This window comes from Aquibacillus koreensis (assembly GCF_025154055.1).
Lineage (GTDB): Bacteria > Bacillota > Bacilli > Bacillales > Amphibacillaceae > Aquibacillus_C > Aquibacillus_C koreensis.
In genome coordinates this window covers 57,672-115,342 of record NZ_JAOALK010000018.1, presented here as the reverse complement: position 1 = coordinate 115,342, position 57,671 = coordinate 57,672, and the positions used below count along the sequence as shown (strand labels likewise).

General features: G+C 36.9%; 51 protein-coding genes, 3 tRNA genes and 3 riboswitches (2 of these 57 cut by a window edge). Of the genes, 17 read left to right on the top strand and 37 right to left on the bottom strand.

Features of this window, described 5'->3' with window-relative positions; translation table 11 throughout:
* On the top strand, positions 1 to 53 hold the 3' portion of the coding sequence (locus NYQ66_RS05520) for an ABC transporter permease (RefSeq protein ID WP_259867748.1). The gene continues 595 nt to the left of window position 1, outside the view; 53 of the gene's 648 nt are visible here — the last part of the coding sequence; its start codon lies beyond the left edge, outside the window; it ends in the stop codon at positions 51 to 53.
* Positions 54 to 71: 18 nt separating this feature from the next.
* Positions 72 to 962, top strand: coding sequence for a glycine betaine ABC transporter substrate-binding protein (locus tag NYQ66_RS05515; protein WP_259867746.1), 891 nt, complete (start codon positions 72 to 74; stop codon positions 960 to 962).
* A 178-nt stretch (positions 963 to 1,140) separates the two neighbouring features.
* On the opposite strand, the gene NYQ66_RS05510 is transcribed toward NYQ66_RS05515, so the two are convergent.
* From NYQ66_RS05510 to NYQ66_RS05500, 3 genes are all read right to left on the bottom strand, one after another.
* A complete protein-coding gene (locus NYQ66_RS05510) occupies positions 1,141 to 1,545 on the bottom strand; it encodes a spore coat protein (RefSeq protein ID WP_259867743.1) in 405 nt (134 codons plus the stop codon).
* 19 nt (positions 1,546 to 1,564) lie between these two features.
* Complete coding sequence (locus tag NYQ66_RS05505) at positions 1,565 to 1,855, bottom strand: hypothetical protein (RefSeq protein ID WP_259867741.1); 291 nt, start codon at positions 1,853 to 1,855, stop codon at positions 1,565 to 1,567.
* Between the two features lie 605 nt (positions 1,856 to 2,460).
* Positions 2,461 to 4,716: a putative bifunctional diguanylate cyclase/phosphodiesterase gene (locus NYQ66_RS05500; RefSeq protein ID WP_259867738.1), complete on the bottom strand. Its 2,256-nt coding sequence runs from the start codon at positions 4,714 to 4,716 to the stop codon at positions 2,461 to 2,463.
* 110 nt (positions 4,717 to 4,826) lie between these two features.
* Positions 4,827 to 4,911: riboswitch (cyclic di-GMP riboswitch) on the bottom strand.
* A 370-nt stretch (positions 4,912 to 5,281) separates the two neighbouring features.
* On the opposite strand from NYQ66_RS05500, the gene NYQ66_RS05495 reads away from it, so the two are divergent.
* Together NYQ66_RS05495 and NYQ66_RS05490 are read left to right on the top strand one after the other, a co-directional pair.
* Positions 5,282 to 6,601 (top strand): extracellular solute-binding protein, encoded by a 1,320-nt coding sequence (locus NYQ66_RS05495; RefSeq protein WP_259867736.1) that lies wholly within the window; start codon positions 5,282 to 5,284, stop codon positions 6,599 to 6,601.
* A gap of 312 nt (positions 6,602 to 6,913) precedes the next feature.
* Positions 6,914 to 7,693 carry a DUF5995 family protein gene (locus tag NYQ66_RS05490; RefSeq protein ID WP_259867733.1) on the top strand — a complete coding sequence of 260 codons (780 nt, stop codon included), beginning with the start codon at positions 6,914 to 6,916 and terminating at the stop codon, positions 7,691 to 7,693.
* Between the two features lie 166 nt (positions 7,694 to 7,859).
* Here NYQ66_RS05490 and NYQ66_RS05485 read toward each other — a convergent pair whose 3' ends face one another.
* The 4 genes from NYQ66_RS05485 to NYQ66_RS05470 all read right to left on the bottom strand — a co-directional run bounded on the left by NYQ66_RS05485 (position 7,860) and on the right by NYQ66_RS05470 (position 11,627).
* Positions 7,860 to 8,039: a hypothetical protein gene (locus NYQ66_RS05485; RefSeq protein WP_259867731.1), complete on the bottom strand. Its 180-nt coding sequence runs from the start codon at positions 8,037 to 8,039 to the stop codon at positions 7,860 to 7,862.
* A 239-nt stretch (positions 8,040 to 8,278) separates the two neighbouring features.
* The gene (locus NYQ66_RS05480) at positions 8,279 to 9,235 is read right to left on the bottom strand and encodes a TRM11 family SAM-dependent methyltransferase (protein ID WP_259867729.1); all 957 of its coding nucleotides are present in this window, start codon (positions 9,233 to 9,235) and stop codon (positions 8,279 to 8,281) included.
* 200 nt (positions 9,236 to 9,435) lie between these two features.
* Positions 9,436 to 9,852: an RDD family protein gene (locus NYQ66_RS05475; RefSeq protein WP_259867726.1), complete on the bottom strand. Its 417-nt coding sequence runs from the start codon at positions 9,850 to 9,852 to the stop codon at positions 9,436 to 9,438.
* A gap of 101 nt (positions 9,853 to 9,953) precedes the next feature.
* Positions 9,954 to 11,627 (bottom strand): glycoside hydrolase family 13 protein, encoded by a 1,674-nt coding sequence (locus NYQ66_RS05470; RefSeq protein WP_259867724.1) that lies wholly within the window; start codon positions 11,625 to 11,627, stop codon positions 9,954 to 9,956.
* Positions 11,628 to 12,090: 463 nt separating this feature from the next.
* Here NYQ66_RS05470 and NYQ66_RS05465 point away from each other — a divergent pair, with 463 nt between their 5' ends.
* From NYQ66_RS05465 to NYQ66_RS05455, 3 genes are all read left to right on the top strand, one after another.
* Entirely contained in the window at positions 12,091 to 12,321 is a 231-nt protein-coding gene (locus NYQ66_RS05465) for a hypothetical protein (RefSeq protein WP_259867721.1), read from the top strand.
* 114 nt (positions 12,322 to 12,435) lie between these two features.
* Complete coding sequence (locus NYQ66_RS05460) at positions 12,436 to 13,536, top strand: DNA alkylation repair protein (protein WP_259867718.1); 1,101 nt, start codon at positions 12,436 to 12,438, stop codon at positions 13,534 to 13,536.
* A 570-nt stretch (positions 13,537 to 14,106) separates the two neighbouring features.
* The gene (locus NYQ66_RS05455) at positions 14,107 to 15,429 is read left to right on the top strand and encodes a TrkH family potassium uptake protein (protein WP_259867716.1); all 1,323 of its coding nucleotides are present in this window, start codon (positions 14,107 to 14,109) and stop codon (positions 15,427 to 15,429) included.
* Positions 15,430 to 15,543: 114 nt separating this feature from the next.
* Here the strand turns inward: NYQ66_RS05455 and NYQ66_RS05450 are convergent, their stop codons facing one another.
* From NYQ66_RS05450 to NYQ66_RS05435, 4 genes are all read right to left on the bottom strand, one after another.
* Entirely contained in the window at positions 15,544 to 16,017 is a 474-nt protein-coding gene (locus tag NYQ66_RS05450; RefSeq protein WP_259867713.1) for a respiratory nitrate reductase subunit gamma, read from the bottom strand.
* A gap of 201 nt (positions 16,018 to 16,218) precedes the next feature.
* The gene (locus NYQ66_RS05445) at positions 16,219 to 16,620 is read right to left on the bottom strand and encodes a YkvA family protein (protein ID WP_259867762.1); all 402 of its coding nucleotides are present in this window, start codon (positions 16,618 to 16,620) and stop codon (positions 16,219 to 16,221) included.
* A gap of 191 nt (positions 16,621 to 16,811) precedes the next feature.
* Positions 16,812 to 17,813, bottom strand: coding sequence for an LLM class flavin-dependent oxidoreductase (locus tag NYQ66_RS05440; RefSeq protein WP_259867711.1), 1,002 nt, complete (start codon positions 17,811 to 17,813; stop codon positions 16,812 to 16,814).
* Positions 17,814 to 18,163: 350 nt separating this feature from the next.
* Positions 18,164 to 19,096, bottom strand: a complete 933-nt coding sequence (locus NYQ66_RS05435) for a GNAT family N-acetyltransferase (RefSeq protein ID WP_259867708.1) — start codon at positions 19,094 to 19,096, stop codon at positions 18,164 to 18,166.
* 375 nt (positions 19,097 to 19,471) lie between these two features.
* Between NYQ66_RS05435 and NYQ66_RS05430 the strand changes: the two genes are divergently transcribed.
* Entirely contained in the window at positions 19,472 to 19,711 is a 240-nt protein-coding gene (locus NYQ66_RS05430; RefSeq protein ID WP_259867705.1) for a hypothetical protein, read from the top strand.
* A 142-nt stretch (positions 19,712 to 19,853) separates the two neighbouring features.
* Here the strand turns inward: NYQ66_RS05430 and NYQ66_RS21485 are convergent, their stop codons facing one another.
* Together NYQ66_RS21485 and NYQ66_RS05425 are read right to left on the bottom strand one after the other, a co-directional pair.
* Positions 19,854 to 20,135 carry an NAD(P)-binding domain-containing protein gene (locus tag NYQ66_RS21485; protein WP_272479993.1) on the bottom strand — a complete coding sequence of 94 codons (282 nt, stop codon included), beginning with the start codon at positions 20,133 to 20,135 and terminating at the stop codon, positions 19,854 to 19,856.
* A 63-nt stretch (positions 20,136 to 20,198) separates the two neighbouring features.
* Positions 20,199 to 21,176, bottom strand: a complete 978-nt coding sequence (locus tag NYQ66_RS05425) for a DUF3895 domain-containing protein (protein WP_259867703.1) — start codon at positions 21,174 to 21,176, stop codon at positions 20,199 to 20,201.
* Positions 21,177 to 21,597: 421 nt separating this feature from the next.
* On the opposite strand from NYQ66_RS05425, the gene NYQ66_RS05420 reads away from it, so the two are divergent.
* Complete coding sequence (locus NYQ66_RS05420; RefSeq protein WP_259867700.1) at positions 21,598 to 21,792, top strand: hypothetical protein; 195 nt, start codon at positions 21,598 to 21,600, stop codon at positions 21,790 to 21,792.
* A 229-nt stretch (positions 21,793 to 22,021) separates the two neighbouring features.
* Positions 22,022 to 22,124, bottom strand: a riboswitch (SAM riboswitch).
* 212 nt (positions 22,125 to 22,336) lie between these two features.
* The gene (locus NYQ66_RS05415; RefSeq protein WP_259867697.1) at positions 22,337 to 23,179 is read left to right on the top strand and encodes a hypothetical protein; all 843 of its coding nucleotides are present in this window, start codon (positions 22,337 to 22,339) and stop codon (positions 23,177 to 23,179) included.
* Between the two features lie 257 nt (positions 23,180 to 23,436).
* Here the strand turns inward: NYQ66_RS05415 and NYQ66_RS05410 are convergent, their stop codons facing one another.
* Positions 23,437 to 24,042 carry a hypothetical protein gene (locus tag NYQ66_RS05410; RefSeq protein WP_259867694.1) on the bottom strand — a complete coding sequence of 202 codons (606 nt, stop codon included), beginning with the start codon at positions 24,040 to 24,042 and terminating at the stop codon, positions 23,437 to 23,439.
* Positions 24,043 to 24,261: 219 nt separating this feature from the next.
* Between NYQ66_RS05410 and NYQ66_RS05405 the strand changes: the two genes are divergently transcribed.
* The gene (locus NYQ66_RS05405) at positions 24,262 to 24,810 is read left to right on the top strand and encodes a DUF3231 family protein (protein WP_259867691.1); all 549 of its coding nucleotides are present in this window, start codon (positions 24,262 to 24,264) and stop codon (positions 24,808 to 24,810) included.
* A gap of 181 nt (positions 24,811 to 24,991) precedes the next feature.
* Here the strand turns inward: NYQ66_RS05405 and NYQ66_RS05400 are convergent, their stop codons facing one another.
* Positions 24,992 to 26,932, bottom strand: coding sequence for a bifunctional homocysteine S-methyltransferase/methylenetetrahydrofolate reductase (locus tag NYQ66_RS05400; protein ID WP_272479991.1), 1,941 nt, complete (start codon positions 26,930 to 26,932; stop codon positions 24,992 to 24,994).
* Between the two features lie 31 nt (positions 26,933 to 26,963).
* The gene (gene metH, locus NYQ66_RS05395) at positions 26,964 to 30,395 is read right to left on the bottom strand and encodes a methionine synthase (RefSeq protein WP_407652050.1); all 3,432 of its coding nucleotides are present in this window, start codon (positions 30,393 to 30,395) and stop codon (positions 26,964 to 26,966) included.
* Positions 30,396 to 30,476: 81 nt separating this feature from the next.
* Positions 30,477 to 30,590, bottom strand: a riboswitch (SAM riboswitch).
* A 367-nt stretch (positions 30,591 to 30,957) separates the two neighbouring features.
* Here metH and NYQ66_RS05390 point away from each other — a divergent pair.
* A complete protein-coding gene (locus NYQ66_RS05390; RefSeq protein WP_272479990.1) occupies positions 30,958 to 32,493 on the top strand; it encodes a BCCT family transporter in 1,536 nt (511 codons plus the stop codon).
* Between the two features lie 177 nt (positions 32,494 to 32,670).
* Here NYQ66_RS05390 and NYQ66_RS05385 read toward each other — a convergent pair whose 3' ends face one another.
* The 3 genes from NYQ66_RS05385 to gdhA (NYQ66_RS05375) all read right to left on the bottom strand — a co-directional run bounded on the left by NYQ66_RS05385 (position 32,671) and on the right by gdhA (NYQ66_RS05375) (position 36,478).
* The gene (locus NYQ66_RS05385; protein WP_259867686.1) at positions 32,671 to 33,369 is read right to left on the bottom strand and encodes an HAD family hydrolase; all 699 of its coding nucleotides are present in this window, start codon (positions 33,367 to 33,369) and stop codon (positions 32,671 to 32,673) included.
* A 137-nt stretch (positions 33,370 to 33,506) separates the two neighbouring features.
* Complete coding sequence (gene gdhA / locus NYQ66_RS05380) at positions 33,507 to 34,895, bottom strand: NADP-specific glutamate dehydrogenase (protein WP_407652049.1); 1,389 nt, start codon at positions 34,893 to 34,895, stop codon at positions 33,507 to 33,509.
* Between the two features lie 242 nt (positions 34,896 to 35,137).
* A complete protein-coding gene (gdhA, locus tag NYQ66_RS05375) occupies positions 35,138 to 36,478 on the bottom strand; it encodes an NADP-specific glutamate dehydrogenase (protein ID WP_407652052.1) in 1,341 nt (446 codons plus the stop codon).
* A 187-nt stretch (positions 36,479 to 36,665) separates the two neighbouring features.
* On the opposite strand from gdhA (NYQ66_RS05375), the gene NYQ66_RS05370 reads away from it, so the two are divergent.
* Both NYQ66_RS05370 and NYQ66_RS05365 read left to right on the top strand, forming a co-directional pair.
* On the top strand, positions 36,666 to 37,577 hold the full coding sequence (locus NYQ66_RS05370) for a LysR family transcriptional regulator (protein ID WP_259867680.1): 912 nt from the start codon (positions 36,666 to 36,668) through the stop codon (positions 37,575 to 37,577).
* A gap of 226 nt (positions 37,578 to 37,803) precedes the next feature.
* Positions 37,804 to 38,202: a cytidine deaminase gene (locus NYQ66_RS05365; protein ID WP_259867677.1), complete on the top strand. Its 399-nt coding sequence runs from the start codon at positions 37,804 to 37,806 to the stop codon at positions 38,200 to 38,202.
* Positions 38,203 to 38,383: 181 nt separating this feature from the next.
* Here NYQ66_RS05365 and ilvD read toward each other — a convergent pair whose 3' ends face one another.
* The gene (gene ilvD / locus NYQ66_RS05360) at positions 38,384 to 40,057 is read right to left on the bottom strand and encodes a dihydroxy-acid dehydratase (RefSeq protein ID WP_259867672.1); all 1,674 of its coding nucleotides are present in this window, start codon (positions 40,055 to 40,057) and stop codon (positions 38,384 to 38,386) included.
* A 122-nt stretch (positions 40,058 to 40,179) separates the two neighbouring features.
* On the bottom strand, positions 40,180 to 40,854 hold the full coding sequence (locus NYQ66_RS05355) for a FadR/GntR family transcriptional regulator (protein ID WP_259867668.1): 675 nt from the start codon (positions 40,852 to 40,854) through the stop codon (positions 40,180 to 40,182).
* 392 nt (positions 40,855 to 41,246) lie between these two features.
* Here NYQ66_RS05355 and NYQ66_RS05350 point away from each other — a divergent pair, with 392 nt between their 5' ends.
* On the top strand, positions 41,247 to 41,657 hold the full coding sequence (locus tag NYQ66_RS05350) for a MerR family transcriptional regulator (protein ID WP_259867665.1): 411 nt from the start codon (positions 41,247 to 41,249) through the stop codon (positions 41,655 to 41,657).
* Positions 41,658 to 41,738: 81 nt separating this feature from the next.
* A complete protein-coding gene (locus NYQ66_RS05345; RefSeq protein WP_259867663.1) occupies positions 41,739 to 43,043 on the top strand; it encodes a hemolysin family protein in 1,305 nt (434 codons plus the stop codon).
* A gap of 112 nt (positions 43,044 to 43,155) precedes the next feature.
* Here the strand turns inward: NYQ66_RS05345 and NYQ66_RS05340 are convergent, their stop codons facing one another.
* The 8 genes from NYQ66_RS05340 to NYQ66_RS05305 form a co-directional block, all read right to left on the bottom strand.
* Positions 43,156 to 44,328 carry a sugar ABC transporter permease gene (locus NYQ66_RS05340; RefSeq protein WP_259867660.1) on the bottom strand — a complete coding sequence of 391 codons (1,173 nt, stop codon included), beginning with the start codon at positions 44,326 to 44,328 and terminating at the stop codon, positions 43,156 to 43,158.
* Between the two features lie 12 nt (positions 44,329 to 44,340).
* Positions 44,341 to 45,861: a sugar ABC transporter ATP-binding protein gene (locus NYQ66_RS05335; RefSeq protein WP_259867657.1), complete on the bottom strand. Its 1,521-nt coding sequence runs from the start codon at positions 45,859 to 45,861 to the stop codon at positions 44,341 to 44,343.
* An 81-nt stretch (positions 45,862 to 45,942) separates the two neighbouring features.
* Positions 45,943 to 47,028 (bottom strand): sugar ABC transporter substrate-binding protein, encoded by a 1,086-nt coding sequence (locus tag NYQ66_RS05330; protein ID WP_259867757.1) that lies wholly within the window; start codon positions 47,026 to 47,028, stop codon positions 45,943 to 45,945.
* 329 nt (positions 47,029 to 47,357) lie between these two features.
* Complete coding sequence (locus NYQ66_RS05325; protein WP_259867654.1) at positions 47,358 to 48,443, bottom strand: sugar ABC transporter substrate-binding protein; 1,086 nt, start codon at positions 48,441 to 48,443, stop codon at positions 47,358 to 47,360.
* A 44-nt stretch (positions 48,444 to 48,487) separates the two neighbouring features.
* Entirely contained in the window at positions 48,488 to 50,020 is a 1,533-nt protein-coding gene (locus NYQ66_RS05320; protein ID WP_259867652.1) for a response regulator, read from the bottom strand.
* A complete protein-coding gene (locus NYQ66_RS05315; RefSeq protein ID WP_259867649.1) occupies positions 49,998 to 51,467 on the bottom strand; it encodes a sensor histidine kinase in 1,470 nt (489 codons plus the stop codon). Before NYQ66_RS05315 ends, NYQ66_RS05320 begins: the two co-directional genes overlap by 23 nt.
* On the bottom strand, positions 51,464 to 52,441 hold the full coding sequence (locus tag NYQ66_RS05310) for a sugar ABC transporter substrate-binding protein (protein WP_259867647.1): 978 nt from the start codon (positions 52,439 to 52,441) through the stop codon (positions 51,464 to 51,466). The genes NYQ66_RS05315 and NYQ66_RS05310 overlap by 4 nt, the downstream gene beginning before the upstream one ends.
* A gap of 156 nt (positions 52,442 to 52,597) precedes the next feature.
* Positions 52,598 to 52,768, bottom strand: a complete 171-nt coding sequence (locus NYQ66_RS05305; protein WP_259867643.1) for a hypothetical protein — start codon at positions 52,766 to 52,768, stop codon at positions 52,598 to 52,600.
* Between the two features lie 298 nt (positions 52,769 to 53,066).
* Here NYQ66_RS05305 and NYQ66_RS05300 point away from each other — a divergent pair, with 298 nt between their 5' ends.
* On the top strand, positions 53,067 to 53,918 hold the full coding sequence (locus NYQ66_RS05300) for a DegV family protein (RefSeq protein ID WP_259867641.1): 852 nt from the start codon (positions 53,067 to 53,069) through the stop codon (positions 53,916 to 53,918).
* A 118-nt stretch (positions 53,919 to 54,036) separates the two neighbouring features.
* On the opposite strand, the gene NYQ66_RS05295 is transcribed toward NYQ66_RS05300, so the two are convergent.
* From NYQ66_RS05295 to NYQ66_RS05260, 8 genes are all read right to left on the bottom strand, one after another.
* Positions 54,037 to 54,228 carry a hypothetical protein gene (locus NYQ66_RS05295; protein ID WP_259867638.1) on the bottom strand — a complete coding sequence of 64 codons (192 nt, stop codon included), beginning with the start codon at positions 54,226 to 54,228 and terminating at the stop codon, positions 54,037 to 54,039.
* A 153-nt stretch (positions 54,229 to 54,381) separates the two neighbouring features.
* Positions 54,382 to 54,912 carry a YehS family protein gene (locus tag NYQ66_RS05290; RefSeq protein WP_259867635.1) on the bottom strand — a complete coding sequence of 177 codons (531 nt, stop codon included), beginning with the start codon at positions 54,910 to 54,912 and terminating at the stop codon, positions 54,382 to 54,384.
* A 141-nt stretch (positions 54,913 to 55,053) separates the two neighbouring features.
* A complete protein-coding gene (locus NYQ66_RS05285) occupies positions 55,054 to 55,467 on the bottom strand; it encodes a hypothetical protein (protein WP_259867633.1) in 414 nt (137 codons plus the stop codon).
* A 221-nt stretch (positions 55,468 to 55,688) separates the two neighbouring features.
* Positions 55,689 to 56,192, bottom strand: a complete 504-nt coding sequence (locus NYQ66_RS05280) for a hypothetical protein (RefSeq protein WP_259867631.1) — start codon at positions 56,190 to 56,192, stop codon at positions 55,689 to 55,691.
* 532 nt (positions 56,193 to 56,724) lie between these two features.
* Positions 56,725 to 56,799 (bottom strand) — tRNA-Gln (locus tag NYQ66_RS05275).
* 6 nt (positions 56,800 to 56,805) lie between these two features.
* Positions 56,806 to 56,877, bottom strand: a tRNA-Ser gene (locus tag NYQ66_RS05270).
* Positions 56,878 to 56,879: 2 nt separating this feature from the next.
* Positions 56,880 to 56,954 (bottom strand) — tRNA-Asn (locus tag NYQ66_RS05265).
* 122 nt (positions 56,955 to 57,076) lie between these two features.
* A protein-coding gene (locus tag NYQ66_RS05260) for an FAD-binding protein (RefSeq protein ID WP_259867628.1) crosses the window boundary here: on the bottom strand, positions 57,077 to 57,671 show its 3' end. The gene runs 668 nt beyond the window's last position; 595 of the gene's 1,263 nt are visible here — the last part of the coding sequence; the start codon falls outside the window, past its right edge; the stop codon is at positions 57,077 to 57,079.

Here is a 57,671-nt window from a genome sequence, read left to right as displayed (position 1 = left end):
CCTTACTAAAGTTTGTTGAGAAAAAAGTAACACCAAAAGGAATTAAATATTAGGATGAAGGAGAAACAATCATGAAGAAATTAATGATACTAATTGGATTAACACTAATACTTTCCGCCTGCTCTGGAAACGGGAGTGAAAATGAACCAATCGTCGTCTCAGGAAAAAACTGGACAGAGCAGTATATTTTATCACAAATTCTTGCCATCTATATTGAAGAGAACACGGATTATACGGTAGATTTACAGGATGGTCTAGGTGAAGTTGCCATTCTAACACCTGCACTTGAAAAAGGCGAAATTGATATGTATATAGAATATACTGGTACAGGGTTAGAAGCCGTTTTAAATGAACAAGCTGAAGAAGGAGAATCAAGTGAGAGTATCCTAAATAGAGTAAGACAAGGGTATGAAGAAACATATGATGCAACATGGCTTGAGCCTTTAGGATTCGAAAACAACTACACACTAGCCTATCTTGAAGATGCTACTTTTAATGCAGACACATATTCTGATGTAGCAGCAATCTCTGAAGACCTATCATTCGGTGCTCCTCATGCTTTCTACGAAAGACAAGGTGACGGGTATGATGCATTTGCAGAAGCTTATGACTTTAACTTTGCTACAACAGAAAGTTTCGACCCAAACGTGATGTATAAAGCGTTACTACAAGGTGATGTGGACGTTATTCCGGCTTTCACAACTGACGGTAGAATTCAACGCGAAAACATACAAACTACTGCAGATGACTTAGGCTTCTTCCCTAAGTATGATGCGGCAATTGTTATTAGACAAGAAGTACTCGATAACTACTCTGGACTTGAAGAAGCACTCAACGGGTTAGCTGGACAAATTACGGAACAAGAGATGCAAGCATTAAATGCAAAGGTTGACCTTGATAACGAAGAAAGTGAAGCCGTTGCAAGAGAGTTTCTTGAAGGAAAAGGATTAATAAATGGATAAAATTATACAAACTAATTGCTTCACATATTGATAACCAACCAATAATTAATCAGGAAAAAGCACACTTTTAAATAAAAGTGTGCTTTTTCCCTTATAATAGTGTCAAACCAGTTGCATACCCATATACTATTGATGAGGGTACCTTTAAATATAAGGTGTTGATAATTCAACATTCGAATTAAAGAATATCTAGTTGGCCAACTAATGCTACTAAAATTTGAAGTAATACTTGAATAGACGCTGCTACGTCTGTATCAACTGTTGAGACGTTTACACCTTCACATCCATCAATTACTATTAATTGACGGTTAGACTGATCAATTCGGGCATAACCCATTAGTTCTTCCGTGACTTTTTCAGCACGCGCATCATCTGCAATCGATATTTGAACGACAATAGCAATCGCAACTTGAAGTGCAACCTGTAATGATACAGCAACTTGTGTGTCAGTAGATTCTACTGTCACCTCTTTCGAATTCAGAACAAAAATTGCTTCATTTGATCTTTGTTCGATATCACCAATTTGATCGGCATATTGACTTACTGAATTAGCATTTGTTTGGGCAAATGAATTTTTCCCCATTAGAAATTCCTCCTTTTAATTATTTGTTATTTGACCTTCTTTTTAGATTTTGAAGCTGATTTGTTAAAGCTTGCGTAGATTCATTGGAAAAATTATTATTCTTATTTTGTTGATCTTCCAAAAAAGCCTCTACCTGTTGTTTTAAATTGCCAACTGATTCTTTTAGTTTTGATTTCTCATCACTTGATAATTCTCTAAGCTTTTTGCTCTCTTTTGAAATGTTGTAGCGATTTAATAAATCGGAAACATGCATGTTGATAAGACTGTTAGATATTTCATTTAGATTATTGTTGTTTTCTTTGTCTGCCAAGAAAGTCCCTCCTTTCTATCCAATGTTGCTGTACACTACTATATATATAGTTAATTGAAAAATGAGGTAGGGCAGATACTGCGACAAATTGTGAATTAGGTACATAATTGATTAACATGTAATAGAAAGTCAATAAAATATGCTATCAAATCATTAAGCTGTTAAATTTATATGGAAACCCGTCCTAGTGTCATTTTATTCATTAGAGTGAAAAAACTAGTAAAGAGGATGCCCCCTTTTTAGGAGCATCCTCTTTCATTATAAAGACCTATTATTCTTGTAGAAATCAACAGATTCAAGTTCATATCGCTTAGGAGCATTCCAATTATAATTGAAAAGGCAGCAAATTGTAATAATTAACGTCAGTGGGTTTTATCCACAATAACTGTACGGTAATCACTATTCTCTCTTTTCACACTTTATTTAGGAATCCTCGACTTTGTTGGTGACAATAAATGCATCGCTCTAACTGAGGTTACTCAGTATAGGGAAATACCATATCTTTATGAAGCGGAAATTGGCTGTCGCTAGCTCAGCAATTGGGAACAGAGAATGAATTCTAATCCTCTTAAAAAATTCTAAAGCATCATTAGACACTGTAGAATTTACTGCTTCAATAATAGATCCAATTTTAGCTTTTCTTCAAATTTATCAGCTGGAACTGGTTCCGAGAAAAAGTAACCTTGACCGTACCCACAATTAAAACCTCTCAAGTATTCAATTTGGTATGCATGTTCAATCCCCTCTGCTACAACTTGTAGATTTAAGTTTAAACCTATATCAATGATTGTTTTTATAATAGATAAATTCGTAGCATCTTCCATATTATCAATAAATGATTTATCAATTTTAATCGCGTCAATTGGTAATTCCTTCAATATATATAAAGAAGAATAGCCCGTGCCAAAGTCATCCAAGGATGTCTTCACACCATACTCCTTTATACTCTGTAGCACTTCGGTTGACTCGGTTGTATTCTGCATAATACTCTCTGTAATTTCCAATTCCAAATAAGCAGGAGAAAGTCCCGTCTCAAGTAGGGCACTTTTCACCATTCGAACAAAGTCAAATTGCTCTAATTGCCTTGCCGATACATTAACAGAAACACAAAGCCTATGCCCTTGATCATACCAAATTTTATTTTGTTTACATGCTGTTTTTATTACCCACTCACCTATTGCATTAATTTGCCCTGTTTCTTCAGCAATTGGAATAAATTCGGCAGGTGAAACAGAACCAAGAACAGGATGATCCCATCTTAATAGTGCTTCCATTCCAACCAATCTGTTTTCCTTAAGTGAAAACTTTGGTTGATAGTGGAGAGATACTTGTTGAAGCTCCATCGCTTTTCTTAATTCAACCTCTAATGTCATCCTTCGGTTCACTACATCGTTTAATTCAGTATTAAAAAATTGGTATCTATTTTTACCTTTTTCTTTAGCTAGATACATAGCAGCATCTGCATATTTAAGTAAAATCTCACTGTTCTTTCCATTATAAGGATACATACTAATTCCGATACTTGGAGTAATAGTAATTTCATGATGATCAATTATAAACGGTTTACTAAATATATCTAAAATCGATTGAGCTGATTTTTCACATTCATCTTGTGTTATATCTGGAAGAACAATAACAAATTCGTCTCCCCCTATCCTATATTTCATCAGATAGTCATTCGGTAAATATTTATTTAGCCTTTCAGAAGCTGCTTGCAGAATACGATCACCAACATAGTGACCAAGTGTATCATTTACATTTTTAAATCGATCCAAGTCCATTAAAAGCAAGGCAACTGGCCGGTTTGTTTCTTTTGCATGATCCATGACATCATTAAGTTCGTTTATAAAACTGGTTCTGTTTTTCATGCCGGTAAGTGTATCATGGTAAGCTAAGTGTCGGTATTGGTACACCAATTTTTTATTCTTTTGCAAGATATACAACTGTCGTCCTAGTATCATTAAAAAAGTTATAATCAATCCGGCACTTAGTGCATTTAACTGCCACAAATATTCTTGTACAACTAGGATAATTTGAATTAGCACTGCAATATAAGGGAAGTATGTCTGTTTTTCTTTCTTTACATACTCTCGTTCTATCTTTTTATTATCTAGTTGTGCCGACACCTTTCCAGTTAAACCAAGTACAAACAAAGATACTAACCATATATAATCGACTAAGCTTCCAGGTTGATACGTATCATGAAGGATTTGGAACAAGTAATAAAAATCAGCCGTCACTTGAAACAAAAAAGCTAAAAAGATCATACCGATCACTTTTTTCTCGCGACTATACCTAGATAAGTACAACAAACATGACATTACATACATGATCCCTAAGCTAATCAAAGGATAAGCTAAAGTAATTGCAGTAACTGGGAATGAGTAATCTGTTGCAACAAGAACTGTCTTAGAAAAGTAATGTAGTGTAATCGACGTACCAAACGCCATAAAAACAAAGAATGTAAATACATATGAACCATTTGCGATGGATGTTTGAATTACTGTCGTTTTATAGAACATAGCAATTAAATAAAAAAAGTATGCTAACAACCAAAATAAAAACGATAGTTTTGTATATGCATCAGCACCCTCGGTAATCTGTGTGTGTACCCAAGTGGCGTTAGAGACGATAAAAAATAGAACACCGATACTAAGCATAAGCCAAAAGTAGCGTTGCTTATTTAATGTATGACGAAAAGCTTTGTATAGCCAAACAAAACTTAATGAACCAACGATAATTGGTAATACAGAAGCAAGCAATCCTCGCATTAGGAGTTGGTCATTAAATATACCAATCCAGCCTATATATATAATAGAAGTAACAAGTAGAAATAAGAAAATAGTTTTTTTTATTAACATAGTAATCCCTCACAATTTTTATGGAATAGATTACGTTGTAGTACCCTTTTTTCACAATTAACAGGAATAAAGAAAGGTTATCTCCAATAGGAAATAACCCTTCTCATCCTGTTGGCAGTTCAGCCACCATAGAGTATCTCCTTTAGGCCTGTAACTTTGCGCCCTTATTTTTCAATAAGTTTGCCTTTTCGAACGTATATGCTTAATAGATATATATTATCACATATTTCTGGGAATATTAATCCTATTTTACTAGTTTTGGAAGAAAATACAGTTTATATCAATTTTCGAAGTGTACATTTTATTGCATGATGAGTCTTTTTAACTACTTTTATACATAAAGCAATCCACATCAAGTGCACTTTTCCTTGTGGTCGCATAGATAATAATCATATTTATGATAAACTGTGTTTTCCACATTTCGAAAAGAACATCGTATTTATCCAATAATCTTTTCATTTTGTTACATAATTTTAACGTGAAGGTAAGATAATAGACATGCATACTTAATTTTGTTATCGTAGAAAATGCATTATAAAAAAATAAAGAATTAGGGGGACATCTAATGAATTTCAAAAAAGGATTTGGATTATTAATTGCAGCACTCATTATCGCAGTAATCACGACTGCTTGTGGTGGAGATAATGAGAGCGGTTCAGAAGACACAAAAACGATTACTTTTATGCACCAATGGACAGAGGGAAGCTCACCTCAACAAAATAAACTTCTTAATGAAGTAATCGATGAGTACGAGTCTGAAAATCCTGGTATTACAGTAGAAACAGAAACTTATAGTGCAGAGCAATATAAGGAAAAGCTTCGTGTACTTGCAGCATCAGATAAATTACCTGATGTTGGCCAAGGGTGGCCTGGTGGATGGTTAAAACCATTTGCTACAGGTGGAAAATTTGCTCCTTTAGACGATGTAATCGACGAAGAATTTAGTAATAAATTCGTTGATGGAACATTAGAAACTTTTGAAGTAGATGGGAAAACATACAGCCTTCCATACGAACTAAACATTACGATGATGTTCTACAACAAAGAAATATTTAATGAATACGGATTAGAGAAGCCTACTACATTAGAAGAGTTAAAAAATGTAGTAACAGTATTAAACGAAAACGATGTAACACCAATTGCGCTTGGTAACAAGGATCGTTGGACTGGTTCAATTTACTACATGTACCTTGCAGACCGAATTGGTGGATCTGAAAAAATCGTAAATGCGGTTAATCGTGAAACGAGCTTTGAAGACCCAGCTCTTACGCAAGCTGCTGAAGAAATTCAAAATTTAGTAGAAATGGATGCGTTCCCACAAGGTACAAATGCCATGGGTAACTTAGAAGCTGAAGGTATGTTCATGAATGGGCAAGCAGCAATGTACTTAACAGCTACTTGGTCTCTTCCAAACTTCACAACTAACGAAGATATACCGCAAGAATTTAGAGATAATGTAGATTACTTTAAATTCCCTAATGTTGAAGATGGGGAAGGTGACAGCAACAGCTTCGTTGGTGGATCTGGTGGTATGTTCGTAGCTGAAAATTCTGACGTAAAAGAAGAAGCAAAGCAATTTGTTAAATTCTACGTTGAGAAGTTAGCAGAGAAATCATTAAGCGGTGCTGGAATAATGCCGGCAATGAAATCAGATACAGCTAATGTAGAGCTTCCAGACCTTTATGTACAAGTATTAGAGGACCTAAACAACGCGAGTGGTATTACTTTGTTTGCAGATAATTTAATGAACACATCTACTGCAGAGGAACACTTAAATGCGATTCAAGCATTGTTTGGACTTGAGATGACACCAGAAGAATTTGTTGAGTTACATGAGGAGTCTTTAGAGCAACAAGCACAGAGCAACGAAGAAGCGTTTGAATAAAGAACAAAAACCTGAACCTTCAATTGGTTCAGGTTTTTTAATTAAACACACAATCTCTTTAACGATTTCATGTCTATCATTTATATCTTCTACCCAGATATCCATAAATCATCATTCTTAATAGTAAATTAGTATCCCTTCTCAATCTCTTTCCTTCAACACAACATTTAAGATAGCTTCATGAGATAACCGCTATTTTTTGAATAATCTAAAAATAAGGACATCTATATCTGTTCGATGCTCTCCGTTTATGGTAAATTAACAACTGAATGCTAAGGTTACAATTATCTGAATGAACGTGGGGGGAATGAAATGAGCTCTATTAGTAAAGAATTGTTAGATTTTCAAAGCTTAGATCAAGTGATTGAAGATATGACTAGACAACTTAAAGAACTTGAAGAAGCTGGTGATTACCGAGCTATATTTCAACGAGTGTACCTTCTTATGACAAAGGAGATGAAAAAACGACTAACAGCAGGCTTTTTCCATGATGATGTTTGGATGGAGCGTGTACTTGTTCGTTTTGCACAATATTATTTTGATGCCATTCAGGCACATGAACAAGGAGAGCCATACCCACTAGCATGGGAACTTGCATTTCGTATGGCTAAACAGCAAAAAGTCTTTGTTTTACAAGATGCGCTGCTCGGGATTAATGCGCATATTAATAGTGATCTTCCAATAGTCATGTATGTAATTTTATCGGAAGACAAGGTCTGGCCAGATGCAAGTATGATGTTGAATCGGAGACAGGATCACGAAAAGATAAATGATGTACTTTCAGACTTAGTCGACCTTGTTCAAAATGAATTAGCGAGTCACTATGCTCGGTCTATCCGGATAATAGACAGATTTATGGGTCGTAAAGATGAATCACTATCTTCTTTTGTCCTAGCACATTGCCGAACGAACGTCTGGTACAACACAGAGTTAATGCTTAACGCACAGGATGAAGAAGAAAGGATTTTGCACCAGAAACGCATCGAAAACGATGCGTACGTGATTGGTTTACAAATCGCTCAATCAGACTCACGCTTCTTCCGATTTTTAAGACGATTTGCGCCTTTCACCAGAAAGAGACGCTGGTTTTAAATCATAGTGCGTCATTCCTACAGTAATTTAACATAAACATATTTAAATTATCTTTGTCCATAAATAAAACACAGACCGTGGATATTCCCTGGCCTGTGTATGGGCTGACAATTAACTTTGAATCGATCATCCATCATGTACTTTACTTTGTTGTTAAATAATAGGATTAACCAGACTTCTTTAACCACTTTTTAATACCAACTTTACCTTTACCATTGCAAGATGGACATGCAATAGCACCTTCACCCTTACATGTAGAACATTGTTTACTACCATAGACAAATCCTTCACCTGAACAATCCTTGCACTTAACTAGAGGTTCACCGTTACAGTCCTTACACTTCATTAACTAATTCCTCCCATTCCTAATATGGAGTCATGGAGCAAAAAGATAAACTCGGAAGTGATATGGAAAAGTGCGATATGGTGTCTGAATTATCTCATCCGCTCCAAATCTATACCTTCATATACCATTTTAAACCAATATGTTGCAAGGATAAAGTTACAATTTGGTTACATATGTGAAGTAATCTGACTAGTTCTATTTAAGTGGAAAATATAATACCGTAGTAATCATATTATTTCTCAATCACATACAATTATTTCTCTCTTGAACTTCCTCTTATGTATTTCGCATCGATCCTTTATATTAAAACCGACCTGCTTTAGAATTGAATCGAGTGGTTCTACCGTAACTACTACCATTTTCTGAGCAAGCCTTCGTGCACTTTTTATTATTTCTAGTTGCTCGTCTTGTGAAATAACAGAGCATAGATTATAAGGCATGTCTATTATTACTACGTCAAATTGCCCTTCAACATCTCGAATATCTTTTAATGTTACTTCTGTATCATATCCAAAATATTTAATATTTTCACGTATACCTCTCATCACAAGTGGATTATGGTCACTGCCCACAATATTAATCCCCATGGACAAAGCTTCAACTAATACTGTCCCTATCCCACAGCATGGATCAATTACTTTTACATTAACTGGTTTTGGTACAGCTATATTCACAATCGCTCTCGCAACTCGTGTATTTAGTGCTGTAGAGTAACTAGCTGGCTTCGATTTATGACTTAACCAAATAGGCTCAGATTTATGATAGTTACCGAATACCCACCTACCATCCACTTCCATCACTGCATAAATAATATCCGGATTTTGTAAATCCGCCTTACCAGGAATCGATAGACCTATCTCTCGCTCCATTTTTCTACGAACTTCAAAACGAATGGAACTATCTGTTTTGAAAATATCTCTTGCTGTCATTACTTTCACTTTAAATGTTGAAGATGTACTAGGTAATTTTTCCACTTGAGTTTTTAGCTCTACAGTTGTATTTGCTTCAAAGATAACATCTATTCTCTCCCTAATGAATGGACTCCGGTTTAACTCAACTGCAATAGTACTTTCCAGCACACCTGTGTTAGAATCAAAGCCAAAAAAAGAACGCATCTCCAAACGGCATAGCGATAGTTCTTCTTCTGCACAAGCATAATTATAAACATATTTAGTCGATTCATTGTTACAATTCATAAATTCCCCCAACTGTGGAATGAGGGCAGGCATAGACCTGTTCTCCTGTTCCCATTTATTGATGGTAGTCGCTAGTTAATAGGGACTTGACGGACAGTCACCCTGTCCATCCCTTTACTCGTATCATCATACCTATACATTTAAAAAGATCCCTTAGTCACCAACAGATTAGACCTGTCAAGTGACCAGAAAATGGTTGACTAAATACTTACATAAGTCCCACTTATGAAATCATGAATGGCACGTTTATCTTTTCTATAAATGACCATAACGGCACTGATTAGGATCGACAGACCAAAAGTAATGGCCGCAATAAAATAAATGCCAACCACTTGTCGCAACACCATATTTAGAATCGTGATTTTTTCATCATCACTAAAGCGTTTAATTCTAATGTTTGTCATTCTCTTCCCTACTGTAAAACCATTCCAAATAATAGGAAGAATTGTTAAATACGCTACAAAAATGATTTCCCCATATATGCTGTCACCCCAGCTCATTAATAGGTTCCCATTAAGAAGGTAAAACACAAGAATGGTTATTACCGATATGATAGTTACATCAACCAAACTTGCCAAAAATCTTTTCCAAAAACCTGCTGTATCTCTATACTGCACCAAAATCTCTCCTATTCGAATTTAAATATAAAACCTATAGAACAAATAGTAACACAAATTAGTGAGTTGAGAACAGATTAGGCGTATGGAAGGCACCTTTACTAGAAAAATTTATATACTCTCGCTTCATATGGTTTTAACGCAAGCGAAACTAGAGCATCTTCTTCTTCTGAATCCACTAAATAGTTTCCTAAGCATAAAAGCATGGTTCTGTTCTGTAACGCTTTAGGTAAACAAAATTTTGTCTCTACATCAAACAGATTTGTAATTACTAGAAATACCTTATCCTCTAAAGTTCGTGTATAGGCAAAAATAGAGTCATGATCATCAGAGATCAACTTGTAACTCCCATAAACAAGAACTTCTTCCCTTTTTCTCAATTGTATTAGCTTCTTGTAGAAATGATAAATTGAGTTCCAATCGTCTAACGAATGCTCTACATTTATGTTTTTGTAATTAGGATTTACTTTTAACCAAGGACTACCTTTTGTAAACCCAGCATGGTTTTGAGCACTCCATTGCATCGGTGTGCGAGCATTATCACGACCATTCTTCCAAATAACTTCCATAACTTCTTCATGGGTTTTACCTTCTTCTAACTCGTTGCGATATAAATTCTTGATCGCAATATCGTTGTATTCCTCTATAGAATTAAATTGCACATTTGTCATACCAATTTCTTGCCCTTGATAGATAAAAGGTGTTCCTTGCATTAGAAAATACAATGTTGCTAAACATTTTGCAGATGGAATTCTTAGTGATTCGTCGTTTCCCCATGTAGATACAGATCTTGGTTGATCGTGATTTTCAAGAAATAGAGCATTCCATCCAATACCTTCCAAACCTTTTTGCCACTTCGTTAAAATGGTTTTTAAACCCTGCATGTCTAACCGACCACTTTTTCCTTTTCCCCAAAGATCTAGATGTTCAAATTGAAAAATCATACTAAATTTACCGTTGTTTTCACCTACCCACTCCTCCGCTTGGTCAGGACTAACACCGTTTGCTTCTCCGACTGTCATAATATCGTAATGATCAAATGTTTCTTGCTTTAATTCTTCAAGAAATAATTGAATACCGTCACGATTCATGTGACCTTCAAACGATGGAACGTATTTTTTGTTAGTTGGATTAGGTAAATCAGGAAATCCACCTACTTTTTTAATATGAGAAATTGCATCAACACGAAAACCGTCAATACCTTTAGCTAACCACCAGTTAATCATTTCGTACAAAGCTTTTCTTACACTCGGATTTTCCCAATTCAGATCTGGTTGTTTTCGAGAAAAGACATGCATATAATATTCATTTGTCTTCTTATCATACTCCCAAGCTGACCCCCCAAAGATAGATTCCCAGTTGTTTGGTTCTTTCCCCTCTTGTCCTGGATTCCATATATAAAAATCCCGGTACGGATTACTTTTGGAAGAACGAGACTGTATAAACCAGATATGTTCATCCGATGTATGATTGATCACTAAGTCCATAATGATCTTCATATTTCGCTTATGCACTTCCGTTAATAACTGGTTAAAGTCTTCCATCGTTCCAAACTCATCCATAATGTCTTTATAATCACTGATGTCATACCCATTATCATCATTTGGAGAGGTGTAGATTGGACAAATCCAAATAACATCAATACCAAGGTCTTTTAAATAATCTAGTTTCGAGATTATCCCTTGGATATCACCAATTCCATCTCCATTCGAATCCATAAAACTCCGAGGATAAATTTGATACGCGACTGCTTCCTTCCACCATATTCTATACAATAAAAACCTCTCCTTCCGGGACACCGACAGGCACCTCTTCCCACAGAATACCTATTTTCACGTCTCGCTTACAATCTTGAGTTAAAGTAACTGTCAACTCTACCCTCCCTCTACTTTTGAATACGCGGACATTTATTATTGAAATTTCTCTTAACTATATAGAAAATCCTTTATTTTAATTACTCAAAAGCCTATTTGATCTCACAAAAGTGTTAAATTCTCACGTTTAAAACTTTACATATCTTTCATTTTTGTAGCACTTCCGAATAAATAAGAGGATTTTCAACCTTTTATAAGAAACATTGGATTATTTCTTATCCATCATACATTATCAAGTTTGATCTATCCTCTGCACGTCGTACGTCATTTTATATCTAGCATCACCTGTGTTAGAATTTCTAACAGTGACAAAGAAAAATTATTCAATAAAAACAATCAGGAGGAGATTACGATCTCATTTGAAATGGCACCGAAATGTGAAACTTGTAGATTAGTAGCAACAACGAAAATAGAAGAGGACATTCATCTTACCGTCCTTCATAATGAAGAAGGTTTTGTTTATTTCAAATTAAGTGAAACCGATAACCAACGAAATGACATCAAAGCGTACATCAAGGATCTTCAACCGAAAATCTTGTCAGGCGTTTACCAATCTGAATTAGTAGATATGACAAAAGAAGAAATTTGCTGTTAATAGATTGAAAAACCCCTCGGCAGGGGTTTTTCTTTATTCTGAATGAAAAGTGATTCTCTCACGAATTCCTGATATGATAGGTCTAACTACTTTCCATGATAAGGAGAATAAATAATGGCCGAGGCATTAAAAGATATATATAATGAAAACTTCCTTCACGGTTTTGCAAAGAAAGTACATATAGCTTACCCTCCATTTCATTCATCTACATTTGTAAAGGATGTAATGGATCATACGTGGAGTCACTTAGAATTAAAACAGCGTATTCGTCAGATCACCCTGACACTTGGAAGACATTTACCTACCGATTATGCACAAGCTCTTGACGTACTGTATCAGATAGATGAAGAGTGTCAGGGATTTCCTTATTTATTTTTCCCTGACTTTGTCGAAGTGTTTGGTCAGACAGAAGATAATTGGGACCTCTCTATGGATGCATTAAAACGGTTCACTTCTAAATCCAGCTCCGAGTTCGCCATTCGTCCGTTTTTAATTCGTGAACCAGAAAGAACCATTGAGGTAATGAAAAGTTGGGCCAAAAATCCGAACGAACATGTTAGAAGACTCGCAAGTGAGGGTTGTCGACCTCGCTTACCTTGGGGACAAGCTTTGCCAATGTTTAAAAAGGACCCAACACTTCCTTTGTCCATTTTAGAAATGTTAAAAGAGGATCCCGCTACATATGTTCAAAAAAGCGTAGCAAATCATTTAAATGATATTGCAAAAGATAATCCTTCCACCGTTATAGAAACTGCATACCGATGGAAAGGGATATCTTCACAAACAGATTGGATCATTCGGCATGGGTGTCGTACATTAATTCGAAAAGCTGATCCAGACGTGCTAGCATTATTTGGTTATACAAAAATAAAACAAGCCAAGGATCTTTTTTCTCATATATCATTCTCCATCAATCCATCTGACCTAGAGATTGGTGAAACAACTGAAATCCACTATGAACTTGATGTTCATGAGGGAGATCCAGTTACAATTCGCCTTGAATATGCGATTGATTTCATAAAATCCCGTGGACAAACTTCAAGGAAAATATTCCTTCTATCTAACAGAGAAGTGAGTGGTGGTAACAAGATTAGTAATAGAAGAAAACATAGTTGGAAAGATCTTTCAACACGTAAGCATTATAAAGGACCCCACCGAATTGTGTTATTGGCCAATGGTGTGGAGGTTGCAGAAGATGTGGTAGAGTTAAAATAAGATGAATTGGATTTACTTCTTTAACAAAAAACAATGAGGCTAGGACAAAGTATCTCAACTAATTTCAAAACCGAACAAAAGGAATAGTGTGCAGTCACCGCTCCTGAAATATACTTCACTAAGGTATTACTTGTTCAGAATTTTTAGTTAGACACTTTAGTTACGTCCCTGCCTCCTTTAGCGATAGTGAAAATTCCTTCTGTCTAATCTTGAGATGGTTTGGAGTACCAATATCCTTGTCCAAATCCACAGCCTTAATCACACAATAACTTTGCTTGAAAATCTTCTTCAATCCCTTCTGCAACTACTGACCCTTAATGTTTATTTCTTTTTCCATAACATAGATTGAAAGCTAAATACCATCTTTAAAAATAAATAAGCGAATATTTAAAAGAAGACCTCCGCTAGTTATCTTTATTAGCGGAGTTTTCTCTATATACCCTGACTCTTAGTCATCCTAAGTGTTGAAGCTCTCAAAATAGTATTCTTTTTTATCAAAAACTATTGATCTTCCCAAACAAAGGAATATAATAATGATTATTTAACTTCAATCAAGAAGGAGTATTCCAGATGAAGCGTCATAGGATGGTTCGTTTAAGTCCACCACAATTTTTACTCGTTATTTTTATAACATGTATTATCATCGGTACGGTTCTGTTAAAACTACCAATAGCAACAACGGAAGGAATAGGTTTGCTACAAGCATTATTCACAGCAACTTCGGCAATGACTGTAACAGGATTGGCTGTTGTCGATACTGGCACTGCTTTTACTATTTTTGGACAACTGGTTATTCTAGCTTTAATCCAAGTTGGTGGATTAGGGATCATGACATTTGCGGTGTTTATTTTCTTAATGGTAGGGAGAAAAATTGGGTTTAAAGAACGATTTATTGTATCCCAAGCATTAAATCAAACATCAGTCGGTGGTATTATATTATTAGCAAAACGCCTTTTTATTTTTTCTATTATTGTGGAGGGAATTGCATTTGTTGCTCTTTCTTTTCGATGGGTGCCTGTCCATGGAATAAAAGAAGGTTTATATGCTAGTTTGTTTCATTCGATCTCTTCTTTTAACAATGCCGGATTCTCCATTTGGCAAAATGGTTTAATTGACTACGTTGGTGATCCCGTTATTAATATTGTTATTACCATGCTATTCATTATTGGTGGATTAGGCTTTACGGTTATCTTTGACCTTTGGCATAAAAAAGATTTTCATAGTTTAAGTGTCCATACAAAGTTGATGCTTATCGGTACGTTTGTCATAAACGTGTTAGCATCAATTATTATTTTCATTCTGGAATATGATAATCCAAATACGATAGGAAACTTATCTAACTCTGATAAACTACTAGCTTCCTACTTTCAAGCAGTTAGCCCAAGAACAGCAGGCTTTAACACCGTAGACATTGCCAGTATGGATGAATCGACATTGTTCTTTATTGTTTTACTAATGTTTATTGGTGCAGGAAGTGCATCAACTGGTGGTGGGATAAAATTGACTACTTTTCTCGCCTTACTTTTTGCTGTTTTTGCATTTATAAAAAACAACCAAGAAATCGTAATCTTCCGTAGAGCAATTGTCTACTCAACCATCGTACGATCGCTAGCTATTACGATGATTAGTTTAGGGTTTGTTTTTTTAGGCATTTTTATTCTGAATATTACGGAAGATGCGTCATTTATTGAAATCGTGTTTGAAACCGTATCTGCATTCGGAACGGTTGGATTATCTATGGGTTTGACTTATGAATTAACCCCAATCGGTCAGATCATAATAATTATGATCATGTTTATTGGTAAGGTCGGACCGTTGACTTTAGCCTTTTCATTTGCTCACACAACCGAATCGAAAATTCGTTATCCTAAAGAAGATTTACTAACTGGATGAAAATAATTCAATCGCCTCCTATCTATACAATCCAAAATGTTTTCTTCTCACCAAGTAAAAAGCAGTCAACCGTTGTTGACTGCTTTTTTATATTCTGTCATATAGATTAAGGCTCTAGAATTCTTTCACCGCTTCGGGTTTAGTTTTTATATGATGTTTTATTCCAACAACTCTTCCTGTTAACTCCACCAATGATACCTTTGTAAAAGTTATAACCGCCATCACACCTGTAAAAATCACAGAAGCAATGATGTTAAATAATTTGATGTATTGTGTAAAAGGTAAAATAATTAACAATCCACATAAACTTAGAATATGAATCTGAAATAACAACGATGTAGTTGCCATCAGTTTTCCGGTTGAATGTAAAGAAAATAACTCAACCATCCAATGGACCACGTTTACTTCACCATTTAAGGAAATTAGTCCTGTAATAAGAGTGATCGTGCCAATTCCAACACAAAACATATTTTTCAAGCCTTTTTGATAGCTTTCCTTACTTTTATATTGCCATATCAACCCCATTAGGAAAATTGCCATTGACGATAAAGGTAAAACGACCCAAATTAATAATTGAATAATGTTCATTATTCCCAACCCCTTTGACGGTTCCGTTTCTTGTTACCTTCATCATATCGTTTATGACAACTTTGTGACATCGGGGAAAATCCTGATTTTTGAAGTAAGGGACTTCCCTGAGAGACAGGGGAAAAATCCCTTGTCAATGCTTTTTTGTTCCTAATCGAAAGAAAAAGACGCTTTTCTTGTAAGAAAAGCGTCTACCGTTAACTAATTCAGTTTATTATCAATTTCCGACGTATCCACATGCTTACCAAACCATTCCATCAATTTGCCCTTTGCTTGCTTTTTAACATCCTCATCAATATACATTGCTACCTGGATCAGGGCGGCGGTAATAACCCCTAGATCATCTATAAATCCAACACCTAATGCAACATCGGGTATTAAATCAAGCGGGAGGATAAAGTAACCTAGTGCACCTGCAATCGTTGCTTTTACTTTTAATGGGACCTCAGGCTTTTGCAATGTAAAGTATAGAATTAATACAGCATAGACAACAGTTGAACCTGCTTTTTTGGAAAACCTTTGTAGCTTATTCCAAAAACCCTCATTTGAGAAATGTTTTTCATGTTCTTGAATTGTATCTTCATCGATTTGTTCTGATTCCATTTTTAATTCATTGACATATTGATTTGAAAGTTGTATCTCTTCCTGTTCATATACATCCTCAACTGGTTCCTCATGTTTCTTTTTCCAGAAATTTTTTTTCAACTTAATCCCCCCTCGTAAATGCAACAATTATTATGATTAGTATATCACTAATCATAGCAGACGATTTTTCATGCTATACTGACTAAATATTATTTACCATCCACTACTTCTTTTAACATCTCATAAGATCGTTTTTGTTTTTCTTCATCATAAATGTAGGATACAGCCATAATCTCGTCTACATTATATTTTTCTTGAAAACTTGTAAGTTGGTTTCTTATTGAATCTTTACTTCCGAGCAGTGTAACGCTTGTCATTGATGCAGCAGCTTGTTTTTCTTGTGATGTCCAAATTCCTTCCATACTATCTACAGGTGGACTGAGTGGTGTTCTAGTCCCACGAACGATATTTAAGAAGAACTGGTGCATCGTAGTCTGTTCCCGTTCTGCCTCTTGATCCGTTTCTGCAGCAATCACATTTAAGCATACCATCATATACGGTTTGTCCAGGTATTCTGAAGGCTCAAAATTATTTCGATAAATGGAAATGGCTTCTTCCATATATCTAGGAGCAAAGTGGGAAGCAAATGCATAAGGTAACCCTAACTTTGCAGCAAGGTGAGCTGAGTCGGTAGAAGAACCTAAAATATAAATCGGAATTTTCGTCCCAATACCAGGGTGTGCTTTCACATATCCTTGTTTTTCTTCCGGTCCAAAGTACGTTAGTAAAGATTGAACGTCATCCGGAAAGGTGTAGACTGTATCATTTTGCGAACGTCTTAACGCACTTGCAGTCATCATATCGGTACCCGGTGCGCGACCAAGCCCTAAATCGAGTCGGTCAGGATAAATAGTAGCCATTGTTCCAAACTGTTCAGCAACTACTAACGGAGAATGGTTCGGAAGCATAACTCCGCCAGACCCAACACGTATTCTTTCCGTATGCTCTAATGTGTGTTTTATCAAAATTGATGTAGCAGAGCTAACTAACGTAGGTGTATTATGATGCTCTGCAATCCAATAACGAACGTAACCCATATCTTCTGTCGCTCGTGCCAAACCAACCATTGATTCAATTGCTTCTTTCGCACCCTGTCCTTGACGGATTGGAGCTAAATTTAAAACAGAAACTGGTATATTTATATTTGTCATGTAAACATGTCCCTTCTAATTTGAAAATCACCATAATAGTAACAGATAACATACAACCACCCCTACTAAAATGCTTACCCAACGAGAATAAGGTCGTATGTACCTTTCACCTAAAGCGAATTGGGCCACAATACTTGTTCTCATACCAAGCGCTGTTTTTTAGAAAACGTAATTTCTCACATTCAGTATAATAATTAACAATTAAAGCTATACTAACTTTGACCATAGCTGGGAACTGTGGTCCTGTTAAGCCGGTTTCCTTAAAGAGGGAATCGGCTTTTCTGCTACAACTTACTAGGGTTCGGTTCTTTCACCTGAACTTGTGCACACAAGAACCGTCCCCCTGTTTCCTATATTTCTAATTCAAATCGTTGTTCTTCTTTTTTCACTTTGAATCCAACTGACTTATATAGGTTTAACGCCGAATCGTTATCAGTTAATACTAAGAGAATAGCACGATCTAGTTTTTTCTGTTGTAAATAGTGAACGGCCAGCATAAGCAGATGTCTCGCAATGCCTTTATTTCTCCATTCAGGAACAACAAAAACATCTTCAATTTCACCTGTCTTTTCCTCATTCTCTCTTTCCCAAGCCATTACGCTCCCAATAATTTTCCCTTTATAAAACGCAGTAAAAGTTGTCCAATGTGGTCTTTCTTTGTATTCACGCAATCGATGTAACGTCAAGGCATCTTCAGGCCATATTTTATTTTCAACTTGAAGATATTGTTGTTCCTCTATTTCTGTTTTCATTTCCCACATTTTTATTTCAATATCCTGATCCTCAAATCTCGGTATAGAACTTTGTCGATCTGCTCTCAAATCAATATCCATCCAAAAATTACTACTAAAGTGTTTAAATCCTATTGACTGAAAAAACGCATTATTTTCGATTTCATTTGAAAAATTCCCAACTCTTAGAAACGTCTTAAATCCCGGCGAGAAATATGCTTTCATTTGCAATGCTTTTTCATGCAGTATTTCGTACAATTGCTCTTTAATCAAGCTATTCTCATCGTAATCTGGATCAACTTTAATGTTCATATACAATTGGTGAACTACATGTGGATTATCGCCTGGATTCGCTACACTAATTGGCATTATCTGTCCTTTTCCGATTAATTTATCCCGTTCATATACGCAAGGACAATACTCCCATGTGTGCTCTTCTTCCCCAGGCCACCAGTAAATGACGTTGGTATGCTTATCCTTTAATTTGTTAAACAATTCCACTACCTGTTCACGATCATCAGGATGAAAATTTTTAGTTTTGAATGTTTGCAAAGCTAGTTCCTCCTTCATTTTTCTTGCAAAAACTAGTTGTCAAAATCCCTCTTCATTCTACTTATGCTTTTTATCGTTTTCATCCTGTCCACCCCTTTTTTATAATCATTATCATTATATATTAATAATGGCTTCGCTAAATTAGTCCTGAACCTTATTGTATCTCCGTCTATAGACTGATTATGGAACAGATTTCTTTTTTCCAAGCCTATTATTGAAAACTTTTTGCAAGTTCAACAAAATCTTCTTTTTTAATGCTGGGCCTCCACCTGCAATTTCTAAGAATAACCCATCCTGTTCCGAAGTAATTCTCACGTTAATATGTATAAATTAAAATAGTAATGCGAAAATTAAAGATCAAGTGAGGTGATCCCTTTGAATCACGAAAAAGACTATGACCGAGATTTCGACCGAGAAGATCATTTAAGCTCAGATCATTTAAGACATATTCTGCAAAGTTCTCATGATATTGAAGTTAAGCTTATGCGAGAATATTTAATAGCTGCTGATCGAATCCATGATAATCCTGAGTTAAAAGAACGTCTTAAGAATTTTGCAGAAGGAAATGCGAAGCGAACGGATCAGCTATTAGACGAATTAAAAAATTATCAGTAAAAGTCTACAAAAATAAAAAGACCGACACTTAATCTTAGTCGGTCTTTCCTAACAATAAAAACGATTCTAATATATACAATGCCTACCATACAATAAGCGCAAATGTTTATTTATACCATTTTTTAATCCAACTCAAACACCACTACCTACCCTTAACCATGTAATTGACTTTCATTTCGATACGCTGAGGACAAATTTTCTGAAAAAGACGGAATAGCAGGCGCCTGAAATGACCTGTAGCAATGACCACTTGTTTAGTCTTTAGACATCCTTTGTTGGTAATTAATACAATATAGTCATCTAATTTCCCAAGTGATAACACCTCTGTACTGCATTGAAAAGGCAGCTCAAATTGTGTCGCATATTCTACTAAATAATCTGCCAACACATCTTTAGTAGGAAATACATTTGGATCACCTTTCATTGGTAAACCAGGTAACGAACTAAACTAAATTGTCTATTTGTAAACAACCGTAATGACACAGAACTATTTGTCTTTTTCCCCGGATAAATCCACTACTTTATAAATCCGATCTTCTACACCCTGTTTCTCTAACAACTCCAGCATTCCTTGCCTTGCAAGATACTCCAAATAAATACAGACATTTGAAAAAATCCTTGGTTTTCCACTAGAGTATGTGTCTTTAGGTGCATCATGAAATTCAATTAACGCATCACAGGCAGCACTCGCTCGGAAAATCGGCTCTGTTAAAGTTTCCAAATAAACTAAAACGGCACTTTGGAAATTCTGATCCAAAGGTATGTGATCTGCTATTCGGCTTTCCCATCCATCCTTTGCCTGCACCTGCTTTCTGAGGCGCACCATCTCCTCTTGTCTTAGCTTCGTTTTTTGTTCATTCTCTTTCCTTAGGGCTTCTAACCTCTCTTGTTCTTTTTCTTTTAAGAATTCTGCTATGTTTCCTTTTAATCTTCTTACCTGTCTTTCTAATAAAGGCATGTCATGGTCAAAGTGTAGCTGGATATCTTTAGGAACTTCAATAGAAACAGGGATCTCTGTAATCCCTTCGTCAGCTAATGTCCAGTATTGATAAATCTTCAATAAAATCTCATCCATTTCATAGTCGATCTTTTCAATACCGCTCACAATCTCCTTTGCCAACTGTGGAGGTATCCCTGTATGCTCCTCAAAATGTTTGATCCCAAACTTTTTAAGCTCTCCAGTCTCCAAGTTTTTCACCCTGTATTGATATCGAAGTTTCCGTCCACATTCACAATATAAGGTAGAGCTTGACTGCCAACTTGACCCAGCATCTAGGTAGTCCTCAAACTCCCACTTTTCTGCAATCACACCTTCCGCTTCCTCACCAGCTTTCTCTGTTGCCAGGACGTTTGCAAAAACAGTCCTTCTACCTCTTTTTAAATATTCCTGGATAAACCCCTTTTGATTATCCGTAAGCGACTCCATTAATCGGTCTCTCTCTGACTGACTCAAATGCTCATGCATAAGAAAATCCCCTTTCTTCTGGTACACAAGGACAGGATCCTCGTCGCCATGCACTCCTTTTCACTCTCACCAATAACTCTATTTTATGATTGTCTTTGATAAAATAAAAAAAGCAGAAATACACTTAAAGATAGAGATAATTTCTGCTTTTTCCTGTTGAGCTCTTTTTTAGATCTATCTTAGATAGTTTTATTTTGTATAATTTGAAGGGAAAAGTCAATTTACTCTAGTGTCGGATTAATAAGGAATTATAGCATTTATCTTTGAGAAGTTTTTCGTTTTGTCTATTCTAGAAAACTAGTTCCTTGCGCCACTGGTTATCATTTTTTGAAGAAGGGTACAACTTAGTGATAGATAAGGCATGATTACACATAATATTTTTTCATATATAATAGGATTATATTCAAAAGGAGGGATCCATATGGGAGAATACAAATTGGAGAAGCATAGAAAAACGATTCAACATATCCGCTTGTATGGGTTTATTTTAATAGGATTTTCAACGGCTATTACTGGTAATTTAATTCTCGGTTTATTTGCTATGCTTATTCTCGGAATAGTAGATCAAATAATAATCAAGCCCAACTTAATGCCTAAATATGAATCAATTCAATAAGCATGTGTGATTCTTAATTTCCCTATCCGATACCAGTACTTACCTCGCTTGTCATTTCTAATACACTAAATAGACTATAGCTGTCACTGTGGCCTATTGATAAGCGGCTCCCAGAGGATCGGCTATCCATTCACTGATAGACAGACCTCACTTAAACTACTTCGTGGGTAATAGGGAGGTCTATTTCTGTTGAACAAAGAAACGATCAAAGCGAGATGGATACAAATCCGTTATATCATCCAAAGCCTTAGGCTTTACTGGTAGAAGCATCTTACATATGCAGGTTGCTATGACGTCAAAAAGCCAGTTCTCTCGGTCATTCAGGATAATCTATTTAATTATGATAATAGTGTAGCATAGATTCTCCTTGAACTGGTTAGATTTTGGAACACGGTACCTGTACCTCTGTCCAAAAAAGTGGATTTCTCTTTGCTTTATGTCCGAAAGATTGTACAATTTTATCATAAGTGGAAAAATAAAAAGAAATTTCTGTTCCAATTGGATTCATTGTACCTATAACACAATACTAGTAAGGAAGTGTCTTATGGATTTAAAAAAGGCTTATGAAATGATGGAACTTTCTAAAGGTGCCACATTTAAAGAACTAGAAGATAAATTCTTCATTTTAATAAAACGTCAAAATACGAATACCGCTGAAAATGATGAACAAGCCGAAAAGGATCATAACCTGTTAAACGAAGCTTATGAAATCGTGAAAAAAGACATCTTGGGAGAGGAAGAAACAACAGAAAGCAAGCGTCCTATAAAAGATAAAATCGATCATATTATCTATCATTACAAGTTCCACATCATTGGAGGCATCTTTCTTATCCTGATTCTTGGTTCTTTTGTATCTACCCTTATAAATAGCCAGGTAGATAAAGCGAAGCAAATCCCTCCATCAATAACTGTTGTCATGCTCGGTAACTATATAGGTGATGACACGAGTCTACTAGAAGAGAATCTGGCAAGTCTATTTCCAGAATGGGAATATATTAAATTAGAATTTTTATCTAACCCAGATCAAGAAAACAAACAAACACAACAAGGTTATGGAAATGTGATTAAAAACCAAGTTATTTTAGCTAATGCAAAGCCTGACATCCTAATTGTTGATCAAAAGCATTTTGATTCCTATGTATCTAACGGATCTTTTCTACCATTAGAAGATCACATTTCCGATCAGAAAATAGGTCAATTAGCTGAAGATCAATTGCGTTATAGTCCTACAGAAGATGACCCTAAAGAAAAACTCTATGGGATAGAGATAACCGACAATGCTATTTTTAATGATGTAGATATTTCCGGAGAAAAAATTGTAGTCATTCGTCGAGGAGCCGAAGAAAAAGACAATGCCATTACCTTTATTGACAAAGTAATAGAATGAATCAGGGGATAGGACAAGTTTCCATTTGTCCCATCCCTATGTTCCTCTAACTTATAATCCCTTTCCCCGCCCCAGCCATATAAATTGGCTATCTGTGTGCCTCTTTTATTTGCATGTACTTATTCATTTAATTTGGATTACACAGGGGTCTTCGTGATGATCCTAGCTACACCTTTACACTAAAAAATCCTATATTTGTTCATTATTGTTTGTAGTTTCATAGAAAAAGATAAGTGGGAACCGTCTTTCGATTCCCACTAATGATAGGTTGGTTCAGATTTCCGAAATTGAACCAATTTACGAATCACCATGATCATAAACATGGTCACAAGCGACATCCCTGCTAACACAAAGTATCCTGTATATTCCTCTACCTTATGCTGGAACCAGTGGGTGAATGGTTCGGGAACATGTTCCGTTCTTTTTTCTACATAGTGAATATGTTCTACTGTACTCCCACTAAGTGCTGGCTCCCAACTGCTTTGCCCCTCTTCCAAATATATTTCAATTCGATCACCTGGCATGATGTCCATCTTAGATGGACCAGCCATCTGCACCCAACCCGGAATATAAGAATAGTGAACGTCCAAAGTATCACCTTTAGACAATCTTAAATCAATTGGTTGTTTTAGGAATTTATCTATTTCAAGTGTCATCATACGTATTTGTGTTGGAGAGTTACTTTTTTCATTAAGGTTATACAACAGTGCGTCTTCCGTGACCTCTCCTTGTATATGCAAGGGAGCATCTTGTTTAATCTCTTCTACTTCACTTGGGTCAAGTACTGCAAACACGGGTACTGCTATGAATAAAGAAAAGAAGACCGTTATAAGAATGAAAAAAAAATAGTATCTTCTTACCACTATGACCACACCTTATTATTTTATTTACTTATTAGACGTAACAACCGATAGAAAGTTACACCGGTACTGGGACCCGTGTCGTCATTCGTGAATTAATAACTGGTTACAATTTTTCAATAGAATCATAAGATCAGCCTCACAACTTCCTTTCAATAATCTTCATGTATAACTATCCTAATTTGGAAAATATTATGTATATACCAGTTAGGAGGCAATCAAATGACGAATGTATTTGAATCTGTAAAAGACTTCTTACAAATGAACCTAGACAATGAACCTAAAAATCCAATGCATGTTGGTGAAGTAATGACCTGTTGGATGTACCTCGCACTAATGGACGAGGCTACTATATATATTCAAATTGGTCTTAATACATCAAATGATGATGAAGTAAAAAGAATATTAAAGGAGAGTTTACATCAGTGTGAAACCCAGAGTCAGCGCTTCAAAGATCTAATGAAAAAAGAAGGTATTCCCCAACCTCCAACAAGCGAAGAACGTCCAAAGTCTGATCCAAACGCCATACCAATTGGAGCAAAATTGACTGACGAAGAAATTATGAATGGGTTAAGCATAAAAACTTTAACCGCGGTAACACATTGCGCAACAGCTGCTAGTCAATCCATTCGAACAGACATAGCGGCTGCATTTGCCCACTGTTTACTCGAAAAAATGAAGTTTGGATCTACACTAAGAGAACAAATGAGGAAAAGAGGCTGGATTAAAGTACCACCTTATTATTATCCACCAGGAGCTCCGAAATCGTAACGGAATATTTTCGAATACCCTTTTTAATCTTAAACAAAACCTCCCATTGCTTACATCTAAAGGGGAGGTTTTGCAGTCATACAAAACTCTCCAGACAAGTGTTTTACATAGCATTCCATCCTCTAATATCCCCCATTACCTTTCCATACACAAAGTTCTCACTTAAAAGAAGTCTCAGTCATTACTTAATCACTGCCTTTAAATCATGAATATATCGTGTTAAATGCGCAGTTAATTCAGCACGTAGGAACGGAGTAACTAAGTAGATACCATTGAAATACGTTAGCGCTTCGTTTATTAATTCTTCAGATATAGCCAAACCTTCTTGTGTTGCTTCTTCCTTTGATTCCTTATCCATTCTTTCTAAAATCTCATCTGGAATTTGAATGCCTGGAACTTCGTTATGGAGAAATTGCGCATTACGAGAGCTAACCATAGGCATAATGCCAACAAACACAGGGACTTGGAATGGCTCAATAGCTCTCGCTAACTTTTCAAATAACCTAACATCATAGATTGGTTGTGTCATCACATAATCTGCACCGGCGTCTAGCTTTCGTTTTAAGCGATCAATCGCTTTATGAAAGTTTCTAACATGAGGGTTAAAGGAAGTACCTACTACAAATTTTGAGCGTTGCTTCAGCGGTTGACCTGAAAATGCAATGCCATTATTGAGCTTTTTTACCATCTTGGTTAAGTCAGTAGACGAAACATCAAATACGGAAGTCGCACCAGGCAAATCACCGAACTTCGAAGGATCACCAGTAATTAATAGGATATGATGAATCCCCAACACATGAAGCCCCATTAAATGCGATTGTTGTCCGATTAAGTTTCGATCCCGACATGCAATATGAACGAGAGGTTCTACCCCCATCTCTTTTATTAAGCTGGCAATCGCCATGTTGCTCACACGGACAGATCCAAGTGAATTATCCGCGATCGTGACTGCATCCACTCCTGCATCCTTCAGTATTTTGGTGGCTTCCATGTACCCTTCTATATCCAATACCTTCGGCGGGTCTAGCTCGACTATAATGGTGGGTTCATATAAAGCTTTTTGAATAAGAGAATGTCCGGACGAATCACCTTCTAGGTTTCCAATATCATCTGTCTCTTGATCACCTTTTACAACATCACGGATAGTAATCGAATTATTGACTGAAAATTCATTCGGTCTTACACGCTTTTCTTCTTCTGGCAATTTTTCTAGACGTTTTACTAACGTACGAATGTGATCTGGCGTCGTACCACAACATCCACCAATAAATGAAACCCCTTTTTGAATAAGTTGTTTACTTATAGAAGCAAAATAATCCGCATTACCCGTATAAGAGTACTCCCCATCCACCATGTGCAGTAACCCACTGTTTGGTACAGCAGCATAACGAGAGTTCGGATTGAGCTGTATATTTTCATACGTCCGCAAGATACCAGATAAGCCAAGTCGGCAATTTAAACCAACTACATTAGCACCTTCTTTCTCTAACACACGGAACGCTTCTTCGATAGAAAAACCATCACGTGTAACACCAACTACTTCTGGAGCAAGGTTGGCGATGATTGGCACATTCGTTTGTCTTCGCACTGTTTCTACAGCTAGTTGTAATTCATTCAAATCGGCAAATGTTTCTAACAGTATCCCATCCACCGATTCTTCTAACAACGCTGATAATTGCTCCTCAAACAGAAATCGTAAAGACATCTTAGCTCCTTGATGCACAAAGTCGGGTGTTTTAAGGTCTGCCGTCGATCCAATAGTTCCGAATACAAAAGCTTCGCGTTCCACCTTGGACTGTTTCTGATAAGTATGAATCGCATCTCGTGCCACTTTCACCGCGGCACGATTAATATCCCACACCTGGTTTTCTAATCCATAACGCTGAAGCCCTAAGCGATGTCCGCTAAATGTATTCGTTTGAATGACCTGTGAACCTGCAGCTAAATAGGCAACATGCGCTTCGGTTATTAGCTTAGGATCCTGCAGGCAAAGTGCTTCAAAACAGGTTCTCGCAGGGATTCCAGATTGGTGCATCAGTGTTGCCATTGCCCCATCCCCAATGACATGCCCTTTTTCTAATAATGTTAGAAAATCACCTTGTTTCTTTCCCGACAATTTCATCACCTTCCTATTCCTTTTGATCGCACAGACGTTATGCGTTGAAGTACTTGCCTTCTGGATGGGAAAAGACTAAAGCTGATACACTTGCTTCTGGGTCCATCATGAACTCCTCGGTAAGCTCAACACCAATATCCTCTGGTTTAATTAAGCGAAACAATTGAGCTTGATCATCTAAGTTTGGACAAGCTGGGTACCCGAACGAAACACGAATACCTTGATATCGAGCAATGAATCGCTCTCGCATCGTCATCTCTTGCGGGTCTGGAAACCCCCATTGATCTCGCAACATTTGATGCAGGCGTTCGGCGAAACCTTCCGCCAACTCCAGTGCAATCGCTTGAATCGCATGGGACCTTAAATAGTCTCCTTCGTTTTTCCACTTCTCCGCTAGTTCACGCACACCTTTTCCAGCAGTGACTGAGAAAAAGGCAACATAATCCATCACTCCACTCTCTTTCGTTCGCAAAAAGTCAGATAAGCACAAGTACGGCTTCTGCTCTTGCCTTGGAAAGTGAAAACTTTCTAGTACTTTTTGTTGGTCTTTATCATAAATATAGACGTGATCTCCAGAAGCTTGTGCAGGAAAAAATTGATACACAGCTTGCGGCTTAATAATGCCATCCCTTTCACACATGTCTAACAATTCATCCACAAGTTCTTTCAGTGCAACTGCTTTTGGATCTCCTTCCTCTACCTTTTTGATGACATTCCCTTTAAACCCAAGATGCTTCCCAATTAACATCTGCATGTTCACGTAAGGGCGTATGTACTTGACCGGGTAATCGCGTAACACATGTCGATCTAAATCTGGTGCTGGAAAAACGGGTGCATCTTTCTGAATGGTTGATACTTTGGGTTCGTCACTATCCACTTTTTTCTCTTTATTCGTGTTGTTCTTAGCGGCAACCATGTCTACCCTTGCTTTCTCTAACTCCATTTCTAACTTTTCGCGTTCACTTGGCTTCATTAAGCGATTTGCAAAATCTAAACCTTCCATCGCATCTTTAGCAAAAATAACCGGTGATTCATAATTCGGTTTGATTTTTGTATAAGTAAACTTTTTAGATAAGGCTGCTCCACCGACCAAGAGTGGTACATTTACTCCCGCTTTTTGAAAATCCTCCGCAGTGACGACCATCTGTTGTGCTGATTTTACAAGCAATCCTGATAAGCCAATCATGTCTGGATTTTGTTCACGATAAGCTCGAATTAATTGTTCTGGAGGAACCTTAATGCCTAAATTAATCACATCAAAACCATTATTAATTAAGATGATTTCGACTAAGTTTTTGCCAATATCATGGACATCCCCTTTTACGGTAGCAAGCAAAATCTTTCCTTTCTTACTCGTATCCGTCTTTTCCATGAATTGCTCCAGAAAAGAAACAGCCGCTTTCATCACTTCCGCACTTTGCAATACCTCTGCGACGATCAACTCGTTTAAATTAAACAGACGACCGACCTCTGACATGCCCTCCATCAGTGGTCCATTAATAATGTCTAAAGGTTTATCAGTTTCTAGTGCTTCCTCTAAGTCTTTAATTAATCCTTGTTTTGTACCATCCACCACATATTTTGCTAGTCTCTCTTTAAGTGGCAAACTTGGTGTGTCATCGGTCTTCACTGTCTTTTTCTTACGATAAAAGGCAGTAAACGCAGCAACTAATTTGTCAGAGGTTTCAAAAAGGAGACGACTTGCTAGATCTTTTTCTTCTTCCGAAATCGAAGCATACCGTTCTAATTTTTCCGTATTGACCATGGCATAGCCAAGTCCTGCCTTTGTACATTCATACAAGAAAACAGAATTTAATACTTCACGCCCCGCTGGTGGTAGACCGAAAGAAATGTTGCTGACACCTAAGATAGTTGGACACTCCGGTAAATGTTGTCTCAACAACCGAATTCCTTCGACTGTTTCCTTTGCAGAACCAATGTATTTTTCATCACCAGTCCCGACCGGAAATGTTAACGGATCGATAATAATATCGCGGGGTTTCATCCCATATTGATCGACTAAGAGGTTAACAATACGAGTAGCTACTTCCAATTTTCTTTCTTTCGTAACTGCCATCCCTTCTTCATCAATCGTCCCGATAATAAGCGCTGCCCCATATTTGGTTGCTAACTTCGCAACGTTAGCTAGTCGCTCTTCCCCGTCTTCTAGATTAGTAGAGTTGATGATTGCTTTTCCTTGTGAATGACGAAGCCCTAGCTCAACGACCTCTGCATCAGTAGAATCGATCATTAGTGGAACTTTGACTTTCCGAATCACGTGATACAAAAATTTTTCCATATCCTCTATTTCTTCGCTATCAGGGTCCGCTAGGCAGATATCAATCACTTGTGCACCAGACTTCACCTGATCTCTAGCAATTTCAGAAGCTGCTTCGAATTCTCCACCTGCGATTAACTGTTTAAATTTTCTAGAACCGATTACATTGGTACGTTCCCCGACAAAGATAGGGCGGTTATCATCTTCTAAAAAAACCGCATTCAATCCAGAGATCGCATGTTGTTTGTTCTTTGCATATTCGCGTGGCTGTCTATCTTTAATTACTTCTCTGATCGCACGAATATGTTCAGGCCTTGTGCCACAACATCCCCCTACAATATTTAGCCATTGTTGATCAGCAAAGTCTGCTAGTTTACTAGCCAAACTGGTTGGTGTTTCATGATAATGCCCTTCTTCATCAGGCAGTCCTGCATTCGGATAACAACTGACAGCTGTTTTGGCAAGAGATGATAGTGTTCGGAGATGATCGGTCATAAATTCAGGCCCTGTTGCACAATTAAGACCGACCGCTAGAGGCTTTAGGTGCTCCACTGCCGTATAAAAAGCTTCAATTGTTTGTCCGGCTAGCGTCGTCCCCATCGGCTCGATCGTCCCCGAAATAATGATTGGGAGTTGTTTTCCCAGCTCCTCAAATGCTCGATGAATTCCAAGGCTACCCGCCTTTACATTCAGTAAGTCTTGAGAAGTCTCTAATAATAAAAGGTCCACTCCCCCCTTGATTAGACCCCTCGTCTGGATATAATAATTGTCCACAAGTTCTTCAAAGGTCACCCCCCCTGTCACAGACAAACTCTTTGTTGTTGGACCAAGCGCGCCAGCGACGTAACGTGGCCATTCCAATGTTGAAAACGCATCAGCCGCCTGTCTCGCTAATTGTGCAGACTCGATATTAATCTCCTCTGCCAGATGACTAAGATCATACTCAGCCAAAACTAGTGGCGTCGCACCAAATGTGTTCGTTTCAATAATATCTGCACCAGCCTGTAAGTAATCCCGGTGAATTTGTAGAAGCACATCGGGACGTGTCTTGCATAAGTACTCATTACACCCATCATAATCTGCTCCACCAAAATCATCTTCGGACAAATTTTGTTGCTGCAACATTGTTCCCATCGCACCATCAAGAATTAAAATATGATGCTGCAACCTCTCTTTAATATTACTTGTCACTTTCCACACCTTCTTTCTTTTTGCCATTAAAAAAGGCCTTTCTCATTTGAGAAAGACCTTTAATTATTTGATCGCGTCAGTCTCTCATCTATCAGAAATAAAAATTCTGCTGGAATTAGCACCGTGACCTACAAAAATGTAAATCCGGTTGCCGAGCTTCATCGGGCCAGTCCCTCCGCCTACTCTGGATAAGAATATTTAGTTTTAATTGTTCGTTATTAATAACCCTACACATAATTGAATCGTAAGTCAACAAAATTTTTTGGAATATTTTGTGAATATACAACACCAGGACCGTCCCTTGTTCCGCATGCATTATTCATCTTTACTAGTAGCTCCAAAACTATTAATAGATTACCTTGTTGCTCTTTAACACAGGCTTGTAAAACTAGTTCTAAGGAAATTGGATCTATGATCATTTAACTAAGGAAGAGAAATCTTTATCTAAGTGGGACACATATCCCTTTGTCCTATCCAGCAAACCATGCCGTGAATTGTTGAAATTTCTGATAGGTTAAGAGATAATAGTAAAGTTGCAAAAATTTTCAATTGAGGTGAAATTGTGAAAAATGTAAGTTCCGTTTTTTGGTACGCACTTACTATTTGTGGCGTACTAGTCGTATGGGGCGCAATTGCTCCTGAACATCTAAAGTCAGTATCATTAAAGGTTACGACGTATATCTCTGAGGCATTTGGATGGTATTACCTATTAATTATCATGATACTGCTCGTTTTTTGTATCTACTTAATTTTTTCGAAGTTCGGGAATATTAAGTTAGGTAAAGAAGAAGACAAGCCAGATTTTAATTTAGCTACATGGTTTGCCATGCTATTCAGTGCAGGTATGGGGATGGGATTAGTCTTTTGGACGACCGCAGAACCAATTTCTCATGCATTTAAAAGTCCACCCGGGGCTGAAGTGGGATCTAATGAAGCAATCAGGCAAGCTCTTCAATATTCCTTTTTCCACTGGGGAATTCATGCTTGGGCCGTGTATGGTGTAGTAGCTCTCGTTCTAGCTTATTTTAAATTCCGTAAAGGTCTTCCCGGATTAATAAGTGCAACGCTCATACCGATCTTCGGAGAAAAGAGTATGCAAGGGATACTAGGAAAACTCATTGATACTTTAGCTATTTTTGCTACAGTAGTTGGGGTTGCTTCCACGTTAGGGTTTGGATCAGCACAAATTAATGGTGGTCTCTCGTATCTTTTCAATACTCCTAATAATTTTGGGATGCAATTATTAATTCTAGCCATTTCCACTGTTTTATTTATTATTTCAGCTTGGTCTGGGGTTGGGAAAGGAATTAAATATTTAAGTAATATTAATATGGGACTAGGGTTTGCATTATTATTACTGTTATTTATCGTTGGACCTACACTTTATATTTTAAATATGTTTACAACGACTCTTGGCAGTTACATAGCAAACTTTTTTGATATGAGTTTCCGTTTATCGCCTTTAAATGAAGCAAGACGTACTTGGATTGATAATTGGACAATCTTTTACTGGGCATGGTGGATTTCCTGGGCTCCATTTGTAGGAATTTTCATCGCAAGAATATCCAAAGGACGAACCATTAAAGAATTTATGCTTGGTGTTCTATTTGTCCCCGCGTTGGTGTGCTTTATCTTTTTTGCAGTATTTGGTGTATCCGCGCTAAACATTGAGCAAAATGGACTTGATGTTATTTCAAACTACTCGATCGAAACAACAACGTTTGGAGTCCTTCAGCATTATCCACTAGGTGAATTTATGTCACTAATCACCATTGTCGTCATTGCAATCTTTTTTATTACTTCAGCAGATTCAGCAACATTTGTACTTGGTATGCTTAGTACATCTGGATCGCTAAATCCCGCCAACTCCGTTAAGATCACTTGGGGACTTGCTATGTCAGCAATGGCTGCTATTATTGTCTATTTTGGAGGAACACAGGGATTACAAAACATGCTCATTATTGCTGCACTTCCGTTTTCCGTCGTTATGCTACTGATGGGAGCCTCCTTTTATAAAGCAGCTAAACAAGAGATTGTTAAAGGACCAAAAAGAAAAGATCGAATAAAGAAAAAAACAAAAGAGCATATACAAGAATAAGTTCTGTTGTATAAATCTCTCACTTATTTACAAACACTCTTGGCTATATTAGTCGAGGGTGTTTTCATGTATTTGAATTCGAATTCATCATCTTATTTGAACAGTACGGGTCCCTGGGCCACGATGAAAAAAAAGCATGCGTTCGATCTAGAACCCATACCTTTTATTTTAGTTATATTACACAAACAAATAAAGTAACTCTTTAGCATTGTGAACTTCTTTATCTGCCTTAAACGTGGCACCTTCTGGGATAATCCGCTTACGATGATTCATCCAAACGGCCTTCCATCCTACTTGTTTTGCACCGACAACATCTTTTTCAAACGAGTCACCAATATAAACCGTTTTTGATTTATCTAGACCCATTTTCGATTCCATAATCTCAAATATTTCTCGCTTTGGCTTTGCATGACCATGTGCCCCAGAGATAAAGATGTTTTCTTCAGGAAACCATCTAGTTAAACCAAGCTGTTTAATTTTCATCGCCTGGTGCTCTTCATCCCCATTTGTAAGAATGGCAAGCTCTTTACCTTCTTGAACTAGCACATCTAACAGCTGTTCCACTTCACTAAACAAGGTGATTCTTTGTTGTTCAGCAACATAAGTTTCATGAAAAACACGTGCTTTCTGTTCATCGATCGGAATATCAAAATCTTTACAGGCAGCAGTAATCCGCCCGATTTGCCATTCTTCTTTCGTCAATTCACCCGCTTCACTCTTATCAAATAAGATTTCACTGTACTTTCGACTCGTTCGATAGACTTGATCGATTTGTTCATAAGTATGAGGAAAATCAAACAATTTCTTAAACGTTTTATGAAAGGATTGTGCTTGGTCGTATAGTGTATCATCCACATCAAAAATAATAGTATTCATAGTCGAAATCCTCCTTAGTCGGTTGCTTTTATCATACCATAGAAAAAAGCACAAGCGGATACTCTAATCCCACTTGTGTTTTTAGTCAAATCTTTATTTTCATAAGGTAGTTAAGTTCGATTGATTTTATATGTTTTTTATCCAGTGGATACCTTTCTTGCAATCATCGCATCGGCTACTTTCAGAAATCCTGCTATATTTGCACCTACCATAAGGTTTCCAGGACAATCATATGCTTCTGATGTTTCCTTACATGTCTGATAAATATCTTTCATGATCTCCTGTAGTTTTGAATCTACTTCTTCTCGTTTCCACACCAGACTTTTACTATGCTTAGCCATCTCTAAGGCTGTTACAGAAACGCCACCTGCATTCGCTGCTTTGTATGGAGCAATCAATACATTATTTTCTAGAAACAAGTCAATTGCAGCTATCGTCGATGGCATATTTGCGCCTTCCCCTATTGCCTTTACTCCATTGGAAATAAGTTGAGAAGCTGCAACGCTATTAATCTCATTTTGCGTTGCGCAAGGCAATGCTATATCACAAGGGATAGACCATATACCCGTACTTCCTTCCACGAAAATAGCTTCTGGATGCGCTAATACATAATCACTAATTTTTTTATTTTCGAATTCTTTCAATCTTGTGATAGTGTCCAGTTTCAACCCGCGAGGATCATAAATATAGCCACTCGAGTCACTACAAGCTACCACTATAGCCCCTAACTCTATCGCCTTTTCCATTGCATAAATGGCTACGTTCCCTGAACCGGATACGACAACCGTTTTTTTATTAAAACTCATACGTCTATTTTTAAGCATTTCTTCCACAAAATATACGATACCGTAACCGGTAGCTTCTTTTCTGCCAAAACTACCACCATAACCGACAGCTTTGACTGTTAACACACTCGCTTCGTAAGTGCCACGGATTTTTTTGTACTCACTGAACAAATATCTGATTTCCCTTGTCCCAACACCTATATCACCAGAGGGTACATCCTTATACGGTCCTATATGCCTGCTAAGTTCAGCCATAAAGCTTTGACAAAAGCGAAGTATTTCCGCATCCGATTTGCCTTCTGGATCAAAATCAGAACCGCCTGTTCCTCCACCAATTGGTTGTGAGGTTAAGGCATTTTTAATTACTTGTTGAAATCCTAAAAATTTTAAAACGCTTCCATTAACAGAAGGATGAAATCTTAATCCACCTTTATAGGGCCCAATAGCACTATTATACTGCACACGAAAACCACGGTTAACCTTTGTATTACCCTCATCATCCACCCAAGGGACCATAAACAAGATCATCCGCTCTGGTTCCACTAATTTATCTAGAACTGCCTGTTTTAAATAGATTGGATTTTTCACAAGCACAGGTATTATGGAACGGATTACTTCTTTTACTGCTTGAAGAAATTCAGGTTCATTAGGATTAAGGAATTCTACTTTAGCAATTATTTGATTTACATAACACTGAACATCAATCGGATCAATACCTTTTACTTTATCCAATACTTTCACAATAGTCAGCTCCTAAAAAGGGATGAAATCATCTCGTTCTCTATGCTCTAATCTTATTACTTTGCAATTGATAGCATCAATACTAAAAATCGATGAAACTCATGCATTAGACGCATGAAAATATATATTTTTCAAAAAAAGGCACCAAGCACATATTTTAAAAGTGCCTGATGCCTATTCCTAAGTGCCTCAATTTTAAGTTTTACAGATATTGCACTTACAATTAAAATGTCGTAGTTTTATTAGATTACACCGTGAGCAAGAATGGCATCAGCCACTTTTCTGAATCCAGCTATGTTTGCTCCTACAACAAGGTTACCTGGTACACCATAAGTCTCAGATGCTTCCATACTTTGTTGATAGATATCTTTCATAATATCCTGCAATTTGTTATCCACATCTTCTTGCGTCCAAGCTAATCTAGCACTGTTTTGTGCCATCTCTAGTGCAGATACTGCTACTCCCCCTGCGTTTGCTGCTTTTGCAGGTCCAAATAATACATTGTTTTCTAAGAAGACATTAACAGCTTCTAATGTAGATGGCATGTTTGCGCCCTCACCAATTGCCTTTACTCCATTTGACACAAGGACCTTCGCTGCATATTCGTCTAACTCATTTTGTGTGGCACAAGGTAACGCAATATCACAAGGAATTGACCAAATACCCGCACATCCCTCTTGGTAAGCGGCATTAGGATGCACTTTAACATATTCGCTAATTCTCTTATTCTCTACTTCTTTTAACTGCTTTACTGTATCTAGATTGATACCATTAGGATCATAAATATATCCACCAGAATCACTACATGCTACTACCTTTGCACCTAGTTGCATTGCTTTTTCCATCGCATAAATGGATACGTTACCTGAACCAGATACAACAACAGTATTTCCTTTAAATCCAGAACCAGTAGCTTTTAACATTTCTTCCACAAAATATACCGCGCCGTAGCCTGTTGCTTCTTTTCTGCCTAGACTTCCGCCGTAACCAATACCTTTTCCAGTTAGAACCCCAGCTTCATAAGCACCTTTTAGCTTTTTATATTGCCCGAACATATAGCCAATCTCTCTAGCCCCAACTCCAATATCACCAGCAGGCACATCAGTATCTGCTCCTATATGCTTACTCAGTTCCGTCATAAAGCTTTGACAGAAGCGCATAATTTCTAAATCGGATTTACCTTTAGGATCGAAGTCTGAGCCACCTTTACCACCACCAATTGGTTGGCCAGTTAAAGCATTCTTAAAAATCTGCTCAAACCCTAAAAACTTAATAATGCTAGAGTTGACAGATGGATGGAACCGTAAACCACCTTTATATGGACCTATCGCATTATTAAACTGTACACGGAATCCACGATTTACTTTTACCTTTCCTTCATCATTTACCCAAGGAACTCTAAAAGAAATAATTCTATCAGGTTCAACCATTCGCTCTAAAATTCCAAGTTCAATATATTTTGGATTCTTCACAAGGACAGGTACTAAAGAATCAAACACTTCCTTAACAGCCTGAAGAAACTCTGGTTCATTTGGATTGCGTCTTTCCACTTTCTTGAATAAATGCGTAACATAATCTCTCACGTTTACTGTTTGCAAACCTTCTACTTCTTCTAAAACCTTCAAAACAATTCAACCCCTTAAATATAAAAATTGTTAAAAACACTTCTTTTTTACTTAGAAACATTTTATAATTTTGTAAATGATAGCTTCAATACTTAATAACGATGAAATCCATGCATTAATTGCATGAATAATGGAGTGATTGATGGTGGAAATAAGACAAATACAATATTTCATGGAAGTTGCAAAGAGAGAACATGTTACAGAAGCAGCTGATGCTCTACATGTTGCTCAGTCTTCTGTTAGTAGACAAATCTTTAATTTAGAAGATGAATTAGGTGTTGATCTATTTATTCGGGAAGGTAGAAGCGTTAAACTAACACCGCTTGGGAGAGTTTTTTTTGAACGCATGAAACAAGTAGTAACTTTAATCGATGAATCAAAAAGAGAAATTAAAGAATACTTGAACCCAGCAAAAGGAACCGTCCGAATTGCTTTCCCAATTAGTATGGCAGCGCATACGTTACCATCGATTATTTATGCTTTTCGGACACGCTATCCTGAAGCAAGATTCGAGATGAGTAATGCACTCTATTATGATCTAATTGATGGTGTTGTGAACGGGGATTTTAATCTAGCAATGATTGCACCTATGCCTTCAAAAGAAATGGAAAAAAAGATAAACGGTACAACACTATTTACGGAAAATATAGTTGCGCTATTACCATTCCATCACCCTTTGGCGAATAGAAAGTCCATTACGCTTCGAGAAATAAAGGATGATCCATTTGTTGTATTACCAGAGGGCTATATTTTTCGCGATCAAGTTATTGAAGCTTGTAATAAAGCAAGGTTTTCCCCAAAAATTGCATTTGAAGGAAAAGATATTGACGCACTTAAAGGGCTCGTTTCTGCCGGTTTAGGAAGCGCTCTAATGCCTGAGATGACTTTAGTCGATAATACTCCAAGGTCGACAGTGGTCGTTCCATTAAGTGACTATAATTTAAAGCGGACAGTTGGTGTTATTTATCCGACACACCGTAACCTACTCCCAACTGAATCTTTGTTTTATGACTTTTTACTAAGAACTTACGATCGACTAAACGAATTTAGAAAATAGGGACACGGGTGCACCGTGTCCCATCTTAGTTAAGTATTTATACAATAAATCAGTAGATAACCACAGCACTTCTTATCCTTCTTCCACTAATAGTTAGGTAAACTTGTCCAACAAGTAAAATATATTGACAATTATTTCAAATAAATATATTATTAAAAGTCCTTCTAGTCATAATTGATTTAAGGGGACTGTTAAAGTTCATTCTTCTTTGAAAGGGATGGATCTAATGAACAAAGAACAATTAGTAGATAGTGCACGTAAGATAATGGAAAGAGCCTATGCACCTTACTCCAAATTTCCAGTTGGAGCAGCATTATTGTTAAAAGATGAAACAGTCATTAATGGTGTAAATGTAGAAAATGTATCATTTGGTGCAACAAATTGCGCAGAGCGAACAGCAATCTTCACCGCTATAGCAAATGGCTACCAAAAAGGTGACTTCAAGGCAATAGCAGTAGCAGGAGATACAGAAGAGTATCTTCCACCTTGTAGCATTTGTAGACAAGTATTAGCAGAATTCTGTTCACCTGAAATGCCTGTCTATCTAACAAATGAAAAGAATGAAATATTGGAATTGACCTTAAGAGAATTACTGCCTTATGCATTCACCGATTTAGAGATGTAAAATACATATTAAAAGCGGGCCATGCTGATACCTAGTCCGCTTTACTTTTCCTCACTTAACACTTCCTATATTTAAATCTCTCAGACTGTAAACACAGGGACGGTTCTCCTGTTTCCATTTCTGTCGATTTGGAAACAGGAGAACCGTCCCTGTGCATTTTAAAGTTATAAGACTATGAAACTTAGATACTCATAACTCCGCCTTTGGACGCGTTTGTTACTAGTTTTGAATATCTTCCTAACCAACCTTTTTTGATTTTAAGTTCGAATGGCTTTAATGTTTTACGACGCTCTTCTAACACTTCATCTGCTACTTTCAGGTTCATCGTTCTATTGGGCAAGTCGATAACAATGATATCTCCGTTCTCGATTAATGCAATTGGCCCACCTTCTGCAGCTTCTGGAGAGATATGCCCAATTGAGATTCCGCGAGATGCTCCTGAAAAACGACCATCAGTTAAAAGTGCAACTGTTTTTCCTAAACCCCGACCCATAATGGCAGAAGTAGGTGCTAACATTTCCGGCATCCCTGGCCCACCTTTAGGTCCTTCATAGCGAATTACAACGACATGCCCCTCTCTTACAGCTCCTTTATCAATGGCCTCTTGTGCTTCTTCTTGCGATTCAAACACAATGGCTTCCCCTTCAAACTCTTTAATAGAAGGATCAACAGCACCTACTTTTATCACAGCGCCTTCAGGAGCGATGTTTCCGTATAAGATTGACAATCCACCGACCGGACTGTATGGGTTGTCTTTGCTGCGAATTACGTTTTCATTTGTGATCTCATGCCCTTTTACAAGTTCTCCCATTGTTTTCCCTGTGATGGTAGGACGATTTGGATGAATTGCACCCGGAACTTTTGTTAGTTCATTAATGATGGCACTTATGCCACCAGCCTTATTCACATCATCCATCGAGTAATCAGAAGCAGGCATAATCTTGGAAAGGTAAGGCACACGTTCCGCAATACCATTTACATCCGCTAAGTCGTAATCAATTTCTGCTTCACTAGCAATCGCTAATGTATGGAGAACGGTATTCGTCGATCCACCCATCGCCATATCCAAGGCAAATGCATCATCAATTGCTTCTTTTGTGACAATATCACGAGGCTTTACATCTTCTTCAATCATACGAACTAAATGTTTAGCAGCTTCATAGATTAACTCTTTACGTTTCGGACTTGTTGCAACAATCGATCCATTACCCGGTAGTGCTAAACCTAGCATTTCCATCAAACAGTTCATCGAGTTTGCTGTGAACATACCTGAACATGAACCACAAGTTGGACAAGCATTTGCTTCAATATCATTAAATTCCTCTTCGGTCATCTTACCTGATTTAAAAGCACCAACACCTTCAAAAACAGATGTTAAGGAAAGTTGTTTTCCTGTTGAACTAACACCAGCTTCCATTGGTCCACCAGAAACGAAGACAGAAGGAACGTTGGTACGAACAGAAGCCATTAACATACCAGGTGTGATTTTGTCACAGTTCGGAATATAAAATACACCATCAAACCAGTGTGCATTGATGACAGTTTCAGCACTGTCAGCGATTAATTCACGGCTAGGTAAAGAATAGCGCATCCCAATATGCCCCATTGCAATCCCATCATCCACACCAATTGTATTAAACTCAAATGGAATACCACCCGCTTCAATAATTGCCTCTTTTACGACATCAGCAAATTCGCGCAAATGGACATGTCCAGGAATAATATCAATGTAAGAGTTACAAACCCCAATAAAAGGTTTGCCTAAATCTTTTGCTTTTACTTTCCCAGTTGCATATAAAAGACTGCGGTGTGGTGCACGATCTACCCCAATCTTAATCATGTCACTTCTTCTCATCAAACACACATCCCTGATTTTTTATTTGTTTCATGTATTTTATATCGATCGTTGTCTACTGTCAATAGAGTTGTATGACAAAAAGACATCTTGGAATCATCCAAGATGTCTTTTCAATTAAACTATTCAATTCCCAATTCTTTCATCGCATGTAATATGTGTATTTTCATCGCACTTCTTGCACCTTCAGGATTCCGATTTTTCATAAATTCCATAATCATCTTATGATCATTAATTGTGTCTTTTATTGCTAATTCCTTCTCTTCTGAAAGAATTACCCCTTTATCAATTGCTTGATAAATAACTGGCATTAACTTCTCGATAAACTCATTATGAGTTGCCTTTACGATCGATTGGTGAAATTTTTGTTCGACTTCTGTCCGGTCCACGTTTTGCCTAATCTTTTCTTCTATTTGCAATCCATAATACAAAATGCGTTCTAATTCCGAATCACTAGCACGAAGCGTCGCATAATAAGCAGCTTCAGGTTCAAAGATTAGACGCATTTCATATAAATCCTTTGCATTGACTTTGACATCAGAGAGCGTATCAAATGATTCCATAATGCTTAAATCAATATCTTCTTTGACAAACGTTCCTTTTCCGCGCCTAATTTCCAACACGCCATTTGTGACCAAGATCCGGATTGCTTCACGAAGTGTTGTACGACTAATTTGAAGTTCTTCTGATAAGTCATTTTCATTCGGGAGCTTGTCCCCAGGAAGAAATCTTTTTTCAATAGCGATCATGGACATTATTTCATCTGCAACACGATCAGATAGCCTTTTTTGAATCATCTAATCTATCCTTCTGTTTTCTTTTAAGTATAGCATACAGAAGATGTCTACCAACAGATTTGTTGTCCACTATCTAGGATAAATAGAAAGGACCGTGTCCACTTTAAACGGAAGGATTAACGAAAAATGTGCTAACTTGTACATATAATTCACTAACCTATAGAAAACTGTAACCTAAAAATCCATCAATCTATTACGACAGATGTAGCTTTTTATTAATCCTCTTAGAACAAGAGGGACCTCCTATATTATACATCCTATCTTACCACTAATTAAATGATGCGATGTTCACCTTACAGATTCTAAATTTGTACAATTAAGCATAACGTTTCACTGTACGCTTTACACAGAATGAATTATAATAATTCCATTGGGGTGATTAAATTGGGAAGTTGCTAAGAATAGGTGAATTAGCCGAATTAAGTAATGTTTCTAAAAGAACAATAGATTACTATACAAAAATCGGTTTACTTCAATGTAAACGTTCAGAGTCAAACTATAGATACTATAGTGAAGAATCGATGGAAGAGTTAAAATTTATTGAACAGTGTAAAAAAATGCATCTAACTTTAGATGATATAAAACAAAAGAAATCTTTAATGGATTCTAATCAAATGGATCAAGAAGCCTTTCTAACTCAAGTTAATTTAATTTCAAATAAAATAGATTTTTTACAAAATGAGATAAAAGCAGTTTATGCTAATGTAGGTAATTTAGAAGAAAAGGAACGAGCAAAAATTTTAGATAATCTAAAACCTAAGACAGTAGCATTAATTCAATCATTAATTATGCTTACAACTTAAATTCCTGAAATGTAAACGTTAACTGAGTGGAGAGATTGATAAGATCCTAATTTTAATAAAAACTTAGGAGTGTGAATTTTTTTGGACGATATACCACTGAATTCAATTATTTTGTTAGTTATTTTAATTATGCTATCAGCATTTTTCTCATCAGCCGAAACAGCCTTTTCAAGTGTAAATAAAATACGCCTTAAAAACTTTGTTGACGAAGGAAGACGTGGGAGTAAAAAGGCTCTCCATATCGCTGAGCATTTTGATAATACGTTATCTACAATTCTAGTAGGAAATAACATCGTGAATATTGCCGCAGCGAGTATTTCTGCAACAATAGCTACTGATATAATTGAAGGTAATTCCGGTATTGTAGTTAGTACAGTAGTTATGACCATCTTAATTCTAATATTTGGTGAGATACTCCCTAAATCACTGGCAAAGGAACATGCGGAATCCTATACATTAACTATATCGACGGTATTGTATTTCTTAATCATATTACTAACTCCAGTAAATTTCCTCTTCCTAAAATTAAAGCGCGTAGTATCCAAGCTTTTCGCTAAAAATGAAAGTTTACCTTCCGTAACAGAAGAAGAAATAAAGGTTATGTTGGATATAAGTGAAGAAGAAGGCGTTATTGATAAAGAGGAAAGACAATTAATTCACCGTTCCATGGACTTCGATAGTACGATTGCTGAGGAAATTATAACTCCACGTATAGATGTCGTAGCTGCAGATGTGAACCAGTCAATCGAGGAAGTGAAACAGATTTTCTTTGATGAACGTTTCTCTAGAATTCCTGTTTATGAGGAAAATATTGATAATATTATTGGTATATTAACGGAAAAAGAGTTTTTCACTCATATAATAAAATATAAAGATGTTAATATTAGAGAATTACTAAGAGAACCATTATTTGTTGTAGAGTCTATGAAGATCTCCACTTTGTTGCCTCAACTTCAAAAAGAAAAAGTTCACATGGCTATTGTATTAGATGAATTCGGTGGCACTTCAGGTTTAGTTACTTTGGAAGATGTCATAGAGGAAATCGTTGGTGAAATATGGGATGAACAAGATGAAGAGATTAAATCATTTTCACAGGTAAATGAAAACCTCTATAAATTTGATGCACAATACCCGTTAAATGATTTTGCTGATACGTTGAATATTCCTTCGCTGGAGAGCTCTTATCACACATTAGGTGGTTGGGTAATTGAAAATCTTGAATCTATTCCATCGAATGGTGATTCGTTCGATTATCAAAACCTTAAAATAACTGTAGATGAAGTAGAAAACCGACGAATTAAAAAACTCAAAATAGAGATTCAGGATGAACAAGAAACACAGAATCCATCCCTTTTCAAAACTAAATATTTAGGGGATGCACATTAATCACGTACATTTATCAATTGTTTCTGAGAAAGAATAATAGCAACTGAATAAATATAAAGCCAGTTACTCCATTTGTTTTCAAATGAATTAACCGGCTTTTTTCCGTTTAGCATTAAGCTCTCTGTCTACGGGTCATTACATCGAAGATAACCGCTAGCGCTAGTACTCCACCACGGATCATGTACTGTGGGGCAATACCAACCCCCATCAAGTTCATTCCGTTTGTTAACGTAGCCATAACAACTGCTCCAATTACTGCTCCTGTTACTTTACCAACACCACCTGCAGCTGATACACCACCTACGAAAGCTGCTGCGATCGCGTCAAGTTCAAATAGTGTGCCTGCTGTTGTTGTAGCAGATTGTAAACGGGCAGTGAACAAAATCCCCGATAACCCTGATAACATACCCATCGAACCAAAAACAAGGAATGTTATTTTACTAACACTAATTCCGCTAAGGTGTGCCGCTTCTGGGTTACTACCAACAGCATAAATATGGCGTCCGATCACTGTCTTCGTTGTAACGAAGTGATATACAATGACAACTAATAGGATAATCACAACCGTCCAAGAGATACCATTATAACCAGCTAATAGCCAAGTAAAATAAGCAATGATCGCTGAGACAAAAGTTAGCTGTATAATGAACATCGGTTTGGAAACTACATCAAAATTATACTTTATTTTATTTTTTCGGTTATTTATAGCACTAAAAATATATAATATTATACCGGTCGCACCTATTAGTAAAGAAAGTAAATGTAAACCGCCTACTTGCGCGATGGAAGGAATATACCCATTCCCTATCGCATTGAAAGCTTCATCATCTACATTAATTGTTCCGGATTTTTCTGTTACTAATAAGATTGCGCCACGGTAGATCAACCATCCTGCAAGTGTCGCCACAAATGCTGGGATTCCAACTTTTGCCACTAAGAAGCCTGTAGCGGAACCGGCAAGTACACCTAATACAAGAACGATTGGAATAACTAAAAATACCGATACCCCATTTAGTAGTAAAATGGCTGCTATTGCGCCTAGAAAACCGGCTAAAAAGCCAATCGATAGGTCAATATGACGGATAACAATGACAAGCATGACACCGACAGCTAATACAGCAATATACCCTGATGCATCTAGTAGATTACTAATATTTCGTGAAGACATAAATAACCCATCTGTCAGAATCGTAAAGGTAACCATTATAATAAATAAAGCAATGTACATTCCATAATCACGAATATTGTGTTTAATGACTTGCTGTGCTTCTTTTAACAAATTCATTCGAACTACCTCCTATTGCGTCGCAAGCTGCATTATCTTTTCTTGACTTGCTTCCTCTGATGATAATTCACCTTTTATCTCACCTTCTGCCATAACGTACACCCGATCACTCATACCTAGGATCTCTCCAAGCTCAGATGAAACCATTATAATGCTCATCCCTTTTGCTATCAGTTCATTCATGACAGTATAAATTTCAAATTTAGCACCAACATCAATACCTCGAGTCGGCTCATCCAGAATCAATAGCTTAGGGCTTACAAAAAGCCATTTTCCTAAAGAAACTTTTTGTTGATTACCACCACTTAAATTACCAACTAGTTGTTGGATCGATGGTGTTTTAATACCTAATGACGTTCTATATTCTTCCGCTACCTTTATTTCTTCGTTTTCATTTACGATTCCGTTAGCGGATATTCCCTTCAAATTCCCAGCAGAAATATTATTTTTAATATCCTGTAATAAAAATAATCCATTACCCTTTCGATCTTCTGTAACATAAGCAATACCAGCTTTTATGGCATCACTCGTGTGTTTATAGTTGGCGGGCATTCCATCCACAAACAAATCACCTTGTAGCTTATAGTTTTTTGCATTTCCAAATATACTTTGTGCAAGCTCTGTTCTTCCTGCACCCATTAAACCAGCAATCCCTACGATTTCACCTTGTTTGACATGAATATTAACGTCTTTTGCTACATGACGTCCTATCTTAGAGTCATATGCTGACCAGTTTATTAATTCCAGTATTTTTTCACCAAATACTTTCTCCGCTCTTTCTGGATAAATATTTCCAATTTCACGACCAACCATATTTTTGATAATAGCAGCTTCTGTAATTTCACCTTTAGAAGCATCCAAAGTACACATCGTTTCACCATCTCGAAGTACTGTTGCTTTATCTGCAATAGCAATTACTTCTTTGAGTTTATGAGAAATCATAATGCTTGTGATTCCTTGCTCTTTTAATACTCTTAAAAGATCCAAAAGATTCTCACTATCATTTTCATTAAGTGCTGCAGTCGGCTCATCTAAAATAAGAAGTTTTACTTCTTTACTCAATGCTTTAGCAATTTCAACAAGTTGCTGTTTGCCTACACCAAGGTCTTTAATTAACGTTTCTGGATTTACTTTTAGCTTTACTTTTTCGAGTAATTGTTTTGATTGCACAATTGCTTCATTCCAGTTTAAAACGCCACCACTCTGTATTTCGTTATTGATAAATATATTTTCATAAACAGAAAGATCAGGAAATAATGCCAACTCTTGATAGATAATTGCAATTCCAACATCAACGCTATCACTAATTTTGTTAAACCGTTGTACATGACCATTAAACACGATATCTCCTTCATACGTTCCATAAGGATAAACACCGCTAAGCACCTTCATCAGTGTAGACTTTCCGGCCCCATTTTCCCCAACGAGACAGTGAATTTCTCCTCTTCCCACTTTGAAATTGACATTTGATAAAGCCTTTACGCCTGGAAATTCTTTTGATATCTGGTTCATCTCCAATATATATTCGCTCATGTTATGCCTCCTTAACCAGACCACTTAACACTTAAGGAATAGTGATAGAGAGAATCTATCACTATTCCACTTTACACTCTCTTATTCTAAGCCTTCGAATTCGCTAGCTTCATAGTATCCAGAGTCAACGATTTCTGCTTTCACATTGTCTTTGTCCACACTAATAACATCTGATTGTTTTGCAGGTACTTCAATTGATCCGTTATCGTAAGAACCAGTTGTTTCTGGAGAATCACCATCTAAGATTGTTAATGCCATATCCATCGCATCTTTAACTAGTGTACGAACATCTTTAAACACAGTCATAGATTGTTTATCATCAATAATGTACTGGATGGATGCTTTCGTTGCATCTTGACCTGAAATAACATAACTTGTAACCGCACTATCTGATGAGAATACGTCAGCAATCGCACGAGCTGTATCATCGTTAGGACCAAGGATCGCTATGTCACCTTTCATATCATCTCCAGCTGCAGTTAAGTGAGTTTCCGCTTTATTTTTTGCTTCGTTTGGATCCCAACCCGTAGTAAGCTGACTTACAATTTTACTCATTTCTTCACGTGTTAATTCTGCTTTATCTTGTAAAGCTTCTGCTTCGCTTGAGTTAGCAATTACAAATGTTCCATCCGCGATTTTTGGTTGAAGTACGTTCCAAGCACCTTCGAAGAACAAGAATGCGTTATTGTCCGTAGCTGCACCAGCATATAGGTACAATGGAATTCCAGTTCCTTCTGAATGATCCACTAAATATTGAGCTTGTGCTGCACCTACCGCTACACTGTCGAATGTTACATAGTAATCAACAGCATCTGTATTTGTAATTAGTCGGTCATAAGAAATAACTGTAATATCTTCGTCTTTCGCAGCTTCAACTGCACCACCAGCTGAATCACCATCAACAGGTGTAATGATTAAAACATCAATGCCTTTACTGATTAACGTGTTAACGTTTTCTTTTTCCTTAGCAGAAGAGCCTTGGCTGAATAAAATTTCAGCTGAGTAATCAGATTCACCGATCGCCTCTTCAAATCTCTCTTCATCTTGTACCCATCTTTGTTCGTCCTTTGTCGGTAAAACAATACCTACCTTAAGATCTCCACTTCCACTTGATTCGCTGCTACAACCTGCTGCAATAAGAACAAACATAATGGCAACTGATAACATTAGTAATAATTTTTTCAACTTTTTTAACCCCTTTCGAACCTTTGTTTTTTCTAACAAGCTAAATATATCATTGACTTCATACGTTGAAAACGCTTTCTTATAGCATTTTTTTATTATTCGTCTGTACTTTTTTAACATTGGTATATTTTCAAGTTTTTCTCTACTTGTAAGATTTGCATTAAAAAATATGGTAGAATACCTTTACGTCTGAATTGTTTAGTCGTATAATCTAGTCCAACTAAAAAAGCATGGAGTTCTTGCTCTCCATGCCATTCAATCCGTTTATAATATGGTAACAATTTTCTAATAAGAAAAGCATCGCAGTAAATCTATTCCTCTAGCTGATATACTTCTTCTTTACTATGAAATCCGTCTGCAATAATCGTCTCATTCAAATTTGTTTGATCGACAGCGATTGGAGAAAGTAGCACAGTTGGGACTTCCACTTTACCGTTATTTATTTTAAGGTCGATTTCCAATTCTTCACCCTTAGCAAGTTTTACGGCAAGTTCAGCTGCTGTTTCCGTTAATTTTTTGATCGGCTTGTAAACAGTCATTGTCTGCTCCCCTGCAACAATTCTTCTGGCAGCTGCAAGATCTGCGTCTTGCCCAGTAACCGGGATTTCACCAGCAAGCCCACGTTCCTCCAGTACCTCTATTACTGCTCCAGCAGTGGCGTCATTGGCAGCAATAATCGCATCAATTTGATTATTGTTTGCATCTAAGGCTAATTCAATATTTGCTCTTGCGTTTTCGGGTAGCCAGTCCTTACTCCATTGGTCAAATACAACAGTAATATCCTCGTTATCAATTAAAGGCTGCAATACACGAAATACACCTTTTTTTATCAAATGCGCATTATTATCAATTTCTGCTCCACCAATATAAGCAAATTTTCCTTTAGGAACCAATTCTGTAACTGCTGCAGCTTGTAACTCCCCAACCTTTTCATTGTCATAAGAAACATACATGTCCACTTCCGCATTTTTCACTAACCTGTCATATGACAATACCTTAATGCCTGCCGCATGCGCCTTTTCCACAATAGCTGCAGCTGACTCAGCGTTCTGAGGAATAATGACAAGCAGATCAACCCCTTGACTAATTAACGTTTCTGCTTGCCAGATTTGCAACGCATCATCACCGTCAGCTGACATCACTTCTACCTTAGCACCTAAATTCTCAATCGATTTCTTGAAAAAGTCTCGATCCTTCTGCCAACGTTCCTCGAGTAATGTCCCCATCAAAAAACCAATTTTAATCGTGTCTTCGACTGCGTCAACCTCTGACGGCGTATAGGAATCATTCGTTAGTGGTTCTTTTATATCCGCTTTTTCTTGTTCACATGAAGTCATTAATTGCAGGACCAAGACCATAAGTAGAACAACAATTGCTCGAAGAAAAAAACGTCTCATTTGTCTCGCTTCCTTTCGATCTTTTGCTTAAGCTTTTTGTTCTTCTACGCATGTATGTTCTTTCGATACTCCGTTGGCGAAGCATGACACATCTTTTTAAATACTTTACTAAAATAGTTTGGATCATGGTATCCTACTTCAAAAGTGATTTCTTTTAAGCTTTTCTCTGGGTCTCGCATCAACTTCTTTGCTTTTTCAATCCGACACTCAGTTAAGAAATGGATATAATTAACCCCTAGCTGCTCTTTAAAGATTTTACTAATATAAATTGGACTTAAACCTACTACTTTCCCTATTTCCTCAAGGGATATATCTTGATACGCATGATCAATGATATATTGTTTTATTTTTTCGATTGTATCTGCTTCCATATTTTCAAAATGGTCCCTAAAGGATTGTTGCAACCTTTCTAACAAGTGACTTGTTTCTGCACGTAACTGCCGATAATCCGTAGCTTGAAAAGGGTAGATCGGTGAGTCTAATACCACTCCCATTTCACTCAGTACTTGAGAGACAATCCAAAGGAGTTCCATCAAGTGTTGCTGTGTCTTTAATAGATGGTTTCCTTCCTTCTCGTAACGCTCAATCAAGTTCGTTAATGTTGTATTGACTTCGCCCCATTCCCCATTGCGAATATGTTCATAAACTTGTTGTTCATATTGCTTAGACATCTTTTCATCAATGCCTGGAACAAGTGTTGGTAAATCAGAATAAAAACGATATTTCACCGGCAATGATGTATCCCTTGTGGCTAATAACGACTCTTGATAAGATTGTCGTATTTGATCCAAGGAAGTGTAGACTTTACCGATTCCAATAAACCAGTCCTTAGCATCATCAGCTTTTACTAGTTTCAAAATCTCTCTAGCTAACAAACTAGCTTGTGCGCGGTACGATTGTTCTTGGTTTTTAAAAACAATAATCGGTAGCTGGCGTCCGTATAATGCACCAATCCAGCCGTTACCTATTTCTCTAACCTTCTCCCTAATTTCTGTGTAATAAGATTCCGAACCTAATGGTAGTAAAACACTCATGACGAATTTTTCTTCCGTCATTTGCATTTCTAACAACTCGACTAACTCGTTTAAATGCACTTCATGAACATGATCAAATAGCAACTGTGTCACAACATCTGTTTCGAATATGGACATCGCTTTTTGTAATGTATGCTGTTGGTACTTATCCTTCTCCAGTGACTTCTGTTCTTCTTCAATTCGATGAAGTGTTCTCCCCATTGTTTCTACGATGTCTGTTACCTTACTCGGTTTTACCATATAGTCGATGACACCGAGCTTTAGAGCAGAACGTGCATAATCAAACGTTGCATACGCAGTAATCATAACGAATTTAATATGAGGATTGTCGTGATTGATTTTTTCAATTGCTTCAAATCCACTCATACCAGGCATTTGGATATCCATTAACACTAAATCGGGTTGAAACTCTGCCGCTATTTCAATCGCTAATCTACCATTTCTAGCTTGCTTGACTACTAGATTAGAAAAGTGCTTCTCCAGAATTGCTTGCAGTGCATCTCGTTCCATTTGTTCGTCATCAACGATTAGCAGCTTGATCATCTCTAACGACTCCCTTCTCTTTAAAAATATCTATGGTTACTTTTGTTCCACTCCCAATATTTCCTTCAATCTTGATTACATCTTCACGACCATTAAAAAGACGTAAGCGTTTGACTACATTACTTAATCCAATTCCTGATGCATGTCCTTCCTTTGTATCATGTTGCTGGTCTTCATCCATGATTTGCTTTATCTTTTGTTGTTGCATACCAGGGCCATTGTCTTCTACCTCTACAGTTACTCGATTTCCCTTATCCTTAACCCGGAACCAAATCTGCCCACCGTCTTCATTTGGCTCAACGGCATACATCACAGCGTTTTCTACTACCGGTTGCAACGTTAGACCAGGTATTTCTATATCTAAGCAAGATTCATCAATCTCCGTATGGAAAGTTAATCGATCTGTAAACCTAGCTTTTTGTATATTCATATACTGTGCTAACACGTTGACTTCATCGTATAGTGTCATTGTCTTATCTAGATGTTTTAGATTATAACGCAACAGGCCTGCGATGCTAACAAGTAGATCACTGGTTTCCTCTGATCCCTCCAAATATGCCTTTTTCGAGACTGTATTCAGTGTATTAAATAAAAAGTGAGGGTTAATTTGACTTTGCAAACTTCGCAACTGACTTTCCTTTAGAAGAAGCTTACTTTCTTGTAATTCCTTTTCTAATTGGGCCTTTTGTTGAATTTCTATGATCAAATTATTAATATTATTTCGCATGTGTTCGAACATTTTTGCCAAAAAAGACATCTCATCTTTAGAATCAATCTCAATTTTTAAGTCGAAGCGCCCTTTTGACAATTCACTAGCTGCACGTGTCAATTTCTCTAGTGGCCTTGTAATTCTTGAGGAAAACCAGTACGTATAGAGTAATAGCAAAAATGTAAATAATAATAGCACCCAAACTCCAAGTTGGTTCAATTCTTCCGATTGTGTGATAATTCCACGGTAGAAGCGGTCATATGTTTTTAGTTCTGTATCAATTAGTGAAAGCGTCATCTCAGAAATATAATTAGAAATATAGGTTGCTTCATTAAGTGCTTTTCTTGCGTTCTCTATCCCCTCTTCTGAATGAAAAACAAGCGCACGGTCTGTTACTTCTATAAGACTATCAATTAAATTAATATAACTAGTCAACGCCAACTCATTTTCCGTATTCTTAAAACTAGCAACTTCTTCTTGCATCGTTTGTACTTGTTTTTTACTTCGGTCTATTGTATTTGAATTTTCATCAGTCGGAACAAGTAAGTAATTGTTTAATGCAGTTACCATATCCTCACTTGTATTTCTTAATTCATTTAGTACAAGATACCTTTCCAAGGCATTATTGTATTGGTCCTGCATTTTCTGATTGTAATAGGTAAGTGACATCCAAATCGTGGCCATAATAAGTAATACAACCATTGCTAGTAACCATATTTTTTTCTGTATACTGTTCATTCTATGTCCATCGCCTTTACCATCCGAATGTCAGTTAAATAGCCTTTTAGATTTAGTGGAACCGTATCATTCTTCAACCACTTCACCATTTGAATTACACTTCTTTCTCCCATTTCTGTAGGGGATTGCTCAATCATCCCATCTAGCTTCCCTTGCTCTAGGAGAGAAAGTGACACACTATTATCATCAAACGAATAGATGTGATATGGTTCTACTTTCGATCGTTTCTCAATTTCCTCGATGATATCTTCTGTGAAATTAGAGTTGACAGCAACAAATGCATCTACATTAGGATAGCGGTTTAGTAAGTCCTTCGTTAACGCGATCCCTTGTTCTCTAGCATCTTCTGTATCCGCTACTATTATATTTATGTCTGGATATTCTATAAGATAATCCTGAATCCCATTTATTCGTTGTTCCTGATAATACTCCTGCTTGCTATCTAGCATAAGAATAACTTCACCAGTTGTTCCCATATCATGAATAAGTTGCCTAGCGATTAGCTCACCTGCAAAGTACTGGTTAGAACCAACATAGGTCTTACGAAGACTTTCTGACGATGGTACATCATTTGCGACAGTGATAATTGGAATGCCGTAGGATGCTGCTTTTACTTTCGTTAATTCCTTAAACTCATCCGTATCCAACCCTTGAACAATAATACCATCGACTTTTGAGTAGATTGCTATTTCAATTTGTCTTAAGAAGTTTTCCTGATTGTTTCCATAACTCCCCCATACTTCAAGTGTTACACCCTCTTTCTCAGCTTGGTTTCTTGCACCAGAACTAACCTTGTCCCAAAAAGGAGTATCGAGTTCTTGCGTGATTAATACCAAACGATGGTCGAGTGATTCCTTGTCTGTTTGCTGTGGCATTTGCCAACTGGCACGATAAACATCAAATGCCGCATCAATTGTAAAATAAAAAAGAATAACACTAATGATAGCGGTTACAAAAATAGCAATCTTTCTCATAAGATGTTGCTCCTTCTAGTAAAGAGTATATTTACCATTATAGCAGAAATACATATCCAAATGGAGTTCTAAATTTTCAGATAACATAAACACAGGGACGGTTCTTGTGTTTCCAACAAAGTTGAAACACAAGAACCGTCCCTGTGTGTTTTGCATCTAATTATAAACAGTGCCTTTAAACTGAATATCAATTTTAGATGATGTATCTTTCATTATTTTTTTCACATAATCTTTAGCTTGCGTAAATGCATCTAGCATTCCTTCAGCCTCAAATTTAACCTCCATTGGGCCAACAGGAAATTCTAAAAGAAAGATGTATTGCTTCATGATGTTTTTCACCCTTTATATAAAATTGTTAGTAAAGTTATATTACTATATAAAGAAAACGCTTTCAATGTTTTTGCATTCAATGACATATATTTGTAATCTTCTTTATGGACAGAAGGAGGTCCTTTAGGTTTCCATTTCTCATTTTCAGGAAATAATACTAATGCAATGTACCGGCAATTTACGTATGTATATCGGAATAATGGTTTCTTTCTCCACTTATTACTGTATAGTTAAATGTAGAACATACACATATGTACGGTTAATAACACCTTTATTTTCTGAAAGGGGATGTAAAATGAGAAAGATTATATTAACAACAGAAAGTGGAGCCGATTTACCAGAGGAACTCGTATCAAAACATAATGTTCAAATCGTTCCAATGCATGTCATCATGGATGGACAAGACTATTTAGATGGGTCCCTCCCTGTCCAGGATATATATGACTACTATGATCGCACAAAGAAAACACCATCTACAGCCGCGACAAACGCTCATGAATACGAGGAGTTCTTCAAGCGTATAAGATTGGAATACCCAGATTGCGTGATCGTACATATTGGCTACACATCGAAAGCATCTGTTTCTTTTCAAAATGCGGTGAATGCTGTAGAAAATATGAATGATATTCACCTAATAGATGCCTTAAATGTTACCGGGGGCTTAGGTGCCGTTGTTCTATACGCAGTATCTTTATTGGAAAAAGAACCTGATATACAACTTGATTCTTTCGTACAGAAAATCGAATCAATCGTTCCTAAATCTCGGTTAGCATTTATTCCTGGCAAATTAAACTTTCTAAGAGCAGGTGGCCGCGTAAGTAACGCAGCTTATCTTGGTGGAACTTTGTTAAACATAAAGCCTCTTATAGAATTAGTTGAAGGAAAACTAGTTTCCACCAAAAAATATCGTGGAAAAATGAGTGGAGTCTCCGAAAAAATGTTGCAAGATTATTTAAAGAACTATGACATTAATCGTGAACAGCTTTACTTTATATACTCCCTAGGACTAGATGAGAGCATTAAGCAGAAGTTGCATCAGCTTGCTAAAGACAACAACTTTAAAAATATAAAATGGATTCAAGCCGGTGCTATGATCTCTACCCACGCTGGTCCCGGAGGCATTGGAGTAGCCGGATTAGAAGTTTAAATAAATAAGTGGAAACACGGGGACGGTTCTTTTGCTTCCATTTTGGGTTATCTTCCTTCTCCCAATCTAAAAAAGGGCGTCTACTCCTCTAAAAGTGTGTAGACGCCTGCTTCCTTTTTTATTCTTCTGAAGGCTCATCATCTAAATCTGGTTGTTCCTCATCCTGATTCAGATCATTGGCACCATCTTCCTCTAATTCCAGTTCATACGAAGGTACATCCTTGGGTTCATTTTCATCCTCTGAACAACCTGTTAAAGTCAAGCCTACTATAAGAGGAATACCTAGCAATAAGAAATTCACTTTTTTCATGAATTATCTCCTCCAATACTTTATGACTTGTCTTACAATAGGTGTTTCCACGAATGAATAAGACTAAACATCAACTCGTTTGCAAGGAATATACGAACATCAATTAGGCACTACCGTCACTCTTTTGCATGCAGAACGTACATGAATCCACTTCTAATTATTTCTATATTTGATAGCTAGTCCTTTTAAAAAGTTACGAGCGTATCGATCACCACATTCTATGTAATTCTTATGTCCTTCTTTTCTCAATATAGCACTAATTTCACCTTTCGTAACGACAACGCCTGCTTCATTTAATATATCAATCATGTCTTCACTTTTTAATGCTAGCGCTATTTTCAACTTTTTCAACAATACGTTATTTACACTTCTGTTATTCTTCATCACCATTGGAGGTCTCTCAGTTTGTCCAGGTTTCGGATCTTGTTTACCTCTTTTAAAGACTATCAAACCATTCAGAAAGGATTCTAGTGTGACATTATCACAAGGAATATTGTCTTCCTCTTGAGTGTCTAAAGAGTCATTATCATAATCCATACTGTCCTTTGTTTTTGTTAGGAGCTTTTGCACTTCTTCCATCGTTCGCTCCATACCTCCAAGCTTGAAGATCTCGACCATTTCACGATCTTTTATATCCAAAGCATATCGTAATCTAATTAATATATCATTATTATTCATATCCATCCTATAACCCTCCAACAATACAATCTAGTGCAACAATTAAAGCATAACACTAATAGTATTACCAAATACAGTGGAAACATGGGGACGGTTCTTTTGTTTACGTTTGCATTTCAAAAATCCGTTTTGAAATGCCTTCATACATTACCATTGTCTACTTTTTAATTCCTGAAAAACAGACTCAATTTTCTCCTTTGTATCATTACTTTCAGAATCAGCAATAAAAATAATTATGAACTGTTCTGTTTTTAATCTACTAACTCCATAAGGAAATTCTTCTTCCGCAAATACCGTTGTTAGTTGTTCTGCAACTCTATCTCTGTTACTGAAGTTATATAATAAATATATATTTCCGTCATTAAACGTATAATGCTCCTCATCTGAACCAGAAAAAGTAAAAGTATTTGATTTTTCCTCTTTCTCTTGCAATTGGATACCCGATTCTCCAAACATACCTTTTATAGGTTTTACTATCGATTCTACATGTGAATCTGAATTACAAGCTGAGAGAATGACTTGGAATGACAATAAAATTATGTAAAAAAACCTCTTAAACATCTATTCACCCCACCTGTTTAATAATAATCCTGATTCTCACCCTTGATTCAGTGTTTCAAATCTTTCAATCTCTGTAGTGTGAAATTTCTCCATCTATGTTAACATAAAACGCCTTTACATTTTTCATAAACAAAAAACATCAGGTGTTAACTATGAATAATTCACAGTTAACACCTGACACCGCATACAAATTTATCTGTTGCAAATTGTTATCGCTTACATTATTCAGCTACAGTTAGGGTTACAGCAGCGATATTAATCCCCATCTGATCAATACTTACAGTGTATCCACCACCATCACCTTCAGCTGAGTAGCGCATTTTGCCACCTTCATCAGGGACAACTTCATAGCCATTATCTTCTGCAAATTGTTTTGATGCTTCCAAATATTCTTCCGCATCTGAGCTGAATGAAAAACTAATTTTAATAGCCTTCGATCCGTTTAACTCAGTTTCAGTTGCATCTAGCATATTATGGCTTTCAGGAAGAGGAAATTCTGTTGGAAGTTGTTCTAGCACTTCTGATTTATCCTTTTTTGGTGTTGCATCTTCTTCTGGTTCTTCTTCTGGTTCTTCTTCCACTGGTTCTTCATTTGCCGGCTCTTCTGTTTGTCCTTCACCACTTAATTCGTCTGCCAACGATGAAGATTCTTCTCCTTCTTCAATGCATCCTGCTAACATTAAGATGAGTATGAATAAAAACATGCTAAGTAACGACTTTTTCAAGTACACTACCCCCTTCGTTGTATTTATACTTAATATACCATAGAAAATTATGGATTTAAATTATACTTTTTAAAATTTTGGGACAAATAAGAAAAAAAACGACGATTACACAATTTATGACTACAATTTGGAGAAAAGGCACAGGTTAGAATTCCTGATTATAAATGTTTATCATTAGGTTTTTTGTCATGAAACTATGCATTCCTCGACCTTATTAACGATACAAAATAAATCCATCCTTTTTTGAAAGTATTGCGTGTGCTTATTTGGTTCTTTGAATTACTTCTTTTGGGAACCAACCATAGTTCTAATTATTTGGGACATATTCTTACCACAAGAGTTGTTCTCATCTAAACAAAGTGTAACTAACTGGATATTTGACCTAACTTTTTCTAGTGGTAGTTAAATGGAAACAGGGGGACGGTTCTTTCGTTTCCATTTTCCGATTGAAAATAGCCTACAAAAAAATGACTACGTTTGAGCGATAAACGCGACACGTAGTCATTTTTATTAAATATTTATGTAGATGTGATGGCTGGGCCAGCTGGATTCGAACCAGCGCATAACGGTACCAAAAACCGCTGCCTTACCGCTTGGCTATGGCCCAATAAAACGGAGAAGGAGGGATTTGAACCCTCTCACTGCCAAAAGCAGGGGCGCCTCTTACTTACTTAAGTACTTCTCCACTGGCTCCACAGGTAGGACTCGAACCTACGACCGATCGGTTAACAGCCGATTGCTCTACCACTGAGCTACTGTGGATCGAATCAATCGCACTCTAATATTTCTTCCCAGTATCGCTGTTTTTTATACAAAAACTTTCACAAAAAATGTGGGACAAGGAATATGCTTCCTTGTCCCACTATAGGAATGTCTTATTTCAGTCATTCAAATATATAGGTGTCTAAAAATTCGTTACGGAACTTTCCTTTTGGATCATATTTCTCTAAAATCTTCCTAAATTCTGGAAGTTTTTCGTACAAGGCTTGAAGCTGTGACGGCTCCATCGTAAACACCTTGCCCCAATGCGGTCGAGCATGATATGGTGCGAGTTTCGCTTCAATTTTAGGAATTACTTTCTTTACAGCTTCCAAATCATCTTTAAACGTAAAGTGAATGCCTACTGAGTCTTGTTTATAATTCATACTCATCCATAAATCATCAGACGCTATCGTGCGGATCTCGGAAATATGTAAGATTGGTGAGATGTCCTCTTGTAGTTCACAGAGAGCCACTAGCGCATCATAGCCGTATTGTCGAGGAACTATAAATTCTGACTGTATCTCCTTTCCACTGCTTGGAGTGAAATCCATATGAAAATGCGGAAGACGGTCATGCCAAATCCCTGGTTCACCTAATTGTTCGGTACAATGCTCAGATCCATGTCCCGGTACTGGGTGGCACTTTTCTTTTGCAAGTGTTGCTTCAAAGAACGTCGGATTACGTGTTAATTTACTTTGATCAGTAACCAACTCTTTT

Bases quoted from the DNA above. Each gene is read 5' to 3' on its own strand.
- NYQ66_RS05515 (WP_259867746.1), top strand. From the start codon at position 72: ATGAAGAAATTAATGATACTAATTGGATTAACACTAATACTTTCCGCC.
- NYQ66_RS05510 (WP_259867743.1), bottom strand. From the start codon at position 1,545: ATGGGGAAAAATTCATTTGCCCAAACAAATGCTAATTCAGTAAGTCAA.
- NYQ66_RS05500 (WP_259867738.1), bottom strand. From the start codon at position 4,716: ATGTTAATAAAAAAAACTATTTTCTTATTTCTACTTGTTACTTCTATT.
- NYQ66_RS05495 (WP_259867736.1), top strand. From the start codon at position 5,282: ATGAATTTCAAAAAAGGATTTGGATTATTAATTGCAGCACTCATTATC.
- NYQ66_RS05490 (WP_259867733.1), top strand. From the start codon at position 6,914: ATGAGCTCTATTAGTAAAGAATTGTTAGATTTTCAAAGCTTAGATCAA.
- NYQ66_RS05485 (WP_259867731.1), bottom strand. From the start codon at position 8,039: ATGAAGTGTAAGGACTGTAACGGTGAACCTCTAGTTAAGTGCAAGGAT.
- NYQ66_RS05480 (WP_259867729.1), bottom strand. From the start codon at position 9,235: ATGAATTGTAACAATGAATCGACTAAATATGTTTATAATTATGCTTGT.
- NYQ66_RS05465 (WP_259867721.1), top strand. From the start codon at position 12,091: ATGGCACCGAAATGTGAAACTTGTAGATTAGTAGCAACAACGAAAATA.
- NYQ66_RS05460 (WP_259867718.1), top strand. From the start codon at position 12,436: ATGGCCGAGGCATTAAAAGATATATATAATGAAAACTTCCTTCACGGT.
- NYQ66_RS05455 (WP_259867716.1), top strand. From the start codon at position 14,107: ATGAAGCGTCATAGGATGGTTCGTTTAAGTCCACCACAATTTTTACTC.
- NYQ66_RS05450 (WP_259867713.1), bottom strand. From the start codon at position 16,017: ATGAACATTATTCAATTATTAATTTGGGTCGTTTTACCTTTATCGTCA.
- NYQ66_RS05445 (WP_259867762.1), bottom strand. From the start codon at position 16,620: ATGGAATCAGAACAAATCGATGAAGATACAATTCAAGAACATGAAAAA.
- NYQ66_RS05440 (WP_259867711.1), bottom strand. From the start codon at position 17,813: ATGACAAATATAAATATACCAGTTTCTGTTTTAAATTTAGCTCCAATC.
- NYQ66_RS21485 (WP_272479993.1), bottom strand. From the start codon at position 20,135: ATGAAAGGTGATCCAAATGTATTTCCTACTAAAGATGTGTTGGCAGAT.
- NYQ66_RS05425 (WP_259867703.1), bottom strand. From the start codon at position 21,176: ATGCATGAGCATTTGAGTCAGTCAGAGAGAGACCGATTAATGGAGTCG.
- NYQ66_RS05420 (WP_259867700.1), top strand. From the start codon at position 21,598: ATGGGAGAATACAAATTGGAGAAGCATAGAAAAACGATTCAACATATC.
- NYQ66_RS05415 (WP_259867697.1), top strand. From the start codon at position 22,337: ATGGATTTAAAAAAGGCTTATGAAATGATGGAACTTTCTAAAGGTGCC.
- NYQ66_RS05405 (WP_259867691.1), top strand. From the start codon at position 24,262: ATGACGAATGTATTTGAATCTGTAAAAGACTTCTTACAAATGAACCTA.
- NYQ66_RS05400 (WP_272479991.1), bottom strand. From the start codon at position 26,932: ATGAAATTGTCGGGAAAGAAACAAGGTGATTTTCTAACATTATTAGAA.
- NYQ66_RS05385 (WP_259867686.1), bottom strand. From the start codon at position 33,369: ATGAATACTATTATTTTTGATGTGGATGATACACTATACGACCAAGCA.
- NYQ66_RS05365 (WP_259867677.1), top strand. From the start codon at position 37,804: ATGAACAAAGAACAATTAGTAGATAGTGCACGTAAGATAATGGAAAGA.
- ilvD (WP_259867672.1), bottom strand. From the start codon at position 40,057: ATGAGAAGAAGTGACATGATTAAGATTGGGGTAGATCGTGCACCACAC.
- NYQ66_RS05355 (WP_259867668.1), bottom strand. From the start codon at position 40,854: ATGATTCAAAAAAGGCTATCTGATCGTGTTGCAGATGAAATAATGTCC.
- NYQ66_RS05340 (WP_259867660.1), bottom strand. From the start codon at position 44,328: ATGAATTTGTTAAAAGAAGCACAGCAAGTCATTAAACACAATATTCGT.
- NYQ66_RS05335 (WP_259867657.1), bottom strand. From the start codon at position 45,861: ATGAGCGAATATATATTGGAGATGAACCAGATATCAAAAGAATTTCCA.
- NYQ66_RS05330 (WP_259867757.1), bottom strand. From the start codon at position 47,028: ATGTTATCAGTTGCCATTATGTTTGTTCTTATTGCAGCAGGTTGTAGC.
- NYQ66_RS05325 (WP_259867654.1), bottom strand. From the start codon at position 48,443: ATGAGACGTTTTTTTCTTCGAGCAATTGTTGTTCTACTTATGGTCTTG.
- NYQ66_RS05320 (WP_259867652.1), bottom strand. From the start codon at position 50,020: ATGATCAAGCTGCTAATCGTTGATGACGAACAAATGGAACGAGATGCA.
- NYQ66_RS05315 (WP_259867649.1), bottom strand. From the start codon at position 51,467: ATGAACAGTATACAGAAAAAAATATGGTTACTAGCAATGGTTGTATTA.
- NYQ66_RS05310 (WP_259867647.1), bottom strand. From the start codon at position 52,441: ATGAGAAAGATTGCTATTTTTGTAACCGCTATCATTAGTGTTATTCTT.
- NYQ66_RS05305 (WP_259867643.1), bottom strand. From the start codon at position 52,768: ATGAAGCAATACATCTTTCTTTTAGAATTTCCTGTTGGCCCAATGGAG.
- NYQ66_RS05300 (WP_259867641.1), top strand. From the start codon at position 53,067: ATGAGAAAGATTATATTAACAACAGAAAGTGGAGCCGATTTACCAGAG.
- NYQ66_RS05295 (WP_259867638.1), bottom strand. From the start codon at position 54,228: ATGAAAAAAGTGAATTTCTTATTGCTAGGTATTCCTCTTATAGTAGGC.
- NYQ66_RS05290 (WP_259867635.1), bottom strand. From the start codon at position 54,912: ATGGATATGAATAATAATGATATATTAATTAGATTACGATATGCTTTG.
- NYQ66_RS05285 (WP_259867633.1), bottom strand. From the start codon at position 55,467: ATGTTTAAGAGGTTTTTTTACATAATTTTATTGTCATTCCAAGTCATT.